Here is a 57,671-nt window from a genome sequence, read left to right as displayed (position 1 = left end):
ACGGATCTTATCCACAGATCTGTCCCCGCCATTGTCCACATTTGTTTCAATATTTTAGGGGAACAGGCTTGCTCTGAATCGCTTCTGCGCCGATGATAAGGGCATGGCCCAATTAGTTCGTTTTGATGCAGTCGAAGAAGAAAACCAGCGCCTGCCGCGCAATGTTGAGGCAGAGGCCACCTTTCTGGGCGCATTGTTGATCGATAACCGCGTGGCCGAGGACGTGCAGATAAAATTGCGCCCCGAACATTTCTATGAACCGCTGCACGGCCGTATTTATGAGCAAGCGTTGAAATTGCTCGACCGCAATATGGTTGTCACACCCGTCACGCTAAAGCCTTATTTCGAGGCGGATGAAGCGATGAAGGCGCTGGGCGGGCCATCTTATCTGGCCAAGCTGACCGGCGACGGGGCAGGGTTGATCGGTGCGCGCGATTTTGCCAACCAGATTTATGATCTGGCACTGCTGCGCGAATTGGTCAGTGTGGGACGGACCCTGGTTGATAGCGCGCTGGATACCAGCGAGGCGGTTGATCCAAAGACGCAGATCGAGGAAGCGGAATCGGCTCTTTACCGGGTGTCCGAAGGAGAAGCGCAGGAAGGCGGCGTCAAATCTTTCGTTTCCGCCGCAACCGAAGCGCTCCAGAATGTCGAACGTGCCTTTAACAGCGGCGGTAAAGTGTCAGGGATCACAACCGGCCTGACAGATCTCAACGCCAAAATGGGCGGTCTGCACAAGTCGGATTTGCTGATATTGGCGGGACGCCCCGGCATGGGTAAAACCTCGCTCGCGACCAATATTGCGTTCAACGCTGCGAACCGTTTTCGCCGTGATATGCTGGACGGGCTTGAGCCGGAGGATTCGCTTGGAGCGAAAACCGCGTTTTTCAGTCTGGAAATGTCCGCCGATCAGTTGGCGACCAGGATTTTGTCCGAGCAGGCGGAAATAAGCTCAGAAAAACTCCGCATGGGCGCCATCAGCCGGGATGAAATGCACCGTCTGGCGATGGCATCGCGTGAGCTACAGGACTTGCCGCTCTTTATAGACGACACGCCTGCGCTGACTATCGCGGCCCTGCGAACCCGTGCAAGGCGTTTACAGCGGCGCAGCGGTATCAACCTGATCGTGGTCGATTATCTTCAGCTTCTGCAAGGCTCCGGCCGCGCCAATGATAACCGGGTGAACGAGATTTCGGAGATTAGCCGGGGCCTGAAAACCCTTGCCAAAGAGCTGAATTGCCCCGTGATCGCGCTCTCGCAGCTTAGCCGTCAGGTGGAAAGCCGCGAAGACAAGCGCCCGCAGCTTTCGGATTTGCGTGAATCCGGTTCGATCGAGCAGGACGCGGATATCGTGATGTTCATCTATCGCGACGAATATTATCACCTTGCCGTCAAACCGGACGATCCGGATGAACATTCAACCGAGGAACAGAAGGCCAAATATCTGGCCTGGGAAACCGAGCATCAAAGCAAGGTTGGCAAAGCAACGGTTATCGTCGCGAAAAACCGTCAGGGTTCCACAGGCAATATCCAGCTCAGCTTCCTTAGCGAATTCACCAAATTTGGTGATCTCGCCTATGGTGATGGCCCAGAGGAATATTAAGCGCGCTGCACTGCCTGCACGATCTTATGTTTCATCAGAAGACGATCGGCAAGCGGACAGAAAATGTGAAGTCGGGGGATTCGTCGGTCAACCCGTTTGCTGCCGAAAATACCAGCGACGTTGTATCAGTCAGGCCAATAGATGCCCCCAGTGACAATCGTGCGTCATGCGTTCCTGAACCGGGTATTTTTACGCCGTTGGACCTTGTTGCAAAACGTTGCTTGTCGAGGAACGAGAAGTTCATTGATACCCGTTCGTTGATTGACATGTTCAGACCTGTAAAAAATTCAAATCCGTGACCTGGTTCAATAAGTCCAAATTCGGCAAAGCGGCGTTTGAAGGTATAGCTGTAACTGCCGCCCGCAAATAGGACAACCGGGTCAACTGGCCAGACAAATGTTACGCCTGGCGACACAGTGTAAAAGCCGGACCCGGTTGGCGCGGCTGTTAAGATACGTTCTGGGCTATTTTCTTCCGGCGCAATACGTTCAATCTCGAACGCGCTTTTGCCTGTGGGGAATTCTGCCTGAACCCGGAATATGGTTGCCGGGCGCCAGCCCTGAGCAGCGAAAGGCTGCCAAGACAGTGTCAAGCCCACATCACCTAAGCCGTTACCGGTAATCCGTCTTTCGGTTGCGTCGCCAGTGCCGATCCCGGTTGTCTCGGTATCGTTGCGATAAACATAGGGAACGCGCACATCGACCTGCATCCTGCGAGCTAGGCCGTAACGGGCAGTTAATGCCCCGGTGATTATATCCCGGTTCACATCATCAACCCGGATGGACCCGATAACAATAGCGTTGAAAATTGAAAAACCGCTAATATTGACCCGGTCACTGGAAATAGAGGTATAATCAATGCTTGGTTCTATTTGTAATTTACCAGGAGGCAATAAAACACCGCCTTGATCTAGCAAAAGCTGATCGACGGCCTTGTCCGATTGCGGACGGTCTTCGCTGTCCGTTTGTCCTGGCGTTTGAGAATTATTCTCTGACGGCACCGGCTGGGCAGGGGCGCTTTGAGTGGTTTGCTCCTGTTGCAGTTGCGGCTGCGGAGACAATTGCACAGTTTGAAACCGGCCAGACTGCGGGAGGGTCCGGTCGATTGCATCCCATTTCCCCTGCCCAGCAAGTGCGACCCGCAGCCTATTCGTTTCGAGCTTCTGATTTTGCAATCCGCGTGCCTGCTCTGCGATGATCTGCGCTTGTTGGTCTATTATGCGCTGCTGGTTATCCAGTTGCGCGGCCTGCGCATCAAGCCGCGCTTCCAATTCGTCCAATCTATATTCCAATTGGACATTTTGAGCCCCTTTGGTCCTTGATTTACTTTTGGAAGAAGGCTCGTCGCTATCTTCCAGTATCTGCGTGTCGGCCTTTGCACTTTTTGCTATTGCCGGTTGAATCGGTAGTACCGAACATGCCAATGCTCCGATTGCCACGACAATATATACTCTGTTAATCTGATCGTTCACATCGGCTGATGCATCCATATCCCGTTTATTGGTAACTTTCGCCATCGTTCACACTCCCGCTATGATGATGATTGAAAATTCTGTGAGCTTGCTACATATCATTAAAATCCCAGCGCAGATCCATCTGCGATACCGCTGGTATCTGCCACGCCGCCGTCCATAATAAAGACGTTAAGCGTCAGGTTATTGTTTATGATGTTATTATTGCCCACAATCGATGCAAACTGAACGAATCCGCCGGTATTCGGCAGACTTGCCAGGCCAACATCCAAGCTGACCAGATCAGGCGATTGCGAATTGACATTCACACCGTCGGGCAGGTCGCCATTAAAGCCGGAAATATCACCATAGCCGCTGAGGCTGAACAATATGCTGCCATAGCCCCCTCGCGTATCTCCGAGTTCCGTATCCGACATAGCGCGCAGATCATCTGTCGCTCCGGCGAAACTTTGCGCCGCAAGTGTATCGATGTTCGCATCGGCATCGCTAGCCGCGACCAATAGCAGGCCGCATAAACTGATTTTAGCCAGTGTTTGATATTTTTGAATGGTCATGGTCCGTCTCCGCTCGATAATGAAAATTGCCGTATTTGCTGTTGCTTAAAATTCGCCAGGTAATTTAATTTCCCTTGCCCCAAGAGCTACGCTGATGGATCGAAGGTCCGATGGCCGGGCGAGTATCGTCGGATCCTCCATAAAAACCGGCCGGGGGGCCAGCCCCTGTTTGACGACTGCCAGAATGATCCCGTTCCATTGGCCGGCAAATGCCTCCATCGTCGGTCGTGTATTACCAAAAGCGGGGTCGGCGATTAATACACGCCCATTCAGCACCCGCTTGATAACGACAAAGTGATTATAGCCCCGCACATTGACCAGCGCGATTACCGGCACCTTCAGATTGGTGAGCTTATCAACCGATTTCATTTCGAAACCACCGGCGACAAACCCTTGGGATTCAAGATAGCGTTTCAGTTCAAGAAGCGAAAAGCCTTGCGCGGCTATTTTCTGCTGTGCTTCTTCGGGAACACCACTGAAAATGGCGTTGATAATTTCGTTCTCTTCCCTGGGCATGCCGTAAGCATGCGTGAGCAAGGTGGCGACAGCTGCTGCGCCGCAACTTAGATCCTGTGACTGGCGGGTCATGTTGCGAAAACGCAGATCCGCCAATGATTTTACCTTAACCCTGATCTGTCCGGAATCAGCCAGCGGTATAGGGAGCGATTGAGCATATGCCGCCGACCCTGCACATAGACAGAAGGCCGCGAATGAAGACCCTATCATCACAGAATGTCTTGATAATAGCCGCTTCATCATCCGCCCCCTGGAATATGAGTCATCGTAACGGTCATAGTATTTGCGACCTGATTTTGATGGCCGGAGACCTGTGAAACCTGAGCGACACCGGTAAAGCCGTCAAATGATCCGGCGAGAAGGGTGCTACCGTGATTTCCATCACCGCCATCATTGCCCGAAGAGGATGTTGTGGGATGAACTGTGCCAAGGCCGGCATCGGAAATTGCGTGCGTGTCGGCATAATTTCCGAACGCAATGGCAATTAGATTGGATTGAAGATTATTGCCGCCGCTTGCTTGATTGAGCTGCACCAGACCGCTCATATTATTGAAACTGTCGGTGAGTGATACCGCGCCAGCGTTGGCCGGAAATTGCCCGTTTTGCCCTAGACTATCGTTGTCGTTGTCCGAACCATTCAAACCTGATCCAGTCACATCGGCAAGAGCAACGCCGTTTGAAGCGGCCGCAATGGCTATGATATTTTCTTGCGTCCCGCCATTTCCAGAAACCTGGTTTATAGCGTATATTCCGCTGGAATCATTGCCAATATTGGCAATTGTGCTGGTGGCAAGGCCGCCATCGAATACGCCCGGGTTGCTTTGACCGATTACGGCCGACCCCGTTGCGGATGCTGCTGCAAGTCCGCCTGTTCCTTTGGTGAGCGCAATTGATGCGATATTCGCCTGCGCGGAACCCGTGGCCGACGACTGATTTATTGCAACGATGCCGGTAGCGTCATTTGCTACATCGGCCAACAGGGTACTCGTATTTGCATTTGTGCTGGGGCTGTTGTTTGAGGCGCGCTGTGACGATGTTGCATCTGAAAGAGCGGCGCCATCATTCGTAACTACAGAGGCAGCAAAAATATTATCCTGCTGCGTTAAATCGGCAGCGGATTGGTTGAGCTGAAATATGCCGGTATTTTCGTTACCTGATCCAGAAGTCTGCGCATCGGGCTGCGCATTCTCAAGGCCCTCATCGGAGTCGTTGCTTTGCGCATTTGCAGGGGGCGTTTGCAATATCAGCGCAAATGCGAAGAATCCGATGAAGGAAGTATGTGTGTGTTTTATCATTTTTTTTATCGCCATTTGGGAAAGCGGCTACATCGGTAACCGCTTTCCCATTAAGCTACACCTTATTGGCCAAGGCCAACTGCGCTGCTGAGAGCAGCAACCGAAATAACCGTTGCCTGGTTGTTAAAGGCACCGGATGCTTGATTGACATTGGTCACACCGGTGTTGCCATTCATGGAATTAGCCACGATAGACGTTTTCAGTGTGTTGACATCAAGCAGCGTATTACCGCTATTTTCTTGACCAAGTCCTGCATCTGACAAGGCGACTAGTGCGTTGTCACCAACAGCTACTGACAGGATATTATGTTGGTTATTTGCATTGCCAACATTCTGATTACCCTGAACTATACCGGTATTCCCGTTATAGGAATTGGCAATTCTTGCTGTCAGATCAAAGTCAAAATCACCGTCCAAAGTGACATTGCCCTGCTCGTCAACTAGACCCTCAAGGTTATCAAAGCCTTCCTGATGAGTAGCACTGCTGTCGCTTATTCTCTGGTCGGCATAAGCTTCGGACATTACGACCTGGCTATCTTCCTCCCCAGAGAAAACCACTGCGGCAGAGACTACGTTGCCCTGATTGGTCGTTTGACCGGCATCTTGGTTGAACTGCACGATACCGGTATTTTCGTTGACCGAGTCATTTGTTAGGGCTTGTTTGTCGATGTCTTCGTCTGTGACGTCCTCTTCAATTGGTCCGATCTCAACATTATCGATCGTCGCATTGACCACAGCGTCGGATTGCGCGGAACCATCAAGCTCAGCGTCAAAAGTGACGTCTACATTGACATTCTTGTCCTTCAATGTGTTTACATCAATTACAATGTCTTTGTTGACATCAACGGTTCCGACTACTTGAACATCCGCCATTGCAGGCGTAGCAAGGCCAGCCGACAGGATCAGTGCCAGGGCTGAAATTTTTACTGTATGAGTCATTTCTTTGTCCTCCTTGGACATGATTTAGTTAGAGAATGTTGGCAGGTCAGAACCGACGGCGGCAATCGAAACGATATTTGCCTGGTTTGACATGTTGCCTACGGACTGATTTACACCGACAATACCGGTATTCCCGTTGAGCGAGCCGTTCACATTGGCGACTTTATAAACACCAAAGGGGTCCTCGGCGGAGCTTGATTCCTGAACGACATTATTTGCGTTCACCTGACCAAGGTCTGCTTCGGAAATGGCCACTCCATTGTCATCAAGCGCAAATGCCAGTGATAATATATTGACCTGGTTACCCATGTTGCCGGTGGCCTGATTGCCGTAAACAAGACCGGTATTCGTGTTAAACGAATTACGAATATCGGCACTGCGGAACAGTACATTGACTGTTTCAACAAGATTTCCGCCATCCGAATAGTTACCGCCTTCACCTGCCAGGGCGTCGGGGGTACCATTACGTTGATCCGCGGCAGCAAGTGATTCTGCAAAGCCGCTATTTCCGGGAACACCCGGATCATCGTTGACTGCATCAACCGCAACGCTAATCAGAGTGCCCTGATTATTAAGATTACCACCCGCCTGGTTCAGCGAGACGATACCTTGATTGTCGGTCGCGGAACCACGGATGATGTCTTCTTTTTCCGCGCAGTTAGTGCAAGCTTCGTTATCGAAATTGCTCTGGTTCGCGATAGCTGTGGATTCGGCAAATTTTTCTGCGTCCAAATTGACATCAACGTCCAATTGAACATCTGTGTCCACGTCTATTGTTTCCAAGACATCAATGGTCTTGGTGAGATCAATTTCACCTGTGACCGTTACATCAGCCATGGCTGGTGCGGAAATGCCCAGCGCGATTGTCGCCGCTCCGGCGAGTAATTTGTGAGTCATGATTTTTCTCCATCTCTCTGTTTTGCCCCTGAATAAAGGCTGTATGTAAGATGAACGAAATACGGGTTTTTACAATATTAGGATTCTATTAGGACATTAAAAAAATATTAAAATAAGTATAGATTCGTAAAAAATATGAAAATTATAATTTTATTAGTGCATTAAGGCGGTCTCTTTAATTGATTTAATATCACAAATCTCAATCTCACCTTTGATTAAGTTAATCAGCCCATCCGCTTTCATTTTTTTTAGAATCTGGTTGAAATAAACCGGTGTAACGCCAATCGCAGCCGCTAGATCAACCTGCCGTATTTTGATGCGATTGTCGGATGGAGTCGTTTTTGGAAAGTCCATCAGATCCTGATTTTTTGCTGAATGGACGGAAAGCAGAATATAAGCGACCCGGGCAGGGCCCTGGCGACACATGATATTACCAAGCCCCCGATATGCACGCGCAACACTATTGCTCATAATTTCTGCGACAGCAGAATATAGCTGCGGCTCTGCCATAAGAATGCGACGAAAGCTCTCGGAAGATAATATGTGCATATTAACTTCGGACATGCACTGCGCTGAATGATTAGCCTTCCAGGTAATACCACCTGCATCTAAAATGATGGAATTACTGAATAAAAAGTCGAATATTTGACGGTGGTCATTCTTGCAATGATTAAGAATGGCAACGCAGCCCTCATCAATATAATATATATTGCCGACGTGATCCCCTTGATGGAACAGATATTCACCGCGGCACCGGGTGGATGCTACTCCTTCATTGTGGATATAGGCTTTTAATTTTTGGGACAGAGCGGTTGACGGGTGAAAGATACTTTCCTCGTCAAAAGACAATTGCCGGTGCGATGCTACAGAATGTTTCATGTTCGCCTCCAAGTTCAGCCAACTGTTTCTCACAGGCTGTCTGACTCATCGCGACCCAAGATATTCAATAGTACATCTGAAGAGCCGTTACCCGGCTTCTTATGTAGACACGTGCTTCCGATGTAGTGCGTTAGATGTAGACTCTTGCATAAAGAAGTAAGTTATTAACTATAGTTTGTCAATACAGGGCCGTGTTGGCCATATATTGCAGGAAGTTCGCTCGATTTTTAAGCAAGGCTTCGGTAGGCGACTCATGCCTAATGGGGCGCTTCATAGCTTAGAGAACAATATCGGAATATCGGTTCCTATAACGGCCTTGCTTCAAGGGCCGCGCAGGGGATCAGAAAATTGGATCGTTCGTGCTGTTATCACCGCCTGCATTCGGAAGCGGTGTCACTTCTTCGTGAATACCGCATTCGGTCTTGTCCCATCCACGCCAGCGGCCCGCGCGCGGATCTTCGCCGGGCTTGACCTTGGATGTGCAGGGCGCGCAGCCAACAGACAAATAGCCTTCGGCCTCCAGCGGGTGCCGGGGCAGGTCATGCTCTTCGAAATAGGCTTCAAGATCTTCCTTGATCCAGTCGCCAAGCGGATTGATTTTCAACCGGCCATCTTCGACTTCAAAGCGGGGCAGGTTCTGGCGGGTGACAGACTGAAAAGACTTGCGTCCGGAAATCCAGCTATTCAAGCTGGATTTGGCGCGTGCCAAAGGCTCTACCTTGCGGATTTCACAGCAACCATCGGGATCAAATGACCAGCGCAGGCCATTCTCGTCCTTTTTTGCGAGAACGGCCGGATCGGGTTGCACAACATCGGTATTTTGCAGACCCAGCGTGCGGATCAGCGTTTCGCGATAGGCTAGCGTTTCGGGGAACATTTTCAGCGTGTCGACAAATGTTACCGGAATTGACGGATCAGCCCCGGCAACCAGATGCAGCAGGACAGCGCTTTCCGTTCCGAAAGAGGACACGACAGCGACTTCGCCCAGATTATCTTCGTCGAACAGGGCTTTCAGCATTGCAGATGCATGGACACCCTCAAACCGCGCATTCAACGCATCGGCATCGGCCTGCGTGAAAGCGGGGCGGGCATCAATGACATCTATTTGGCGAGCGGGTTCACTCATGACGTAATTTCCAGATTGGAACCGCGTCATCAGCCGCCGATTGATAGACATATTCGTAGCGGCTCAGCGATTCCTCGACGACTTTCGGGTCAAGCGGGCTATTGGGCGCAAAGCTGTCAAAGCCGCAGCGGCGCATGTGCCAAATCTGGTCAACCAGAACATCACCGACAGCGCGGATTTCGCCCGTATAACCGGCCTCACGCAAAATCCGTGCGGAGCTGTATCCACGACCATCGCGAAAGCGGGGGAAGTCAATCACCACCAGCTGTAACCGGTCCAGATATGGCAGCAGGTCACGGGCATCATCCCCAGCCTCGATCAGAACGGCGCTGGAATTGTTCTGTTCGGAAAAGGAAGAGATGGTAACAACGGGTTCCATCGGTGCATCATCATCCCGGTATCGCAAAATATCAGTCATAAAGAGCCTCCTTGAACGGAGCCATTCCGACACGGCGATAGGTGTCGAGAAAGCGTTCCCCGTCTTCGCGTAATTCACGGTATTTGGTAATTGTCGTTTCCACGGCATCGACGATACCGTTTTCATCGAAACCGGGACCGGTTATTTTGGCCAGGCTGGCATCTTCCGCTCCCGAACCGCCAAGCAGCAACTGGTAGTTTTCTGTGCCTTTGCGATCGACGCCCAATATCCCGATATGACCGACATGGTGATGACCGCAAGCGTTGATACAGCCGGAGATTTTCAGCTTCAACTCGCCCAGATCGCGCTGGCCTTCCGGATCGGAAAACCGCTCTGCAATTTTTTGTGCGACCGGAATGGAGCGCGCGTTGGCAAGGCTGCAATAATCCAGTCCGGGGCAAGCAATAATATCGCTGATGAGGTCAATATTGGCCGGAGCAAGACCAGCCGCATCTAGCTTTTGCCAAAGCGCATAGAGATCAGATTTCTTGACATGCGGAAACACGATATTCTGTGCATGGGTCACACGCAATTCATCGAAACTATATTGCTCAGCCAGATCAGCAAGCAGGTCAATCTGATCAGCCGACGCATCACCCGGAATACCCTGGGCCGGCTTCAGGCTGATATTCACAATGGCATAGCCTGGCTGTTTATGCTGTTTGATATTCTGTTCCACCCAGATTTTGAAATCGGGATCGCTGAGATCAATCTCATCCGTAGCGTTCTCGTCAAAAGCGGGAGGTGCAAAATAAGCGGCGATCCGTTCCAGTTCCTTGTGCGGAATGTCCGAAGCATTGGGCAGAATTTCCTGCCATTCGGCTTCCACTCGCTCTGCAAATTTTTCGGCGCCCCATTCATGGACGAGGATTTTAACGCGCTGTTTGTGGATATTGTCGCGCCGCGCCCAGCGGTTCCAAACACGCAGAACCGCTTCGGTATAGCTGAACATATGGTCAACGGGCAGGAAATCGCGGATCAGCGGAGAGATAAACGGCGTCCGGCCCATGCCGCCGCCGACATAGACTTCAAAGCCCAGCTCGCCCTTTTCATTGCGGATGAGTTTGAAACCAAGGTCGTGCGACCGCATCGCGGCACGGTCTTCATCGCTGGCGATAACCGCAATCTTGAATTTGCGGGGCATATAGCTGAATTCCGGATGGAAGCTGGTCGCCTGCCGGATCAGTTCCGCATAGGGACGCGGATCAATAATTTCATCTGCGGCCGCACCGGCATATTGATCTGCGGAAACGTTACGGATGCTTTCGCCGCTTGTCTGGATCGCGTGCATTTCGACAGTCGCCAGTTCAGCTAGAATATCTGCCGCCTGTTCCAGCTTGATCCAGTTATACTGGATGTTCTGGCGCGTAGTGAAATGGCCATATCCGCGGTCATATTTCCGTGCGATAGATGCGAGCATCCGTGTTTGCCGTGAATTGAGCGTGCCATAAGGGATGGCGACGCGCAGCATATAGGCGTGCAATTGCAGGTAGAGCCCGTTTTTCAGCCGTAGAGGTTTAAACTGGTCCTCGGTCAATTCGCCCGCAATCCGGCGATTTGCCTGATCGCGAAACTCTTCGACCCGCGCGTTGACCATTGCCTGGTCATATTTGTCATATTGATACATTGTTTTATTACCCAGTTATATTACCCAGTTCCCGGCATCAGGATCGGCTGGCTTTAATGTTAAGTCCGGTCTGACCGTGGGGCCCAGTGCGCGAACGCGGTCCTTGATATGGGCAGGGCGGGGGCCGTCTTCGGTCGCTTCGGCGCTAATCGCATAAGGCGAATTGACGCGGCTCGCGGCTTCTTCTTTATGCAAGATGGCTTCATAATTATCACCGACATCGACGGCATCTTCGACATGGCGGGACCAATCGCTTCCGGTCCACCAGATAACATCGCCTGTTTTAAGATCATTTCCGGTCAGTATATTCAAAATTCTACTCCTGCCATTTGGGCATATTCAACAAATCTGTCTTCCGCATCGCCATAGGATGCGACTTCGCCGACCACCAGGAGGGCAGGGCTTTTGACTTTTTCACGCCGCACCAGATCGCCAAGATCGGTGAGAAGCGTCCGCAGCGCACGGAAATTGCCGCGTGTGCCGTTTTCCAGCACCGCCACCGGAATATCCGGCGATGCGCCGTCCGCGATCAGTTTTTCGGTAATGGATTCAGCATTGGCGACGCCCATATAGATTACCAGAGTTCGCCCCTTGCCAACCAATCCGGACCAGTTCTGGTCGGATAGACCCTTGCATTGTCCTGCCACGAACGAAACCGCACTCGATGCATCGCGGTGGGTGAGGGGGATTCTTGCCTGTGCGGCACATCCAAGGGCTGCACTGATACCGGGGACGACCTCAACCCGGATGCCTGCTTTGATACAGTCGCTGGCCTCTTCTCCGCCACGCCCGAAAATGAAGGGGTCGCCGCCCTTAAGACGAACAACCTTGTGGCCTTTTTGTGCCTCGGCAATCAGCAGCGCATTTATCGCATCTTGCGGCATACTGTGGCGTGACCGCTGTTTGGCGACCGATATCCGCTTTGTCGCTGCGGGAGCCATGGCCAATATATCTTCGCTGACCAGACCATCATGAACGATGACATCCGCTTCGGATAACAGGCGGGCAGCGCGCAGCGTCAACAGCTCGGGGTCACCGGGGCCGGCGCCGACAAGATAGACTGTGCCGTTACCGGTCAGCGGGCGCTGTGATGGCTGTTTATATTGTGTCATGGGAACTGATATGCCGCGATATGCAGTTCTTTTCAAAACAGAAGTTTTTTTAGCAGGCTAAGTTATACTATTGCAGACAATCACATAAAACCGATCCGGCCTTGCTGCTGCCTTGGTATCAATTGCCGTTTTCTTCGTCTTTCAGGCCGATGCCGATCGTTGCCTTGGCCTGATTTGCTTCCATGGATACGACAGGATAGGCGCAGTAATCCGCCGCATAATAAGCGCTTGGCCGATGGTTTCCGGACAATCCGATGCCGCCAAACGGGGCTTCGGAAGATGCGCCCACCGTCATTTTATTCCAGTTGACGATGCCCGCGCGGCTATGGGACCAGAATAGGTCAAATTGCGCTGCGCTTCCGCCAATTAATGCGGCAGACAATCCATATCGCGTATTATTGGCCTCCGCGATTGCCTCTTCAAAATCATTGACGCGCATGACCTGCAATATCGGGCCAAACAGCTCAATATCCGGGCGTTCCGCCATACTGGTTACGTCAATGATTCCGGGTGTCAGGAACGGACGGTCGTCAATAGGCCGCGCCATATGCTTTATCGGGCGGCCACCATGGCTCATCAGCGCCAGGAAGCTTTCGGTCAGTCCATCAGCAGTGTGGTTGTCGATAACCGGCCCCATGAACGGGGCGGGATTACTGAACGGGCCGTCAATAATCAGGCGGTCCGCGATGCGTTTCACTTCCTTGACCACGCGGTCATATAGCCCGTCCTTGACGATCATCCGGCTCGCCGCCGAGCAGCGCTGCCCCGCGGTCAGGAACGCGGATTGCACAACAAGCACGGCGGCGCTGTGAATATCATCGGTGTCCCAGACAATGATCGGATTATTACCACCCATTTCCAGCGCCAGTATCTTGTCCGGGCGGCTGGCAAATTGCCGGTTAAGGGCGACGCCGGTTTGCGCTGATCCAGTGAACAAAAGACCGTTAATATCTTCGCTGGAGGCCAGTTTTTTCCCGGCATCCGGCCCGCCTTGCAATATATTGACAACGCCCTTTGGCAGGCCCGCTTTTTCAAACATCTCAAACATAAACTGGCCGACGGCAGGGGTTTTTTCCGATGGTTTGAAAACAATTGTATTACCGGCGATCAAGGCTGGAACAATATGGCCGTTGGGTAGATGCGCAGGGAAATTATACGGACCAAGCACAGCAAGAACCCCATGGGGTTTGTGCCGAAGCGCCGCACGCATATTGTCAGGGCTGGACAGCTTGCGCTGCGGTGTCCGCTCAGCAAAGGCAGTGACCGAAATATCCACCTTGTTAATGACGGAATCCACCTCGGTGCGCGATTCCCAAAGGGGTTTGCCGGTTTCGCGGGAAATCAGCTCTGCCAGTTCTTCAGAATGGGCGCGAACACGATTGGCATATTTGCGCACAGCCTCGATCCGCTGGGTAACCGGAAGCGCGGCCCATTTGGGCCATGCTGTCCTTGCATTCGCTACAGCAGCATCGGCATCGCCGGCTTCACCAGTCCACAAAATCTCGCCGGTGGCAGGTTCGGTTGATGTGAGTTCAGTCAAGGTCATTCCGATACTTTTGCTCGCTTAAGAATCCAGTTGCCATATACAGATAATGTGAGTTGTTACAAAGACCTCAGTGCTTTACCCATCTCCCGGATAACCTCGATTTTTTGCATTAAGGGCTGCCAATCATCATTCTGTGCAATGGCGTCCCAGATCGCCTCGACTTCCTCGATGTGCATTGAGCACGGATTGTCCGATTGCCAATAGTCATGGCTTGTAGGCCGGGCACGTTTCCGATTGGCCATTTCCTGACGGAAAAGCGCAAACTCTTCGGATGAATATTCCTTGGCTTCGGGAACGCTATCCTGGCCCCAATCGAGGAAAAACCGGTCAATGGTTACTGTTTTCAGACCCAATGCCTTTTCCGCCGCGACCACAAGAGGTTTGTCTTTATCAAAGCCTTCGCTTTCAACACCCAGTCGCCAGCAAACATGCTCGGTAAAGGCTTCGCCATATAGACGGGGGAATTTATCCAGTGTTGCAACCAGTGGAGCGCTCTCGCAGATCAGCGTGAGGGCGCTTGCCAGTTGGGCGAGATTCCAATGCAGTGCTTCGGGTTGTCGGGCAAAGCAATAAAGCCCTTCATGATCGAAATAGGCGGCGGTGAAGCCCGGTTCCCAATAGGGAGTGAAGCGCCATGGGCCATAATCGAAACTCTCGCCGGTAATATTGATATTGTCGGTGTTGAGAACGCCGTGGACAAATCCAGCCGTCATATAGCTGGCGGCGAGACGGGCGGCTTTCGCGGTAACATATTGGAACAATTCCGCGGCCGGATTGTCCGTTTTCGCTCCGCCATAAAAATGGGTGAGGCAATAATCGACCAGAGCATGCATTAATTCGTTATTCTGCTCTGCCGCTATCCTCTGGAATGTCCCGAAACGGATATGGCTGTGGCTCAGCCGGGTCATTACCGCCGAGCGTGTGGGGGAGGGCTCGTCACCGCGGTAAAGCTCTTCACCGGTTTCCACCAATGAAAAGGTTTTCGACGTTTCGACGCCCAGCGCTTCCAGCATTTCGGTGGCCAATATCTCCCGAACGCCGCCCTTCAGGGTCAGTTTGCCATCTCCTCTTCGGCTCCACGGCGTAGTGCCAGACCCTTTGGTGGCAAGGTCCATTAGCCGATCTTCATGATCGCGCATCTGGGCAAACAGAAAGCCGCGCCCGTCGCCAATATCGGGATTGTAATTGCGGAATTGATGGCCGTGATAGCGCAGCGCCAAGGGCGGATCCAGATTATCGGGGAGGGGATGAAAACGGCCAAAATGATTGACCCATTCTTCGTCGCTCAGTTCCGAAAGGCCAACTGTCTGGGCCCAGCGGTCATTGCGATAACGTATCACATGGCGGGGGAATTCTGCGGCTTTCACCGGGTCGCCGATTTTCTCCCCCAATTGCGTTATTTTTACATCAGGACGATATGTCGCTTTTGTGGGTTCAGCTTGCGGTTTATACGGCATTAATCAATAGTGGGGATGAATAGGCCGCTCGGCAAGACGGAAGCATAGGGAATTAAAAGATTTATGATCCAATCAGATTATGAAGACCGCTATTGGACTTCCGAAGACGGCCTGGAATTGCATTGCCGGGATTATCCGGGCGATGACGCAAAGACACCGGTTATTTGCATACCCGGCCTGACCCGCAATGTCCGCGACTTCGCTCATCTGGGTGATTGGCTGAGCGGCGCGCGGCGTATCATCATGGTGAACCTGCGCGGGCGGGGCGAAAGCGAATATGCGAGAGACAGTTCCAGCTATAACGTAAAAACCTATGTCGCCGATATTATCAGCATGATGGACGAGCTTAACGTGCCGAAAGCGATATTTTTCGGAACGTCGCTGGGCGGGATTATTACGATGTTGATCGCGTCTATGCATCCCGAGCGGGTTGCCGGTGCCATGATTAATGATATCGGCCCTGATGTCGATCAGCGGGGCCTGGACAGGATTGCCGAATATCTGGGGCAGGGGCGCAGCTTCGACACATGGGCGCACGCCGCCCGTGATCTGGCCGAAATCAACAAAGAGATATTTCCGGACTATAAGCTGAAAGACTGGATCGCTTATGCCAAAAAGCTGTACAGGATGAACAGTTCCGGCCGGATCAAACTGGATTATGATATGAAGATATCGGAGCCGTTTGATGATAAGGGCGGCGACAATGTTGCACTTTGGCGGGCCTTGGGCTCGTTACAGGATGTGCCGACCTTGATCTTGCGTGGCGATTTGTCCGATTTGTTCAGCGAGGCGACGGCACACAAAATGCTGGGCAAACTGAACAAGGCAGAGCTCGTTACCGTTCCGCAAGTTGGCCATGCGCCTAGTTTGGAAGAGCCTAGTTCGCTTGACGCGATTGCCGCATTCCTCCAACGGGTCGATTGATCTTTTTCCGACTTTTAGCGATAGCCGACAAATCAGATGAAACCTTCCAGAATCTTGCATTTGCACAGCACGTTCAATCTTGGCGGCAAAGAAGCGCGTGCAGTTCAGTTGATGAACTATTTCGGCGAGCAAATGGAACATACAATATTGTCTGCAGAGCCGGACCAATTGTCTGCACGCGAGGCGATTGATAGCAAGATAAAAGTGCGCTTTCCCGAAAATGCGCCTTCGCTTTCCGGAAAACCGTCACCAGGACGCTATCGTGAGCTGGTCACTTACTTCAGCGATTTTGACCTGATCCTGTCCTATAATTGGGGGGCGATGGACGGGGTAATGGCACGGACCCTGTTTTCCCGTGTCGCGGGATTGCCGCCGTTGATCCACCATGAAGACGGTTTTAATGAAGACGAAAGCACGAAGCTGAACTGGAAACGTAACTGGTTCCGCAAATTCGCGCTGGGGGGAAGTCAGGCGCTGGTGGTTCCGTCTCTGCAATTGGAAAATATTGCCAAGTCGGTGTGGAACCAGCCGGATAGCAAAGTGCATCGCATCCCTAATGGTATTGACGTGAAACGGTTTGACAAAAAACCACAACGCGGGACGCTGCCGGGTTTGAAAAAGGCCAATGGAGAGGTTGTGGTCGGAACCATGGCTGGTTTGCGTTCGATCAAAAACCTGCCGCGATTGGTGAGAGTCTGTGCCGCATCTGGTGATAATGTCCGGTTAGTCATTGTGGGTGAGGGGCCTGAAAAAGAGGCAATTCTGGCCGAAGCGCAGCGGTGCGGTATAACTGACCAGTTGCTAATGCCCGGATTTCTGTCTGATCCTGCCCGTTATGCCGGTTTGTTTGATATATTTGCGCTTTCTTCCGATAGCGAACAATTCCCGATTTCCCTGATTGAGGCCATGGCTGCCGGGCTGCCAGTAGCAGCAACGGATGTCGGCGATGTCAAATCTATGGTATGTCGGGCGAACGAAGCGTTCATAAGGCCTGCTGATGACGAAATTGCTTTTGCCGAAGCGCTCGCCACGCTGGTTCAGGACGAGCAGTTACGTCAGGATATTGGCGCACAGAACCGGATGAAAGCACGGGCAGAATATAATGAAAGCAAGATGTTAGCACGTTATGCTTTATTATATGGCTATGCGCTTGGCCGTACGTTGGAGCAACCAAAACTTGCTTAGGTTTTTACGGACAAAAATAGTTTCGGTATGTACTGATTTTTTCGCACAATTTTGCCGCGCGGTGTCTATAAGGCCCGCACGATGCTTATAGGAGAATATAGTGTTCAAAGGGGTTAAGCCTATTCAGTATAACGGTCGTGAAGTTTGGCCGTTGATTGAGGGTGGTAAAGGGGTCGCTGCGACCAATCATGCGAGTTCCGGTGCGTGGGCTGCCGCTGGCGGTATCGGCACTGTTTCTGCGGTCAATGCGGACAGCTACGACAAGGATGGGAATGTTATTCCGCAAATCTATCATGGAAAAACTCGCGGTGAGCGCCATGAAGAGCTTGTCCAATATGCTATTGATGGTGCGGTTACGCAGGTTAAACGTGCGTTCGAGATTTCCGATGGCAAAGGCGCGATCAATATCAACGTCTTGTGGGAAATGGGCGGCGCGCAGCGTGTCTTGGAAGGCGTGCTTGAACAGACCAAAGGCATGGTGGCCGGTGTAACCTGCGGCGCGGGCATGCCCTATAAGCTGTCGGAAATTGCCCAGCATTACGGCGTCAGTTATCTGCCGATCATTAGCTCCGCGCGCGCCTTTCGTGCGTTGTGGAAGCGGTCCTATAACAAAGTGCCCGACCTTATGGCGGCAGTGGTTTATGAAGATCCGTGGCTGGCTGGCGGGCATAATGGCCTCAGCAATGCCGAAGACCCCCGCAAACCCGAGGATCCCTATCCACGTGTAAAAGCCTTACGTGACACCATGCGTGGGGAAGGCATAGCAGACAGCGTGCCAATCATTATGGCAGGCGGTGTCTGGGCTCTGAAAGACTGGCAAGACTGGATCGATAATGACGAACTCGGCCAGATTGCCTTTCAATTCGGCACGCGGCCATTGTTGACCCAGGAAAGCCCGATCCCGGATACTTGGAAGAACGAACTGATTAAAATCAAGGAAGGCGATGTGCTGCTGCACAAATTCTCGCCCACCGGTTTTTATTCCTCTGCGGTTCGCAATGAATTTCTACGCAGTCTGGAAGCACGTTCGGAGCGCCAGATTCCTTATTCGACCGAGAAGGCGGGTGAGCATACCCATCAACTGGATGTCGGGGTGAAGGGCAAGAATTTCTGGGTAACACGCAACGACCTGCTCCGCGCGCGCGGATGGGATGGGCTAGGTTTTACCATGGCGCTCAAGACCCCGGACAACACGCTGATTTTCACGACGCCAGAAGAAGCCAAGATGATCCGCAAGGATCAGGCGGATTGCATGGGTTGCCTGTCGCATTGCGGTTTTTCATCGTGGAAGGACCATGATAATTTCAGCACCGGACGCCTTGCCGACCCGCGCAGCTTTTGTATCCAGAAATCCTTGCAGGAAGTTGTGCATGGTTCGCCGGTGGAGGAACATTTGATGTTTGCCGGTCATGGTGCTTATAATTTTGGTAAGGATCCGTTCTATTCCAACGGCTTTGTGCCGACAGTGAAACAGCTGGTGGATCGCATCCTGACCGGGGAATGACTATGCTTTCGCGCCGTTAACCTTTTGATATCCTCTTTCATTTACATTCGTTTACAGTTAGGTGTTTGTAAATCAGTGGGTATCGGAGGGGGCTATGGCGTTGAAATCATCACGTTATCGCAAGGTAGGACCTGCATCATTGAGCCAGCGTGCGGAGCCGCGACACAAGGTTGCGATTTCATGTGCCTCGCTTGAACGCAAGGGCAATATGTCAATCGCCGCAACCTTGCTTGATATCTCGATATACGGATGCCGGTTTGAAGTGGATGCTGTCCTTAAAGAGGGTGAAAAAGTGGTCGTGACCGTTAACGAGCACGAGCCGGTTAATGCGACCCTGATATGGCAGAAAACAAAGCAGGCAGGATGCCGCTTTGTCGATGCGCTGGACACGGAAGTTTTACGCTCCCTGACAATATCCGCCTAATTCCCTAATCAAGATCCCAGGCCCGTTCGCCGTGGTTGGCAATGTCCAGCCCGTCGCGTTCATCATCTTCGCTGACCCGCATCGGCACAAAGACGCTGATCCCGAAGCCAAGGATTGCAGTGGCAACTGCTGACCAGATAGCGACTACCGCGACCCCGATAAACTGGGCCACAAACTGGCTGCCAAAGGTCATATTGTCTGCATAGCCGACGCCGCCCATGCCCTCGCTGATGAACAGGGCGAGCATAAGCGTGCCGAGTATTCCGCCAACGCCGTGGACTGCAAAAACGTCTAAGCTGTCGTCGATTTCGAAACCTTTTTTGACAAGGCCAACAGCAAAGAAGCAGACCAGACCCGCCGCCGCGCCGATTATCAATGCTCCGCCCGGGCCAACAAAACCGGCCGATGGTGTAATGGTCGCCAGCCCCGCTATCGCGCCCGTTGCGACGCCTACCGCAGTGGATTTTCCGACTTTGATCCGCTCGACCAATATCCATGTCAGCGCAGCCATGGAAGCGGCGACATGGGTGTTGATAATTGCTGCCGAAGCATTGTCGGTTGCGGTCAATGCTGACCCGCCATTAAATCCGAACCAGCCGACCCAGAGCAAACCCGCACCGGCCACCGTGAGAGCGGGGCTATGCGGCAGCATGTGCGAAGCGGGCCAGCCAATGCGCTTGCCCATCATGATCGCGACCACCAGCGCCGATACGCCGGCAGTGGTATGGACGACAATCCCGCCGGCAAAGTCGAGCACACCGAGCTGCGCCAACCAGCCGCCGCCCCAGATCCAGTGTGTAACCGGTGCATAGACCACCAGAAGCCAGAGCGCGCAAAAGGTTATGACCCAGCCAAACCGCGCGCGCTCCACCCATGCACCGATCATCAGCGCCGGGGTGATGACCGCGAATGTCATCTGGAACATGACAAAGGCCGATTCCGGAATGGCTGTGCCTTCCCGAACATTACCGAGATTGCCGAGCATCCAGTTCAGCCCGTTGCCCAAAATCCCGCCTGTCACCTGCCCAAAGGCAAGGGTGTAGCCAACTATGACCCAAAGGACAGAGACGACACCGGCAATTGCCATGCACTGGATCAGGACCGACAGAAAGTTTTTGGAGCGAACAAGTCCGCCGTAAAACAGGGCAAGGCCGGGTAAGGTCATCATGAGAACAAGCGCAGTTGCCGTCATAACCCAGGCAGTGTCACCGCTGTTGGCAACATCCAGTGCGGGGTCGATATATGGCTGTGCCGACGCCGGACCAGCCGCCAGTATCGCAGTCAAGCCACCGGCAAGCCATTTGCCCATATCTTTCATCAGTCCCCCCTGAAACGATAGTCTTTGTTAAATCCTAGGCCCAGCCTTCCAATACCTGATCCGGTGGGCGGTGGCCGTCAGCCCATACACGTATATTGGCGATGACGCGTTCCCCCGATGCTTCGCGTCCCTCGAAAGTGGCGCTTCCCATGTGAGGGAGCAGCACAACATTTTTCAGCGTCAGTAACCGCTTATCGACCGCTGGTTCACGGGCGTAAACATCCAGCCCCGCGCCGCCGATCCTGCCATTCTGTAAAGCCTCGATCAGCGCATTTTCGTCAATCAGGTCGCCTCGCGCCGTGTTGATGAAATAGGCCGTGGGTTTCATCATCGCGATCCGCTCTGCGTTGATAAGCTCATGCGTCTCCGGTGTGCGCGGGCAATGGATGGTGATGATGTCACATGTCCGGATCAGCTCATCCAGCTCAGCGACATAGCTGACGTTCAGGGACTCTTCGACGGTGGACGGCAATTGCCGCCGGTTGTGATAGACGATGGACAATCCGAAACCCGATGCCCGGCGCGCAACGGCCTGGCCAATGCGGCCCATGCCGATAATGCCCAGCGTTTTTCCGCCGATGCAATGGCCGAGCATGCCGGAGGGTTTCCAGCCTTCCCATTTGCCGGAGCGCATCAATTTCTCTCCCTCGGCCAAGCGGCGCGGAACGGAAAGGATGAGCGCCATGGTCATATCGGCCGTGTCTTCGGTAAACACGCCCGGCGTGTTGGTGACCAGTATTTTGCGCGCGCGGGCCGCCGCCAGATCAATATGGTCCACACCTGCACCAAAGCTGGCGAGCATTTTCAGCCGTTCCGGTGTACCGGCAATCATTTCCGCGTCAATCTGGTCGGTCACCGTGGGCACCAGCACATCGCAATCGGCCATGGCGGCGATAAGGTCATCGCGGGTAAAGGCCCGGTCGGTCAGGTTGGGCACGACATCGAACAGTTCGCCCATCCTGTCATGGACGGAATCGGGCAGTTCGCGCGTAACAATGACCCGTGGTTTGGCGGGGCGAGTATTTTCGGTTTCAGATGTTGCAGCCATAGGTCGTTTGCTATGCCTGATTTTTACATCAGGTCAAGCAGGTGGAGCTTGAAGAATACGCGACTTTCAGTTTATGGCTATTGATTGGGCCGTTGAAAATACAGCTAAGCACTAAAGGGCAGTGCGTCGTCGGAGGAATATTAGATTTTTGCAAAATGCGTAAATTTTCATTGAGAATATTGTCAATACTGGGAGCCGCTATCTGGATTCTGGCAGCAGCTTCGCCGGCTATGGCCCAGAAAGAACCACCTTATTGGGCATCCATCGATGAGGCAAAGGCGCGGATGCGGACTGGCCCCAGTACCGGATACCCGACCGTATGGATATATCAGCGCAAGCACTTACCGATCAAAGTTGTCGCTCGCTATAAATCGTGGCGCAAGATTGAAGATCCGGACGGGACGCAAGGCTGGATGCACGCACGGTTATTGACGGCAACCCAGACAGCGATTGTGCTTGGTAAAAAAGGACAGATCCGGACGCTTCGAAGCAAGCCGGACGGTAATGCCAAGATTATCTGGCGGGTAGAAGGCGGCGTGGTTGGCAAGATTACCGACTGTGAAGGACAATGGTGCCTGTTCGATGCCAACGGGCGGCGCGGTTACATTGCGCGCGATATGATTTGGGGTGATGAACCGCTGAAATAATGTGGGGGCGGGTGAGGTCTTCCGGCTAGGCATCATTGCTAACTTCACTAACTTCACACCTAGGAAGCTTTATTTCCTGCCAATTTCCGGTAAGTTTGACATTTTCGGCCAATAGCGGTGGCCGAATGACAAGCAAGGGTGATATTCAAATTAAGAAAGAGCCGGATGACGGGCTATCACAGACCGCAACGTGTAGGACAGAATTTTTCGTGGAGGCTATCGTCTGCGGTAACGTCTGGCTGTCATCCTCGGCTGAAATAGAAAGGCCGTCATTCCTACGAAAACGGGAATGGCGGCCTTTTGGATTTGAAAGTTTAAAACGGTTATTAAGCCAGTTCAATCGCAACGGCTGTCGCTTCACCGCCGCCGATGCACAAAGAGGCAACGCCGCGTTTCAGGCCCTGTTTTTTCAGCGCCGCAATCAATGTAACGATGATCCGCGTGCCGCTGGCACCAATGGGATGACCCAGAGCCGTTGCGCCGCCGTTGACGTTAATCTTGTCATGTGAAATGCCAATATCCTGCATGGCGAACATCGCGACGCAGGCAAAGGCTTCGTTGACTTCCCAAAGATCGACATCATCGACGCTCCAATTCGCTTTTTTCAGAACTTTCTGGATTGCCGATACGGGAGCGGTTGTGAATTTTGCCGGCGCGTGGGCATGGGCGGCATGGGCAATAATATAGGCTTCGGGTTTCAGGCCCTTGGCTTTGGCTACGCTGGCGCGGCTAAGCACCAGAGCCGCTGCACCGTCCGAAATGGAAGAAGCATTGGCGGCAGTGATGGTGCCGTCTTTTGCGAAAGCGGGGCGAAGTTGCGGGATTTTTTCCGGATTACCTTTCAAGGGCTGCTCGTCCTTGTCCACGACAATTTTGCCCTTGCGGGTTTCGATCTCTACCGGAACGACTTCATCATCAAAGGCATCGCCTTCGACGGCCGCTTTGGCACGGGCGAGCGATTCAATCGCAAAGGCGTCCTGCGCTTCGCGGGTCATTTGATATTCGGTGACGGTTTCCTCTGCAAAGCTGCCCATTGCGCGGCCCGGCTCATAAGCGTCTTCCAATCCGTCCAGGAACATATGGTCCATTGCCTGTGTGTGTCCCAGCCGCGCTCCGCTCCGCATTTTCGGGAGCAGATAGGGGGCGTTGGTCATGCTTTCCATTCCGCCGGTGACGATCATGTCCACCGATCCGGCTGCCAGCGCTTCCGCGCCCATGATCGTGGTTTGCATACCCGATCCACACATTTTGTTGACCGTGGTCGCTTCCACTGACTGCGGCAAGCCGCCCAGCAGAGCCGCCTGACGGGCAGGGGCCTGACCCTGACCCGCGGACAGGACGTTGCCCATATAGATACGCTCTACATCGGCGCCATCAATTCCGGCACGCTCCACAGCCGCGCGAACAGCAACAGCACCCAGTTTCGGCGCGCTTACTTCACTCAGAGCACCTTGCATGCCGCCCATCGGGGTGCGGGCATAGGACAGAATGACGACAGGATCGGATTGGGACATGGGTTAAAACCTTTCAAGATTGTCTGGACTGCATGGGCAGTATGGAAGATTGGATTTCGACATAGGCGCAGTTTCCAGCATTTTCAATCGCGGGAATGACAGGTCTTTTAGAAACGTAGCTGTTTCGGTTCGACCGATTTGAAGCTAACAGGAAACGGGCTCTCCAATCACCATGGCAATTCAGGTTACAGTATGAATCCTCTTCTCTATCCTATTGCCGGTGCGCTACTGGGCCTGATAATCGGCAGCTTCCTTGCCACGATTGTCATTCGCTGGCCGCTGGGACAATCTGTTATTTCCGGGCGTTCGCGCTGCGATAATTGTCATCGGCAATTGCGGGCAGCCGATTTGATCCCGGTCGTCAGCTATGTCTTGCGGGCGGGGAAATGCGCACAGTGCGGTGCAAAGATAGTATCCGACCATCTGGTAATTGAACTGGGCGCAGGGCTGATCGGCGGACTGGCACTCTATGCATCCCCTGATGTTGCAGGTGTGGCAGGCGCTATATTCGGCTGGTTCTTGCTTACCCTCGCGGCGCTGGATGCGAAATGCCACTGGCTGCCCGACAGGCTGACTCTGTCATTGGCGGTCATCGGGCTGGCGGCCGCTTTCTTTGTTGAGGAGCCTGATCTGCTTAACCGGATGATCGGCGGAGCGGGCGGTTTTCTAGCGCTTTTCCTGATCGGCTGGGGCTATCGCTTGCTGCGCGGGCGGGAAGGGCTTGGCGGCGGTGATCCGAAGCTGCTAGGGGCCATCGGCTGCTGGCTGGGATGGTCCGCGCTGCCACTGGTGCTTCTGGGCGCGGCGCTGGTCGGATTGCTGGCGGCACTGATGCTGCGCCTCCGCGGGGAGGGGGTTACGGCTGACACGGCCTTGCCGATGGGCAGCTTCATGGCAATTGCCGCTTTCCCGCTCTGGATCGTCCAGACAATGACGGGCGGGATGCTCCTGTAAGCAGAAACGCACATAAACGCACAGAAAGCAGCATCCCGCATCACGCAGAGGGTTGCCAGCAAAAATATACTCCGCTAACAGGACCGCGATTTCACAAATTGCCTGTCTGCGGCAAAGGAAATCAGCCCCTGTGGTGGAATTGGTAGACGCGCTCGACTCAAAATCGAGTTCCGCAAGGAGTGCCCGTTCGAGTCGGGCCAGGGGCACCATTTCGGTTCAAAGCTGGGCACTGCTCCCTTTGATCGGGGTAAGCTTTGCGATACCGTGGGCCAGAGCATTTGTATCACCTTCTCCGTTGATTAATTACGTTTCCACGATCTGCGTAAACCGGCTGCAGGCTGGTCGAGAATGTCTTCAGGATTGGAACCTGTGGAGAATACGTAATTACAACACTCCGTTCCTGTTGTTTAATCGCCGGACCCCTCGGGCGATGAACAGTGTCATGCTGCGTCGACTCGCAAATTTCATTTTGGAGTCCAAGTCATGAAGAAAACATTATCCACAGTTGCTGCCGCACTGGCTCTTTCTCTGACGATCCACGGCTGCACCCAGAAAACAGAAACCGATGATGGGGCAGAACCCGCCACATCCGAAAATGACGCGATGGGCGAAGCGCAGCAAACTATGGAGGAGGCGAAACACGCTGCCAGCATAGCGGCGGTGGAAGCGCATAATGCGGCAAAAATGGCCTTGATGGCCGCGAAGCTGGCTGTCTGTTCCGAAGCACAGAAGGACAAGGAGGCTGCATCGCAAATGGCGCTCTCGGCAGAAGCCGCAGCCAAGAAGGCGCAGGTCAAGGTCTCCGAAGCCAATGCCAGAATCGATCTGGCGGTAAATGAAAATGCCCGCAAAGCCGAGGATCTTGCGAAAGAGGCCGTGGCCGCGACTGAAAAAGCCGTGCTCGAAACCGACGCGTCGTTAAAGGCGGGACTGAAATCCGATGTCACTGCTGCGAAAAATGCCGCGCAAACGGCACAAGAGGCTATGATAAAGGCCGTCGCTGCGAGCGCGGATGCTAGCAAAGCTGCTCAAGTTGCGGCAAAGGAAACGTGGGAAAAAGAGATGAATGAAGGCAGGAAAGACGAGTAAAATGTCAGGCATATTCCTTCAGAGGATGGATGGGAATTCCGTGGTCTAAATCGAGTTGCCAAATCGCATGGTTGGGATTTCAATCCAATCTTCATGCGTGACAGGCTCTGATGCGAAGTTGCAGGGAAGGTGTGAATCCTCCTCATTCCTTTCCGTAAATCTCCTGATATTCTATTCTGCCACTGCTCGATATGATTCGAGGATCAGCAATCGGAAGGTCGACTCTATCATGACCCCGCAACACCAACCTGACCCGCCGGACAGTCCGCCAAGAGAACCGGATTGTCCTGTCACGCATCCAGATGACAGGCCGGACGCAACACCAATCGAACAACCGCCGGACGAGCCAAGCCGCGAGCCAGACGAATTACCCTTGGAATCCGGAGCGGGTCGCTGATGACGGAACTTGCGAAATGACAGGCCGTTAGTCGAAATTCAGAACAGCATGGAAACAATCTCGTCAATTATGCGTGCTAGCCATTAACGAGATGACTTCGCTGTCGCTGGTCTGGTCAAAATCACGATAGAAAGAACCGACTGCACCGAAAGGGGTGGGGGTGGACAGGCAGACAATCTCGTCGCACTGGTCTTTCAATTCTTCCAGTGTGGATAGCGGAGCAACCGGAACCGCAAGGATGATCCTGCGTGGTTGATTTTTACGCACGCCCTTGAGTGCAGCCTTGACCGTTCCGCCGGTCGCTATGCCATCATCCACAATGATCACCGTCCGGTCCTTCATTTCGATTGGCTGCCGATCGCCAAGATAAGCCACGCGTCTACGGGCGATTTCCTTCAACTGCCGCTGCACCTCGGCATCGATATATTCGGGGCTGGGTCGCAGCTGGCGGACGATCTCTTCCGTGAGCACGATTTGCGGGTTGGTGCCATCGACGACCGCCCCGATGCCATATTCGGGCCAGTCGGGCGCCCCGATTTTCTTGACAAACAACAGGTCCATCTCTGCCCCAAGGGCTTTTGCAACCTCATGCGCTACCGGTACCCCTCCACGCGGCAGAGCCATTATCAGGGGATCTTCAAAATCTTTCTCACTCAGCTTTCTGGCGAGCTTCCGACCGGCATCCTGCCTGTTATCAAAGGGAATAGTCCCGTCATCCACATGTTCTCTCCTTATCGCCTTAGTCGCAGTGCGCACTGAACCACGCACTGGCGTGCACAATCACTTCTTCCAGCGTTCCGGGCTCCTCGAACAAATGTCTGGCGCCATTGATGATGGTCAACCGCTTCGGACATTGCAGCATGTCATAAGCCTCTTTGTTCAGATCGATCACCGGCCCGTCGAGACTGCCGACAATCAGCAAGGTTGGCGCATGCACCTTATCCAGCCAAGTTCCGGCCATGTCCGGCCTTCCTCCGCGGGAGACAACTGCGGCGACTTGCGGTTCATCACGCGCGGCCGCCACCAGCGCCGCACCGGCGCCGGTACTGGCACCGAAATAGCCAATCGGAATCTCGGAAAAAGCCGGCTGCTCGCGGACCCAGCTTGCTGCCATGGAGAGGCGTTTTGCGAGCAATTCGATGTTAAACACATTCGCACGGTCCTGCTCCTCCTCTGGAGTAAGCAGGTCGAGAAGCAGCGTGGCAAAACCGTCCTCGCGGAGCGCCGCCGCGACGTGATTATTGCGTGGACTCAGCCGGCCACTGCCGCTGCCATGAGCGAAAATGATCATCGCGGTTGCGTTTTTTGGTACCGTCAGGATTGCCTTTAGCCCGATTAGCTGGATCTCGACCTCTCTTGCCTGAACGCCTTCAGAAATATCATAGGTCATCCTTGTTTCCTTACAGGCCGAAGGGGTAGGTTTCCGGTGCTCCGCGTGGCTTTTCATGTCCCAGCGGGGTGACCGCCTTGGTAGTTTCGAACCAGACATAAGCATCAAACTGATCGGCCAGTATCGCTTCGAAATAATGGCTGAGCAGTTCGGTTTCGGGACGATAAACCACGCCAATGGCCCGCTCCAGCAGTGGCTCTCGCAGAATATGGGCAAGATCCTGCCGGTCACGACCTCGCCAGTCCGTAAGCGAGCGGGCGTAGCCGGTTTGACGGAATGCATATTCATAGCTGTCGGGACGGGCAGGGCGAACAGTCTTGATTTGCATGTCCGCGCCCCAGTCACTCGCCGCTGCCACCGTCCCATTGTCGGTGCCAAAGCCGATGCTGACCCCTTCATCGCCATATGCGATGCGGCACAACTGACCGATATTGAATTCACCATTCCACCCCATCGCCGTCGCGGATGCGTCCCCGATATGCGAATTGTGAGCCCAAATCACCGCTTTGGTTCCCTCTCCGCGATGCGAGATCAGCGACTGCAGCGTGTCAAACATGTGGCGGTCCCGCAGATTCCACGAGGCCGCACCGCCTTCATAAATGGAGCGGTAGTAGCGCTCTGCCGCCGCAACGATCTTGGCATTTTGCGCCGCATCAAACCATTTTTCACCGTCTTGGTTCAAATAGTCGAGCCGGTTTTCGAACAGGCGGCGAAGCTGACCCAGCACCGCTTCCTCGCAAGCGCCAAGCCCGCCATGAACCACCGCCTTGCCATATTCGGCCGGATGATCCTGCCATGGTGTCAGGCAACCATAGCGCCAGCGTGCCTTGGCGGCTTCGTCAGGATCGACGGCATCCAGATATTCCAGCACCGAGGCAATGGATTCGGTCAGGCTGTAAACATCCAGCCCGTGGAAGCTGACCTGACGCTCCTCTGATTTATCTTCATTGTAATCCCTCAGCCAGTCCGCGAATGCGAGCACATCGTGATTGCGCCACATCCATGTCGGAAACCGGACAAAACTGTCTCCGCGCCTCGGCCGCGGATCGTGATGACGAACATAGCCATCAATGCGCGCAGCGTCTGGCCAGTCGGCCTCCACCGCGACGATGGTAAAGCCATGTTCCTCGATGAGCCGCCGCGTGATTGCCGCCCGTGCACTGTAAAATTCAGATGTGCCATGCGTGGCTTCGCCTAGTAGCACTACTTGCGCGTCACCATAGCGATCAAAGAACTTCCCAAAGTCAGCCTGGCTTTCCGGCCTGGGGATCAATTCGGCATGATCCCGCAATGCTGCAACCAACTCTTTCGAGGGGGAGCGCGACTTCCTGACCCAGGCAATCGGCTTATTCATCGGCCTTAAATACTACAGATTACGAATATCTTCAAGCAAGGTGGCCTAGCCGCAGTGGCACTGACGGCGGCTGCGAGAGTGCGACACACTGGCTCCAGCGGCTGGTTTGATCTGTACCCCGTAACTATACGGATTATGCCCGTGCTCGCGCAGTCTTAGTCCGGTTCCAATTCCAACGACCATGGAGCCGGCTACAATGTTTAGAATCGCTGCCGAGGATTTGTGCGTGATTATCACTGGAGGCGCGCGGGGAATAGGTGCGGCTACGGCTCGATCTTTGGTGGCTTCCGGCGCAAGGGTCATGGTGACTGACGTGCTCGATGACGAGGGCGAGGCGCTGGTAAAGGAACTCGGCCCGCGCGCACGATACCTGCGGCTCGACGCGACGAGTCTGAAAGACTGGAATGCAGCCATAGCCCAGGCGCAAGAAGCCTTCGGGAAAGTCAACGCGCTATTCAATAACGCTGGCATCCTTGCATTTGGCGGGGTGGCTGAATGCGAGCCAGACGAATTCCGCCGAGTGATAGATACGAACCTCACAGGGATATTCCTGGGTATCCATGCTGTTGCTCCGGCTCTCAAAAGCGCGGGAGGCGGCGTAATAGTCAACACATCGTCAACCGCCGGATTGCAAGGCTATGCCGGGCTTGCCGCTTATGTCGCCAGCAAATGGGGCGTCCGGGGCCTGACAAAGGCTGCTGCTCTCGATCTTGCTCCGGATGCAATCAGAGTGGTTTCTCTACACCCAGGGCCAATCCGAACGCCGATGACCGAAGATATGCCGCAAGAGGTGGTGGCGGGCCAGCCCATCTCGCGCTTTGGTGAGGCTGAAGAGGTCGCCCGAATGGTTTCATTTCTGCTTTGCGAAGCAAGTTATTCCACCGGAAGCGAGTTTACAATTGATGGCGGCGCGACGACGGGCCAGGTTTTGCCGCTCCACGGGGAAGATTGATCACTGCGGCCTGAACGACGCTTTTACAGCCTTCGATGATGCCATTCATGTTCGAGCATTAGCCTTTACCAACATCATCTTTCTGATCGCGAATCTTTCGAGACAGTCTCCTGCGTTCACTAGCAGAACGTGTCGCGAATTTGGTTTCCAGCAGAAAGAAAAGCAGGGCAGAGAAGACCAGCGTCATCGCCAGAATCCAAGCTACAGCGACGTAAGTCCCGATTGGGGGGCGAACGAAGGCACTTACAAACATGAGCGCCACCACAGTGCATATAAGCAATGCTGCAACCGTGCTTAGAGTGACCGCGCGGTGCGCATATGTTTGCCGACGCTTCAAGACAGGAAGCTCTTCCAAGCCGGGATCCCGCTTCCCCATTTTCGCGCATTCATCCAACCGGTCCACTCTTTCGGTAAGCCAAATCAACCGCCCGTTCATAACGTTGAGGAAAGCTCCGATAGCTGCGAGAAGAAAAACCGGGGCCAGCGAGATTTGCACAATCTTTTGAACATTTGCCGTATCGGAGGTTCTTGCTATTAAATCGGACGCCAGAGTTCCATTATTTATCAGCAGTTCGATCATGCAGCCTCCAGCGATTGAATTGTATGGAAACTATACCCCAACACCAAGCTCTGCAACTGCTCTGATTTTCCCCGTAAAAGAGGGGTTCGAAGTCCGCTTTTTGCGTCCGTAGCCGAATAGCCGTCATTTCGAAAACCCCGCCAGTGGCACATCCAAAGCGTTTTCATTCAATGAATATCGCCACTTTGGATGTGCCGGTCGTGGGGTTTTCCGGCTTAGTTGTAATCCTGGATATGGATCACAAAGCACTTGGGGACTTCGCCTTATCCGGTCGAAATCCCCAAGAGAGTTCTAGAAACCCATCCGCAGGGATAAGCGCAAGCCCAGTGCGACTTTGTCCTGCAACTGTTCCTCCGCGTTTATTTCACCCGCAACGGACAGGTTGCCGGAGCCGCCGATCAGCCGCAATCCGCCGATCCATCCATCGGTTCTGGTATCGGGGCTCAGCGTGAATGACTCGCCGTCCTCGAACCTGGCAACGGTATTGCCTAGTTTGCCGCCGATTCCCTGACGATAACCACCTTCTACCTCGGCGCGCAGCCAGTTGCCGGTGGGGTCATTGTCCCCGAAATTCAGCGCCGCTGCCATCGTTGTATTGAGGGCGAGTTCATCACTGTCCCGCCCTTCCACGATCAGGTTGAACGCATCCCCGCCTTCGGTTTCGGTATAGCCTTCCTCTTTCAGGTTATAATAATCGACCGATACCGCCGGACGGAGCGAAAAGCGGCCCACATTCATTTCATAAGCAAGGCCACCGGCAAGGCTATAAAGATCGCCATTCCAGTCCGCGACCGCATAACGCTCTACCCGGTTGCCGTCATTGTCCGATTCAAAGCGTCGCTGGGAATCAAAGTTAATCTTGGCATATGAACCTCTTGCAAAGACCCGCAATCCGCCCCAGCGCGCGCGCCAGTATCCGGCAAATTCATATTGGTCACTATCCACTTCGTTGGCGGCATCGGCATCGCTGTCATTACTGTTGAGATAGGCGAAGGATATTCCGAAATTGCCGAAAGAACCCGTTTCAACTTCTACGCCGGCTGATGTCCCAAGGCCGGTAATATCATAGCTATCTGTCTGACCGCGGCCTTTGGACAAATCCCATACAGTCTGTTGCAGCCAGAAGCCCCAACCCCCCTGATCGCTATAGGGGCCGACCGGATCGGTGAGGAACCTTGCCGTAGAACGTGACCCCTGGGTGACAGTGGCGAAAACACCGCCAGCATGATCGGGCAACATCTGTTGAATAGTCTCGTCAAATGCTTGGGCCGTAGTCGCGCTCAGGAAGCTGGATGCAACAGCGGCATCATTATCCAGAACGGCAAACACCGCTTCATAAGCGCTGGTCTGTGAAGTGGTGAGGTCCATTTCCTCGGCGGTTTTGCGTTCAATATCAACCCAGACTGCGCCTTCGTCATCGTCGCTCGAAATGCTGCTTTTGAACATATAGGACTGGATAACGCTGTCAGATTCCAGATTTTCCCCGCCCGTCAGGTTCGCGGCGTCGATTATCTGATACCGGCCCTCGGACTCGGTGACACTGACCAGCTTGATTTCCAGCTTTGACCCGGCATCAAAATTGGCACTGTCCGCGACCCGGAACTGGGTGAAATTGCCGGACTGTCCGTCGATGACAATGCCAAGCGTGCCTTCGCCGGTAACATTCAGCGAAGCAATGTCCACCGGCGCGATATTCGTGGCCAATAGCGTGCCGCCATTCACATTTATCGTGGCACCGGCAGAGCCAGCCAGTGTCCCGCGAAACACGCTGTCGCCGGATAGTGTCAGGCGATCTGCGCCGCCGCCAAAGTCCAACCGGCCTGCAACCGTGCCGCCAGCAATATCGAACACGTCATCACCAGAGCCGAAACGCACGTCACCGTGAATGGCGGGTGCGGCTTTATCTTCCTGAGCGATCTGGCGGACGGTCGCGCCAGCATTATTTTCGGACAGGTCGATGGCGATGGCAGTTCCTGCATCGCCGCTTTCGCTGATCGCGCTGATCGTGCCGCTATTTTCAACAGAGGCCAGCGTACCGGACCGGTCAATAATCGCGCCAGCCGAGCCGTCTTCCGCAGCTTCCGCGCTGATCGTGCGGCTATTGGTGATGGAGGTCAGCACAGCTCCCTCTTCCACCAGTATCGCATATACGGCGGAGCTTTCGTTATCACCACCCGTTGCCTTTATCGTGCCGTTGTTAGTGATTTGCGGCACGGTGGCTTTGTCACCGATACGGATGGCGGTGGCATTGTCATCAAAAGACTGGGCGCTCACCGTGCCATTGACCAAAATGCCTCCGACAATTTCCGTCTCTCCGCCAAGGCCGCCGATCAACAAGCCGTTACCGGCGACGCCTTCATAAACACCCTTGCCCTGGATCGTTCCGTTAATAACAACTCCGTTGCCGTCTGCGGCATCCCCGGCAACTGCGCCAATGGTTACGGTATCGCTCGTTGAACCGATTTGAACACCAGGCGCTTCACCATAAGAGGTGACCGACGCGCTGCCTTCCTTATCATCGTCGATGCCGTCATTATCTTCGTCATCATCATCCTCGTCATTATCGGCGGGGCGAATGTCGAATAATATCCCGCCTGCAACATCATCCGATATTGCCAGTGCCGGGCCACCTTGTAGCAGATCATCCTCATCAAGATCGGAGACATCGCTAGGCCGGGCCGTGTGGCGATAGCCGGTAGATGATATTGTTCCGTGAACCAGCAAAGTCCCGCCAACCGGGCCGGTAATGGTTGCACCAACCGCGCCGTCCCCTTGCGCCGTTATCGTCCCTCTGAGTGTCACATCGCCCGATACAGCGCCGGTGCGTACACCAACGCTGTTATCGCCGACGACCGAGATCCTCCCGCTTTGCTCAAGTGATCCGGTTAGCGGTCCTTCCAGCGATATTCCGGCGCTGTCATTGCCTTCGATCTTTATGTTACCGCTGTTGATTACGGACCCTGTAAAAGCGCCTTCTGTTCGGATGCCATAGCGATTTTCACCGGTAGCGAACTGGCCATCAAGGTCGCCATCCTCATCGTCGTCCTCGGGTGTGTAATCCTCATCGATAATGATAGAACCTTTGTTGGTAATGGTCCCGGCGCGGCCGGCCTCGGCAAAAATTCCCTGAGCGTTATCAGCGTCGGTTATCTGGATCTCGCCTTCATTGGTGACATCATGATCGCTGTTAATCGTTACCGCTGTGCCGCTCTCCAGCTTTATCGAGCCATCTTTGGTAATTCGTATCTTATCATTGCCGGTGGCAATGGCGGTTGTCCGTTCATCATCAATAACCTTTTCGGCATGAACCGGGACCGCTGCGATCATGGCAATGGGGGTGAGGCAGGTGCAAGTGAGTAAAATACGCATTCAGGCTTCCTTGTCTAAAGATATTGGTTCGATATCCGACAAGACGTCACTGACGCGGCCAACCCGCATAAGCCGGGATAAAAATCGCCGCGATAGGCGATTAACCCACTGTAATTATTATGGATTATTGGAGCAAGAACTAGGGGCGTTCTTGGGTTTGGTTTTTAGAATTTTGCGTCAAAACCAATGCGTATGGTGCGTGGACGCAGCGGAGTGAGCTGCTCTCCATAGGGCAGGGTGAACGGTGAGCCGAGGGCAAAACGGTTGCCAACCCGGTTGAAAATATTGGATGCCTCCAGCCAGACCGAACGTTGCCCCAGATCAAGGCTCGCTGACAGGCCGGTATTGGTATAATCGCCTTGCTGCGCGCCTAATACCGGGCCGATGCCGAGCCGCGATTTTCCGGTGTAACGCGCCCATGCCGCCAAAGACAGGTGCGTGTCATCGGACAGAGCTTTCGCATAGCTGACGCCCAGTCGTCCCGAAAAATCTGCTACATTGGGAAGGTCATCACTTTCAACGATGACTGCCCCTGCGGGCAGATCATCAGCCAATTGCTGGCCTGCTTCACGCACAAAAATCAATGCTGCTGGCTTGGTCAGACGACTGTTGGCCCAGATGGCGCTTGCTTCCACCGACAGGCCGGGCAGGGGGCGCCAGTTCATCGACGCATCGAGCGTCCATATCCGACCGCTACCGATATTTTGTGTGACCGGAAGGCTGTCATTATCGATCAGATCGGCCTGAATATCGTTCCATTTGGTATGCGACACGGTAATGCCAGCACTAAAACCGGTTTCGCCGCCGCTACCGTAAACCAGTCCGCCTTCAATCGCGGCTACGTCATCATTGCGGAACCGTTCGACCATTTCATTGCGAACTGCAATACCGCCTGCGCGAAACCCTTCCTGATAGCGGGCATGTGCTTTGAGGCGATCTGAAAACCGGTATTGAATCCCGAGCGAGGGAAGAAAAGCAGTCTGGTCACGCTCTGCCTCTTTTTTTGCCACTGATACCAGTAATTCCGCCGTATCCAGCGTTTTACCCGATAGCCACACATGACTTAAGCGGCCCCCCGCATTGACTGTCAGACGGTTTGAAAGCGGCCAGCTAATCTCGCCAAAGCCTGTGGCCTCACTCGCTTCATTCTCGATTCCCGCAATCGCGGCCGTAAAAAGACTGGCCTCATGCACGCGCCTGATTTGATAGCGGTTATTGATCAGGCTCGTGCCCAGAATCCAGCTTGCGCCATTGTCTAGCGATTTTGACAATCGTGTTTCCGATGTGATCAGCCTGATTTCACCGCGCTGGCGAAAAAGAGCGGGCTGTTCGGGAAAGAACAGACCATCGGACGGTATTGTCGCGTCAAATGTTTCGGACAGCTTCTGGTCGACAATATTGACCGCGGCCATCAATTCCATATCGTTCCAGTGTTTACGCAGCACCAGTTGTCCCAATGCAAACCGGTTGCGATATGGCTGGGCAAAGGGCGTCGCGCGATCAAGCTTGTCACCAAGTTCGTCGGCATATTGGCTGTCACGCCCGTCAATTTCCTGCGCCGCCGCCATCAGGTCAATCGACCAGCCTTCGCCGGGTTCAGCGCGCAGCATGAAACGGCCACCAATCGTATCCACGCGATTGACATCGTTCAAATCGCGCCGCCGATCATCAATATAACCGCCTTGCCGGCCACCATAAAGCGACGCGCGAATACCGACTGATCCTGCGATCAATGGCACGTTTAAGGTCATATTCCCGTCAAACGAAGGATTGCCGTCTTGCGTCGCCCCAAGTGCGATAGAGGTTTTTCCGCCAAGCTCGTCCAGTTGCGGTGCATTGGGCACCATCCGGATCACGCCGCCCAGCGTACCGGCACCAAAGCGGGTTCCTTGCGGCCCCTGATGAATTTCAATGGCGCTCAAATCAATCAGCCGCAAATCCGGGTCCGGTGCATTATAATTCAACCGCGCTTCACCCAGATACTGGCCTGAAACCGCCTGATTAGGCCCGTTGAAACTGGAATCTGCGATCCCGCGGATAAAAATGCGATTGCGACCCGGACCAAGCTGGGTTGAGCTGATTGTCGGTAGCGTGTCGATCAGCGCGCCAGTGCCTCTCATTTGCGCTGATGGTCCGATTTCGTCCAGCGTCAGGGTTTTCAGGCTGCCCAAGGCTTCACTATTGAGGTCATTATTTATCAGATGTCCGGTCACCACGATGTCCGGATAGGCAAGGGGCGGGGCAATCGGCCGGGCTTTGGCATAGCGAGGATTCGCCGATGCTGTTTTTCCTTTTTGGCCCATCGGTATAATACGCCAGTGGCCCGTGTGGACGCGCTCAATCTTTGCCTGACTTCCGGCAAGCAGACGCAGCAGAGCCTGACGGGATGTCATCCGCCCCTTGATACGTGGCACACGCCTCGCACCCATTCGGGGGTCGGCCAAACCAATGCTGATGCCCGCCTGTTCACCCAGCACAAAAATCGCAGAATCAAGGCGACCTGCGGCAACATCAATTTCAACCTGACTGTCGGCATGAGCCGGGGCGGCAATCGCGGAGCCCAGCACAGCGGCCACTATGCAACTATGGTACCGCATTATCTCCAATCAAAATCCAGCCTTCGGCTTGTTTCTGGGCCTGCACGCCGAGCAGCGCGGCGATAGGCTCAATATTTTGGGGATCACGGTCCTTCAGTTGAATGATACCGCTGAACGGGCGTGCTGCAATTGCTTCGGATACGGTGATGTTGACACCCAGATTACGGCTCAGCACTTGTGCGATCTGTTTCAAAGGCTCTCCGGTGAAGCCGAGTTGACCTGTGCGCCATGCGCCAACCTGCGCGATCGAAATGTCCGATACGGTCACCCGATTTCTCGCCCCGTCCCGATAAAGCCGCTTGCCAGCGGGTAGACTGATATTTTCACGCTCCGGATTATAAATAACCACGCCATCGGATACCGCCACGTCAAGAATGTCCTCGCTCTTCACGACGTTGAATTCCGTTCCGGCATCAACCAGACGGATATTACCGGAATCAACAATGAATGGATCGTCATCATCATGCACAACCGTAAACAGCGCCTCGCCGCGATCAAGGTGGGCATAACGGATTTTCTTGCGATCCAGTTCGATCTTTGTATCGCCGTTCATCTGTATCCGGCTGCCATCGCTCAGCGTTAATGTTTTCCGCTGCCCCGGTCCGGTCATTACATCATAGGGTTGGGGCATCTGGGTCCAGATTCCGGCGCCCACCGCAGCTACCAGAGCTGCAGCTATAGCGCCGGACATTACCCGCCGACGGGTGATAGTAACCGGCGCTGCATGATCATCATTGGCGGGTTGGCGAAGGTGGGATATGCTATCCTGACCGGGCTGGCCGGACTTGTCGGACGGCTCGTCAAGCGCCTCGACCAAATCTGCATATTGATCTTCGGCCAGCAACGCTTCTTCATAAGCGATATTGTGCAAGGCATCGGCCTCAAGCCACTGGGTAAAGCCGTCCCAGTCCGCAAAATCGGGCTCGCGCACGCGTATCGCCCAGGCAATAGCCTGCTCCCGGATCATGTCATTTATTTCAGCCATAATATCTGTCCTGGGGCATAGACGTCACGGCGTGCCCGGACCCGTATGCTAATCTCCATTTTCGCGCTCCCTCCACGCTGCAATCGCGCGATATGCCTTTTGCAGATCTTTTTCGACGGCGCTCAGGCTGATACCCATTTCTTCGGCAATCTGCCGCTGGCTGATGCCATCTATACGAAAGCGCCTGAAAATCTGGAATACCCGAGGCCCCTCCTTTCCAATCTGCGTCTCTATCTCGGCCAGTTGCTGGCGTGCGATCAAAGTCCGGTCAGGAAGCGGCGCATCAGACGCCCCGCCGGTTCCATGAGTGGTTTCGCTCCATTCATTGTCGCGTTTGCGGGCCCGCTGGGTCATGCGAAAGCGATCATGCATCAGATTGTTGGCAGCCCGATAGAGATAGGGCAACGGAGTGTTGATAGCGCTGTCATCCATGTCCACCACCCGTAACCAAAGATCCTGTAATATATCCTCGGCATTCTCGCTTGCACCGCGTGAGCGCAAAAAACGCAAAAGTGCATCGCGGTGGTTGAGGAAGACGACTTGAAGCTCTTGCTGTGCCATTAGCTGACGAATCTCTGCAATTGGGGAGCGGGGGCACTTGTGAACGGATGAATATCATTCTGCAAGCCCCGATTGGTGCACGGACATTTCCATACGCACCATATGTTGTGGTTGGGATATCGTGGTTGGGCCGGGCAAGCCTGGGCCAGAATCCGTTACTTTCCGGGCCTTCAAAAATAATTTCAGAAAATATTGCGGGTTTGGACAAGTGGCAACGTCACAATGATCGGACCCATCCCCTGAGCTTACGGGTCCCGATTCCCAAAACTAACCCCGAAGATTTGGGAGTCCGGGGGGAAGGTAAGGAGCATCCTTCCCCCCGGCTTTCGGCCAGAACAAGTTTTACAGGGAACCGAAAATGTTACGCATCGGATTATTAATGCTGTCATTCATTCTTTCCGGTTGCGCCTCTTCAGGCACCCTTTCTTCAAGCACCAATGGCTCAATCGCGGACAGAAACGCGGCAGCCTTTGCCCTCAATGCGCAAGTGCGCGAAACGACCGAATGTATTCAGTTGCATCAAGTGCGCTCCACCAGGGTTATTGATCGCATAGGAATTGCGTATGAAATGCCCGATCGAAAAGTCTGGCTTAATCGTCCCAAATGGGGCGCGTCCATGCTGAACGGGTATCTCGTCATGGTGACGCACGATGGCCGTAACAAGCTTTGTTCAGGCGATATAGTGCGATTTATGGACAGTTCACTGACGGGCTTTCTGGGGGCAGTCGGGCTGGGTAGTTTTGTGAGCTATTCCAGCGATGAATAATAGAAAAGTCTGGATGAAAGTCTCACGGCTGTCATGCTTTCGCCGCCTTCAAATACCGAAAGGAGCGCCGGATCGAGTCGGGCAGGGGCACCATTACTGACGCTAGCGGATATATCTGTTGCAATGCAGTCACGCTTTGCGGGTTTTCGTCATGATTATGACATGAAAAAGGGTTCTAACTATCAGCTATGGTGGACTAATGATCCAGTCTTTACCAAAGAAGGACCCGTTGAAACCAATCCCAATCCATACGATCCCGTAAATCTCGGGACCCCCCAGGAGAGATCATGAGAATTGCAAAATTTTTGACCGCTACCGCAATCGGTGGTTTAGTTTCCGTTGTGCCTGCATATGCCCAGGACGTCCAGGAAGAGGCAGTGATTGATGACAATGTCATCATCGTGACTGCATCTAAGCGTGAAACAACCTTGCAGGAAATCCCCATCTCGGTTTCTGTGACCAGTGCCGAAACCATCGAGCAAGCTGAAATCCGCGATCTTCTGGACCTTCAGTCCCTGGTTCCCTCGCTGCGCGTATCGCAATTGCAAAGTTCGGCCAATACCAATTTCGTTATTCGCGGCTTTGGTAATGGTGCCAATAATGCAGGTATAGAACCTTCGGTGGGTGTGTTTATCGACGGCGTATATCGCTCTCGCTCGGCGGCGCAGATTGGTGATCTTCCCAATGTCCAGCGGATCGAGGTTCTTCGCGGACCGCAATCAACTCTATTCGGTAAAAACGCATCTGCCGGTGTTATCAGCGTGATTACGCAAAAGCCGCAATTTGAATTTGGCGGTTCTGCTTCGCTGACATACGGCAATTACGACACAATCATTGCGAAAGCAGATGTCACCGGACCTATTACCGACAGCGTGGCGTTCAGCCTTGCCGGGAATTATAACCGCCGTGACGGCTATGCGCAGGATCTGGCATTGGGCACGGACGTTAATGACCGCAATCGTTGGGGCACACGGGCCCAGTTGCTGTTTGAACCATCGAACGATCTTTCGGTTCGCCTGATTGCGGATTATGACAAGATTGACGAAAATTGCTGTATCGCGGCCAATGTCGTGAACGGCCCCACCGGGGCGATTGCCGACGCATTGGCTGGTGGCATCGCGCTTGATCCGGAAAATCCGTTCTCATACGATGTTTACAACAATTTCCTGTCGACCAATAATATTGAAAATTACGGCGTATCGGGTCAGATTGACTATAATTTCGGCGCGATGAGCCTGACATCCATTACCGCTTACCGGCGGGTTAATGCCGTGACCGATCAGGATTCTGATTTTACCGGTGCTGATATTGTGGGCCGGAATTTTGCGGATTCACGCATCAAGACCTTCACTCAGGAACTGCGTCTGGCCTCTGATTTCGATGGCCCGATCAACTTCCTGCTTGGCGGATATTATTTCGACGAGAATATTGACCAGATTAACCAGTTCTATTTTGGCAGCCAATTCCGCCCTTATGGCAATGCGCTGGTGCAGGCGGCTTCTGACGGAGCTTTGAGCGTCCCTGCTCTGGAACAGACTTTGGGTGCGCTGGACGGTGATCCGACCCAATATATTGGAAGTTTTTTCCGCACTGGTGACGGCTTTGACGAAGCCTATGATTTCAGCAACGAAGCCTATTCGATTTTCGGAACGGTCGATTTTGAAATTACTGACAGGCTGACGCTGACCGGGGGCTTTAACTACACCAAGGACAAAAAGCGCTTTTTGACAAACGTCATCAGTTCCGATACCTTTTCGGGTATCGACCTTGATGCGCCGCAATATGCGCCATTTCGTGAACAATTGCTGATTGGCGGCGGTGTCGACCCTGCTACGGCGGCGTTTCTTGCCGCTAATCCCACGATCACCTTGCCCGATGGTACGAGTGCAAACCCGTTAAGTGGTTTCAAAGCGTTCCAGTTCTTCCCGCCGTTCCTGAATGTACCGAACGCGGTCGAAGATGGCCGGACCAAAGACGATGACCTCGCTTGGTCGGTTCGCGCTGCTTATACGGTTAACGACAATGTGAACGTCTATGCGACCTATGCAACCGGGTTCAAGGCAAGCTCGATCAACTTGTCACGGGACAGCCGGCCATTGGCGGCAGATTTGCCGGCGATCATCGCTGGCGGATTGAACACGCCTAATCTGTCTACCGGCTCCCGTTTCGCCGGACCGGAAAATTCCGAAGTCTATGAAGTCGGTTTGAAAGCCCAGTTTGACTATGCAGCCTTCAACATTTCGGCGTTCAAGCAAACTATCGAAGGGTTCCAGAGCAACGTGTTCACCGGAACCGGTTTTGCATTGGCTAATGCCGGCAAGCAATCCACCTTCGGGATAGAGTTTGACGGCTCGGTAACTCCGGTTGACCCCCTGACCTTGTTCCTGGCGGTCACATATCTGGATCCGAAATATGACTCGTTCGTCAATTCGGCCTTTGGTGATATTTCCGGCGCGACTCCGGCAGGTATCCCCGGCATTTCGGCGTCCATGGGTGCAACCTACACGCATGAATTTGACAGCGGATCGCGGCTGATTGCACGCGGCGACTATCTGTATGAAAGCCCGGTAAACATGGTGGACGGTCTGGCCGGTTTCCCTGACGGCTTTGCGGAAAGCCTGAAACGGGAAGTCAATCAAATCAACGCCGCAGTAACCTTTCAGCATATCAGCGGTTTTGAATTGTCGGTCTATGGCCGCAACCTTACTAATGCCAAATATCTGACAACAGTTTTTCCGTCAGTGGCGCAAAGCGGCAGCATCAGCGGTTATCCCAATCAGCCGCGGACTTATGGTGTGACAGCACGCTATAAATTCTAAAAAAGCCTGAAAGGCCCCAGCCTTCATGAATTCAACAAAAGCCCTGCCGGGAAACTGGCAGGGCTTTTTTATGCATAATTTCGGTCCCGTCCTGGATGTTCAAGTGCAATAATGTAATGCACCAATGCATTTTTTTAATTTCAGTCTGGACTTAATCACACGATTAGTTGAATATCAATGCATCTGGGGAGATGGGCATAAAGTCACACTCTCCGGGCAACATAGGGGATGGAGAGATTTATGCGTAAATCGTTACTATTAGCCGCCACCGCAATATCTGCAGTCGGCACACCAGCATTAGCGCAAGATAACAGGGTTGACGATAATATCATTATCGTGACGGCGCAGCGCCAGGCGCAAAGCCTGCAAGAAGTTCCAATCGCAGTTTCCGCGTTCGATTCAGCCGCACTGGAAGCGCAGCAGATTGAAAATAGCTCCGATCTTCAACTGACGTTGCCGAACATCACCTTTACCAAAACCAACTTTACCAGTTCCAGTTTCACAATCCGCGGTATCGGCGATCTTTGCGTGGGCACGTCCTGCGATCAGGCAACGGCGATCCATTTGAACGATCAGCCATTATTCCAGACTCGACTTTTTGAAACAGAGTTTTTTGACCTGGAACGCGTCGAAGTATTGCGCGGCCCGCAAGGGACTTTGTTTGGACGTAATGCAACCGCCGGCGTGGTCAATGTCGTAACCGCCAAGCCCAGAATTGGCGAGTTCCAGGCTTCCGGTGATGCCGAATATGGCAATTACGACGCGATCAAAGTCAAAGGCATGGTCAACATTCCGATTGGCGAAAATCTCGCCCTTCGCGGTGCCGGTGTCTATGTAAAGCGGGACGGTTATACGACCAACCTCAACGGCGGGCCTGATCTTGACGATCGTGAATTATATTCGGTTCGCGGATCGCTGCGGTTCGAGCCTACTCCCGACACCACAATTGACCTTTATGCTTCCTATTTCCGCGAAGACGACAATCGTATGCGGATCCAGAAACAATATTGTCAACGCGACCCGACAGGCATTTTGGGCTGTTTGAACAACACCCGCAATGCTGAGTCTTTTAACGCGAACTCGACCTTTACGGCGGCTTTGTCATCGCAAGAATTTCTTGCGATCCGCGGCATACCTGCCGCTTTTGCGCTGGGCAGCCTTTATGGCCCGGACCAATATGCCGGTATCGATGTTCCATCAGATCCACGGACGGTAAACACGGCCTTCACACCCGAATATTTCGCCAGCGAGCTGACTTTCCAGGGCAAGATCGAACATAATTTCGGCCCAATCAGCGCGCAGCTTTCGGGCACCTATCAAAAGGTGAAGCTGGAATCACGGCAGGACTATAATAACAATATCGGTAGCCGGGCCAATTATGCGACCGGACTGAACACGCTTGCTGCGGCTGCGGCTGGGTTAGTTCCCGGTCTGCCAGCGGCATATTTCTCGCCCATTGCCAATGCGATCATTCCTGATGGACCGGACGGGGTATTATGTACCTCTGACACGGACACCATCGGCCTTGGTTCTTTTGGTGGCAACAGCAACTGCGCGATGTCACCGCTTCAATATGACCGCTCCAACCAGTATAATGATAGTTGGTCGGCAGAGGCGATTTTCTCAAGCGATTTTGATGGTCCGTTCAACTTCCTGGTTGGCGGCATCTATGCCGACTATCACATGACCGAGAACAGCTATTATGTGAATGCGTTTGCGATTGATTATGTGGCCGGTTTGCTCGGCACCTTCTCTGCATTAGCGAACACAGATGAAATGGGCGATCCCGCGCCGCTGCCGCCATCGTTCCTTGCGACGCCGTATTTCCGTAACAATACCGCTGATTTGAAAGTTAAATCTTACGGTCTGTTTGGCGAAGTCTATTTTGACATTAGCGATAAACTGAAACTGACAGGTGGCCTGCGTTACAATAACGACAAGAAAAATGTTCTTGCACGTTCGACGCTGGCAGATTTCCTGGTGCCCTTTAGCCAAACCACCGATGCATTTGAATCACCCTATGTCGGATCTTTTGATGCTGACCCAGGTATCCCGGGCAACCAGCTTTATCAAAGTCGCAAAGTTAAATTCAATGAAATTACCGGGCGCGCGGTAATCGACTATACAATCACCGACGATAATCTGGTCTATGCGTCATATTCTCGCGGCTATAAGTCAGGGGGCTTAAACCCGCCGCTTCAGCCTATTTTCGAGGTTCCGGAATCTTTCGCACCTGAAAAAGTAGATGCTTTCGAAATCGGATCGAAAAATACGATTGGTGGCGGCGCTCTGCAACTGAACCTGACGGCTTTTTACTACAAGTACAAGGATTTGCAGCTCAGCAAGATTGTCGCGCGAACTGCGGTTAACGAGAATATTGATGCCGATATCTATGGTGCGGAAATCGAGGCCATCGTTCGCCCCGATCCGGACTGGACGATCAATATGGGCTTCAGCTATCTGAAGACAAAGGTCAAAGGCGATACGTTTAACAGCGACCCACGTGACTTTGGCGGTGGCCGTTCCGATGCCGTGATTATCAAGGATATAACCAACTCGTCCAATTGTGCAGTGGCGTCCTCATCCGGGAGTGCTGCAGGCGTTAATGCCTTTGTTAATACCGTGAATAGCGTGATCAATGCTGGCCTGGTCCCCGGCGTGCAGGCGGGAGCGAATTTACAGCCGACGACTGCTTTTCCGGCAAATGGCAATATTGCTTCCACTGGTGCGTTCGGTATTTGCGAGGTACTGGAAGCGGCGGCCGCAGGCGCGTTCGTGGGCGGTGGACTTGATCCATTGGCATTCGGCGGGATTGACTATTTTGCGGCCGGCGTACCGAAAAATATTCGGGGAAATACGCTGCCGCAAGCGCCTCGGCTGAAATTCTCCGCCGGTGTTCAATATGCCATGAACTTTGACAATGGCATGAGCCTGGTACCGCGGGTTGACCTTGCTTATACGAGCGAAAGCTATGGCAGTATCTTCAACGGCAATGTTAACCGGATTAAAGGCTATGCACAGGCAAACGCCCAGATCCAGTTAAATGGGACGGATGATCGTTGGTATGTCCGTGGATTTATCCAGAATCTTTTCGATAGCAACTCGGAAACCGGATTATATGTAACGGACCAATCTTCTGGCCTGTATACCAATGTCTTCACGCTTGAGCCCCGCCGCTATGGCATCGGGGCTGGCTTCAAGTTCTGATCTGAACCGATCACGATAAGGACAAAGCCCTGCCGGGAAACTGGCAGGGCTTTTTTTGTCAGAAAAGAGCGTGAAGGCATCGTCGATAAACGGCCGTTCTGCCCCACTTGCAAATCACTGGATCAGTAATGCACTGTAACCGTGACGGTATCCCGATAGTTGTCGGCGGGATAGTTTGCGCTGGGCAGGGTGGCATAGACCGAGATTATACTATTGGTTCCTGTGCCAGTCCCGGTCACGCCGTTCCCGGTGCTGGAGCTTGTCGCGGTATTGCCCCAGGCCGGCCCGGTGCTGCTGGTCTTTCGCAACTGATAGGGAACCTTGGCGGTATTGCCTGCACTGCCCGACATCACACCCGCGCCGTTTATGTCGCCGTTGGAAGGAGCGAGGCCAATATTATAAGGCGTTCCGCTGGGGCAATTTACAGCGATCTGGCTGCTGGCGGACCGGTTCGTCGCTGTGCTTTGGATCACGCCGAAGTTGATGTTCGATCCAGCGCCAGCCGTGATCGTACAGGCGTTTATGACCGTGGCCGTGACGGGCATATTAAAGTCCCTACCGGCAAAGTTCGTGTAGGTGCGCTGGCAGGTAGGGTTTCCCGCGACCAGGATGCCCACCGTCGCGTTGTAGAACCAGGTCTGATAGGTACCGGGAGGTGCCGTCTGCCCGCTGGGGATATAGCCGTAGAATGATAATGTGCCGGTTCGCGTTCCTCCGGCTGCTATTGAAATGGCCGTGCTAATCGGCGCGCTCGAGTCCCAGATCTGTGCACGGTTTATTGATGTGTACAGGTTATAATAGAGCAGGTTATTGCCATATGCCATCGCCGGCTGGGCTTCGGTACCGGGCCATGCGACAGGCCCCCGCACAGTGCAAAGTGTCAGGTTGACCGCTGTGCTTCCGTAATTCCGGCAGCTATAGTTGACCGAACCCGTCCCCGATTGTGACGTCCCGAAGTTTATCGATCCATTGGCATCGCAGTCGACGTTGGCTTGCGCAGGTGAAGGCCAGAATGCGAGCGCGAGGATGAATATAAAGGCAAGTGCCAGAAGGGCGGGTTTTCTGGTGTCGGTCATCTCTCGGCTCCCTCTGGAAGGCATGTGAGCGGGCCAATCCGCGGTAGTGCATCGGCCGATTGTGGGTATTCGAAGCGCACCGAACAGGAACCGCCGGGCGTCTCGACGTCAACGGTGTTGCTGTCCTCGAGCACTTCGAGATAGACCGCGCCGTCGAAACCGACCACCGCGGGTTCTGATTGTCCCCCGCGCGGTAAAGCCCTGCTCCCCAGTGGAAGCGGCTTGCCGATTTCATCTACCAGAATCAGCGTTGCGGCGCGAATCTTTTCCAGATCGAAGCGGACTATTGTCCCTGATCGATCGGCTGGTGTCACGGTCGCTTCGACGCTCCCTGTGCGGATGTCCGCAGGCAGGTCCAGTACGTCTATTGCGATCTTGTTATTCTCATAGGCGTTGAGGCCTGTCACCAACAGCTTGCCGTTGGCTCCGGTCTGTCCAACAACATTGTTGCGAAGCTTCACTGGTACGCCCGCGATACCCTCTGTGCTGACCACGGCGAAGCTGTCCTGTATCTCGCGCGCTGCAAAGAGCGAGCCTCCGGACAGCACAAGCGAGCCGGAGGCTCCGGCATAGCCGCTGACCTGGCCCTGGTCCACGCGTCCGCCCGCCACGATGCGTCCGTGGTCGCCCAGATACTGGACTTCTCCTGCACCGTTTTGGCGATTGCCGGCGTGCTGCACTTGCGCGCGCCAGCCAAAGCCGCCTTCGTCCGGGATCGACCTTGAGGCATCGATACTGGCGAAGGTCGAGTCGCGATCACGCTGCACCGAAGCGTTCACCATCGAGCGGTCGCCGAGCCTGACGCTGATCGAGGCGAAGATGCTGCGATTTCGTGTATCCTCAAGATCGGCGCTGGCTTGCAGGTTGAGGCCGACATTTGGGCCCAGCGACTTGGACCAATAGGCGCTGACATAGCGCGAGCGCGGCTGTGCCTCGAATTCCAGGTCAACGTAGCTCGCCCCGAATGTACCGAAACGCTGAAGACTGTGGCTAACCTGTGCCGACATCGCCCGGCGCGGCAATGGAGAATCCTCCAGCGCAGCCAGATCGCGAAAGCCATTACTTGCCTTGGCCAGATTGAATGACACGTTCGTTTGACGGTCGGACCAGCTATAGCCAAGCGTGTACTTTGTCCCGGAGTTATCACCCGTGCGGCTGTGCGAAAGCGAGCCGGAGAACACACCGAACTGTCCCGCGCGCCAGTTGGCGCCCACGCCGCCGAGTGCCAACTTCGTGCTGGCTTCGCTGTGCGCTTCCAGCGTCAGCCGGTCCGTCATCCCGCGGCGGATCGTACCGCTCACAAAGGGATTGGGCGCATAATCGAATGAGCGGATGCCATAACCCCGCCGCAGAAACCCCGTCTCGACGGTCCAGTCGGTCAGGCCTCCTCGAAGCAGGACAGGCGTGTGATACAAGTCGAACGTCACGGTGCTTACCTGACCCAGCGCATCGGTAATTACGACTTGTCCTGAACCGGATCCGGCGCCCCCGGCGGGACTGGAAATCTGGAACGGCCCGGGGGGAACTTCCCCCGTCGCCTGCTTGAGCCCGTCGATATAAAGCTCGACAGTCGAGGGCAATGCCGTCTCGCCGAAAAATTGTGTCAGGGGCGTGGTGACGAGATATGGCTGCAACCCGAAATCGGTGCCGATCTGCAATCCGCCAAAGCGCGTAGAGCGCGACCAGCCGGTAGCCGCCGTCAGGCTATCTCCTGCTTTTGCGACCAGCAACTGCCTCGGGAAGGATACCGTAGCGCTGGAATCAAGGCGAACGGTTTTCACCGACCAGTCGTTGTTAGTGGAGGACGCCTGTGTCAGAAATGTGGTGCTGGCGACGCCCAGCGGGCTGAAAGCGCGCAGCTCTGAAAAGGCGCTGGCCGTGCGCGTTTCACCGGCCACACCGCCGAAAATATTGTAGTTGTAAATCAGGCCAGTCCCGCTGACCGCCTCCGCTTCGGTGGGAAGCGAGGGTTCCAGCAAGCTCACATCCCGGCTCAACAGCGATACCGGGACCATGATACGCAACCTTTGGTTCGGGCCATCATACACGTGTTCGAGGCCGGGAACGTCGGCCAGACGAATTTCGTCGGGAGCGTCCGGATCTAGCCTTAGCCCAAGCTGGTCAAGTGTGCTCCGGCTCGCCCAGAGATCCTGACCGCGCATTGTGAATTCGGCAATTCCGAGCGGAAGCGCGTTCACACTCGTTTCAAGGTAGAGGACCATTTCGTCCACGACGGAAAGCTCCGGCACTTCTGCCGGGTCGTCATTGTCTGCTCTGCTAGACGGGAATTCTGCTTCTTGCGCTTTTGCGGCGATGGGACATGCCACTATCGCGATCTCAGCGAGAAGAACCGGCCAGTGGTAGCTCCTGCTGAGTCTCTTGACCATTGATCCTTACCTCGAGACTAGCTGCAGACGCATTAGCCGGCCAGGGTTCAGCAGTGCCCCAGGACCGAGTTGCGCCGGGAAGGGCGTATCCGAGAAGGCCGGGAGCCAGAACCGTCTGGCGTCCGTCGCTCCAGCGAATGGACACATCCGCGATCTGGGCGTGTTTGAGCCCGCTGTTGGAAACACCGATACCGATTTTTCCGTTAACCTCGCTGAGGCTCCAAGTCAGGCTTGGCTCCGGCTCGGCGCCAGCAGGCTGGATGAAGATCGGCAATGAATAACGTAGCACGAAGTCGATCCCCTCCTTGTCATCACGGGCAACGGGAAGTTCGTCGATCACGACGCGATATGAGTCCTCGGGTTGCCCCTCGGCCGGTGCCGGCTGCGTCCGGATTACACGGACGAGCTGTTCGCCGCCGGGTTCCAGAACGACCATCGGAGGACTGATTACAAGGCCAGTCGAGGGATCGAGTATGTCCCCGTCCGGACCTTGCCGCCAGTGATAGACGCGCACCTGGGCATGGACGGTGGAATTGCCAACGTTACTCAACGTCAGCCCGTCGGCCGTTTCTTTTGCAGTAAGAGTGACGGTGACGGGGGAAACCTGCAGCCCGCTCGCATATGCTGGTGCAGATGCAAGCAGACCCAGAGCGCCTGCATAAAGGGCCAAGCGCAATCTCTTGAGAATCCCCGTCATTGTCTTAGTAGTTCACGTTGACGGTGACAGTGTCTCTGTAGTCATCAGCGGTGAAGTTGGCGCTAGGTGCGTTCGCATAAACCGTGTGCGACTGCGCTGCGCCTGAACCGGTGCCGGTAACACCGTTGCCGACGCTCGTATCCGTGGCAGTGTTGCCCCATACTGTTCCGCCAGCACCAGCAGTCTGCTGCAATTGGTAGGGAACCTCGTCGGCATTGCCAGCCGTGGTTGATGCCAATAGACCGCTACCGTCAGTGTTGCCGCTTGTGGGCGCAAGACCGATAAAGTACGGTGTGCCCTTTGTGCAAGTCACAGCGATGGAATTGCTGCCTTCTACATTCGTCGCCGTGGAAGCAACGGTTCCAAGATCAATGTTAGAGCCCGCACCTGCGGTTACCGAACAAGTTTTCTCGATCGTCAATAGTACGTCGAATGTATCGGTTGCAGTGGCTGCGCTCGCCGCCGTGCCCGAAAGCATCATAACGGTAGCGAGTGCGGCACCGATTGCGCGAGATGGTGTGTTAAAATATTTCATGGGGGATGCTCCAGTATGTAAACATGTGTTTATAGGTTTCAAATAGGGACTGAAATATTTTTTACAAGTGCAAAGAGTGCATTTTCTGTTGTGGTTTTGACAAGGCCTATTGTGAAGTTCATCCCATTACGTTACCTGTAACGCGCGCGGGGGAGTGGATTGATCAGTGCGGCAAAGCCCATGGGGCTCTGTTACGGACCTTGCGCTGAACAGCGGATGAATCGTATGGCCCTCGCTGGAAGTTATTTATTGCAGATCTCGCACGTCGGGTAATGACGACATTAGCATCTGTAACCCTCCATAATCTAACTGCAATATGCAATATCAGCAGGATAAGGGATCTTGTAATCAATGAGTCCCGACTTTTGTACTGAGTGTAACAACTTGACAACTATTCCGGGCTAAGACACCTTGTTTTCTCCAATGGGGAGAGGGTAGTCTTAGAGGAGAGTGGTTTGCGCCTATCGAGATTCTTTGCGATCTCGTCTGCCATCGTCGGGGCAGCTTCTTCAACGGCGCACGCAGACAACCAGGCAGCCACTTTCGATGTGCAAATCCGAATATTGCCCCGTTGCGCCGCTTCGACGGGTTTCCTAAAATCCGAAAAGGATTCAGGAGCGGAGCAAAATCAGGCCAGAATCACCATCACCTGTTCCGAGGACAGTCCATGGTCCGTGCGTATGATCGAAAGAGCGGGAAAGAGCGCGACAAGCCTGCCGGGTGGCCGAGCCGTTTCGGGTATTGGATCGGGAATGATCATCCCGGACATAGGCCCGCTTGCAGACGACCGGCAATCCTATGCCGACATAATCGCCGTGGATGTGACCTATTAAGGAAGCGGTTTATGAATTGTGGCTGGCCGCTGTGACTCTCGGAAGATCGGAAGCGATAGATGGCCGTCCCTGTTATGAGGTGCCACCCTCCTTTACAGTCGGGATTTTTTCAGGTCATCATCCGCCGGATGATGTCTCATACCGAAAAAATGGTGCCGAATATCCGACTCGAACGGATGACCTACCGCTTACAAGGCGGTTGCTCTACCAGCTGAGCTAATTCGGCGCTGGTTTATGGCTTCAGCCATTAACGAGCGCTCTTTGCTTCAAAAAACGCCAAAGGTCCAGCCCTCTTTTTGTGCAATTTCATCTGTGAGCTTTAGCGGGTGCCACAGCCTTGCTTCCATGCTGGCATTTTTCATCCAGGCGGCGGTAATTAAGGCATCTGTGCTATGGTCATCATAGTGCCGCAATTTCTCTGGCAGGGGCGCACCCAATGCCCGTAACGCGGCGTCCAACCCGCTGCGGTCCCGAATCTTGCTTCTGCCTTTTGGTAATCCGGCGGCAAGTGCGGCAATAGTTGTGTAGATTTCTACAATCATCGGCCCGCTATCCGGGACAGGGTCAAAGGGCCAAACGGGAATCGCTCCGTTTAATTGATGCAGCATCCGCATCCCGGTCAGGCTGGATTTGCCGACCTGCGCCGCTCCGACCAGGTTGAAGCAACTGGCGCTGTTGGCCTGGCCGGTGGCGCGTTGAAGTTGCTCGACAATACGCAGTCGCCCAGTCCCGCCAGTAAATAAATCTCCCACATGGTCGCGGCTATGGCGAAAATGGCGCGCGGCTTCGTCATGGTCCAGAAAGGAAAGGACATTCAGATAAGGATCCGTAGCGCACAGGCTTTCCACCAATTTCCACAACCCAGAGGCGTCGGCGGGGCTATCATCCCATTCCGGAAAATAGGCTCCGCAATCATGGAAAGGCAATGCCATGGACAGGTCAAAACCGATCAGCATATTCTGATTTGTGGCAGCTATCCCAAGCAACCAGTCGCGAATGTCTTCGCGGGACCATTTCGGATCGGGAGAGAGCAGGACAGGTGGCCCATTTTGCCCGATTGTTGCGACAGCTATACCGCCTGGCCGTTCAGTCTTGGCACCAGACCAGTCTATGCAGGTGAAGGTATCGAAGCGGCGCATGGAATGTGTTTAGCGCATGTATCCGATGATTGGAAAGGGGCGGGGAAAGCGCAATAAAAAAGGGCAGGCCGCGCTGGCCCGCCCCTTATTTTCAGATGGCTGCTATACCTATTCCTTGATAACCGGTTTGCGCGGCGCAGTTTTGGCGGTCGGTTTTTTTGGTGGATTGGAGTATAAATCTTCCAAAACCTTGCCAGCCACATTGCGGCCACCCCAACCAAAAGCCAAAGCAGCCGCAGCAGCACCACCGATCACGAGAGCCATGAAGGCCATTTCAACGATCTCTTCGCCAACACCCATGAATTGCAGTCCCATGAAGGTGAACAGCACGATTGCAGCGTAACGAACGATGGAAGCCGCCATATTGCCTTCGCCGGTGCCACTGATAATCCGCGCCAGTAAGTTAGCAATCAGGAAGCCAACGCCGATAACAACCGCGCCAAAGATGACCCGGCCACCAAGTTCCAAAATCCGGTCCAATATGATGGTAAGTTCTAAAAAGCCCAACATGCGCGTTGCAGCGATGGCAAAGAACAACATGATCGCAATCTGCGTTACGCGGGCCAGAACGGATGTAAGAGCTATTCCGCTTGGCAGGATTTCAAGAGCTGCAACCGATTGGTCAACGCCAAGTCCTGGCAAGACTTCCTTGATGATCCGGACAACAAATTTGCTGATCAGATAGCCAATGCCAAGAATGATAGCGGCCCCGATAATGTTCGGAATAGCGGCAAGGATCATGCGGAGCATATCGCTGGCCGGAGCAGAGACGGATTCAAGCTGTAACGCCTCGAGCGACAGGATAGCGACCGGAATGATGATCAGCACATATACAATTGTTCCCAAGGTGCTGCTGATCTGAGTATTGCCGGTAACCGTATCAACGCCGCCGCGATTGGCCCATTTGTCAAAGTCAACGGTTTGCAGGGCAGTGACCAGAATATCACGGACAATGCGGGCCACAACCAGACCGATAAAGAATATTATCGCCGCACCCAACAGGTGAGGAACAAATTCCATGATACTGTTCAACAGAGTTTGAATAGGCGCATCAACGCCGCCCAGTCCCAATATGCGAAGTATAATTAGCAAGCCAAAAAGCCAGATAAGCAAAGAAACGATTTTGCCGAGCGATTCACCAACCGAGATGCCGGATGATGTATCGCGCCTGAGGAAACCTACATTGTCCACCAGTTTGGCGAACGCCCATTTTGCAGCTTTTGCCAAAACCCAGGTAACAACCAGAGCGATCAGTGCAAGACCGACTTTCTCGCCTAATGATATCATGAGCTCAGTATCGAGCGCATAATTGCCTATTCTCATCCTATCCATTTGAGGTCCCCTAATTGTGATCAATTATTGTAGTCCCGATAGGATGTTAACACGTTATGCGTGCAAGATATAGTGGTGGGCGCCGCTGAAACAGGCTGAGGATGTAACTATCTGTCACTTATCACTAGAGCGTCATGTCGATTACAGCCCGTCCGATTACCTTGCGCTGTTCCAGAACGCGCAGGGCTTCGGCGGTATCGCCCAGTGCAAAGCTGTGGGAAATGTGAGGGCGCATTATACCTTGCTGTGCCAGATTGCGGAGTGCTTCTTCGCTGCGCTGCGCCAATTGGGGATCACGCCGTGCGCTTTCTCCGGCGCGTAGGCCGATGAGGCTATAGCCCTTGATAAGGGCGTGATTGGCGGGAAAGGACGGTATCTTGCCACTGGCAAAGCCGACGATGAGATAGCGGCCGCCCCAGTTAATCGACCGGGTAGCGGTTATCGCCAGGTCACCACCGACAGGATCGAACACGACATCTACGCCTTTACCGCCGGTCAGTTCCTTGACCCTGGTTGCAAGCTCCGGATCAGCCGGGTCCAGGCTGTGCGCTGCTCCTGCCTCTGTGATGGCTTGGCGTTTCGCGTCGCTGGAACCCGTGCCTATGACGAGGGCGCCGAGATGTTTGGCGAGCTTTACCGCGGCCATGCCAACTCCGCCGCTGGCACCGAGGATCAGGATGCTTTCCCCGGCTTGAAGTGCGGCTTTGTCGTTCAGAGCGTGCCATGCTGTGATCGCCGCGCCGTGCCAGCAAGCCCCTTCGGCGAAGGAGAAGGCGTCGGGTAATGGCCTGATGCTGGTGGCGGGGAGGACGATCTGCTGGGCATAGCCATTGCCTTTGCTGCCGCCCATTACGCGCTCGCCTACCCTGAGGCCGGTGACTTCCGGGCCGAGTTCCATCACCTCTCCCGCGATCTCCAGGCCTGGAATGAATGGAGGCGCTGGGCGATATTGGTAATTCCCGTAAGTCATTAATAAATCAGGGAAATTTATTCCAGCGGCTTTTACGGCGATCCGGACCTCTCCGGCTTGCAGGGGCTTTGGCTCACTCTCCTGGATGCGGATAGAGTCGGGGCCGGTGAGGGCGGTGCAGACAGCGGCGCGGTATGTTTTGCTCATGAACCTTCTGCGCTCACCACGTCGCGGGTGAAGGCGGCAATGTCGAAACTATTGCCGGGCGTGTCATATCCGCGCCGGACGATCACGAGGTCCAGCGAAGGAATAATCACCAGATATTGCCCGCGGTTTCCAAAGGCGGCAAAGCTGTCCTGCGGAACGCCATCTGTTTTGTTCATCAACCAGAATGTTGCCCCATAGCCAAATTCCCTATCAGGCTGCGGTCCGGACGGGCTGCTTACATATTCGCGCCATTTTGCCGGCAGCAGGCGCTGCGCCTGATCACCGCCATAGGGCCAGATTCCGTCATTCAGATATAACATACCGAGCCGCCCCAGATCGCGGGCGGTGGTCCACACCTGACTGGAAAGGATATAATTTCCCTGCCAGTCGGTCTCCGCATAGGTGCGGGTCATGCCGAGCTTGCGGAAAAAACCATAAGGGTCGAACGCGCTGTCATGCACGGCATGAACAGCCAAAAGCGTATCATTATTGGCATAGCGAAACTGCGTTCCGGGCTTGTGGAGCAAGGGCCAGCTCGTCGTACGCTGGGACACGCTGGCCCCGCCCATATAAACAGGGTCTGTACGGTTGCCCGCTGTATCGCTGGTCAAACCGCTGGCCATGCGCATCAGGTTGTCGAGTGTGATCTGGCGGCGGGGATCGCCTTTATGCGTCCATGCGGAGATATTCGCCGGAGCATTTACATCGGAAAGTCCTTGCTGAACGCTATGTCCGATCAGCGTTCCGGCGATGGATTTTGCAACCGACCAGGTGCGCTGCGCCGTGTGAAGATCATGGCCTTGCTTATAGTGTTCGCCTACGATCCGCCCGTCTTTAATGACCAGAACCCCGCTTGTTTTTCCGCCATATTTGCTTCTGCCAGACGTGCCCAACGCGTCTTGCAGCAGCGGCTTAAACGTCTCACCTGGGGCTGTTTCCGCACCGCGATCACCCATAGGCCACGGCAGATCATCGTGAAACTCGCGCAGATTGAACGGCGCGCCAGACTGGCCCGCTGTAAAACCGATCGGCAAGCCGGTGCAGCCTGTCTCGCTATTCCAGATGGCCGTTCGCGGCGGCATTTCGTCACTATAGGTTACGCGCACCTGCCGCTTGTCTTCGTCAATATCCGCTTTCAGTGTGGGCACTATTTTGGCGATATGGTCATATATGCCGGTTAATTCATCGGCTTTGATATCGGCAAGTGACTTGCCGCCATTCCACAGGCCAGAGCATATGAACTGGGCTTTATATCCCGCCGCCAAAGCGCGGTCATAGTCACCTGGATTCAGGTCGCTTTGCGCTGCCACAGGCGCGGCCATGAATAAAGCTCCCAGTAACAAACCGGGCGTGATCGATTTAGACAGGATCGATTTAGCGGGCCATCTCACGTTTCAACTTCTCCCAATAGTCCAGTCTTTCGCGGATTTTTCGTTCAAAGCCGCGGTTAACCGGTTTATAATATTTCTCGGCTTCCATTTCTTCGGGCCAGTAATCGTCGCCGGAAAAACCTTCATCCGTGTCATGATCATAGCTATAGCCTGAGCCATAGCCGACGTCCTTCATAAGCTTGGTCGGCGCGTTGAGAATATTTTGTGGGGGCATTAATGATCCGGTCTGTTTGGCCGATTTCCACGCGGATTTCTGCGCCCGGTAAGCCGCATTGGATTTGGGGGCGGTAGCGCAATAAAGGCAAGCCTGCGCGATCGCCAGTTCCCCTTCCGGACTGCCGAGAAAATCATAGGCATCCTTGGCTGCCAACGCTTGCACCAATGCTTGCGGATCAGCCAGCCCGATATCCTCGCTGGCAAAGCGGACAATCCGGCGCAGGACATATAGCGGTTCTTCCCCCGCCACCAACATGCGGGCGAGATAATAGAGCGAGGCCTGCGGGTCAGAACCGCGCAGCGATTTATGCAGCGCGGAAATCAGGTTATAATGCCCCTCCCGGTCCTTGTCATAAACAGCCATGCGTCGGTGGAGCAGCTTTGCCAGTGCAGCCGGATCAAGCGGCTGGGGAATATCAAGCGCGAACAGCGTCTCGGCCTGATTCAGCAGGAAGCGGCCATCACCATCGGCGCTGGCGATCAGGGCTTCACGCGCTTCGTCCGTGATGGGAAGCGATTTTCCCGTTAGTGCTTCTGCCTTGGTCAAGAGCTGGCCCAGAGCATCGCTGTTCAGGCGGTTGAGGATCAAAACCTGCGTCCTGCTCAGCAAGGCGGCATTCAGTTCAAAGGACGGATTTTCGGTAGTTGCTCCGACCAAAATCACCGTACCTTTTTCGACATAAGGCAAAAAGCTGTCCTGTTGGGAGCGGTTGAAACGGTGGATTTCATCAACGAACAACAATTTCTGTTTGCCGGTTTTTTGCCGTGTTTCGGCTTCGGCAAAAACTTTTTTAAGGTCCGCAACTCCGGAAAAAACAGCGGATATCGCCTTGAAGTGAAGATCCGTTTCATTGGCGAGCAACCGCGCCAGACTGGTCTTTCCGGTTCCGGGCGGTCCCCAGAAGATGATCGAGGACAGCTTGCCCGCCACGATCATGCGTTTCAGCGCACCGTCTTCCCCGACCAGATGATCCTGACCAACTACGTCATCCAGCTTTTGCGGCCGAAGCTGTTCAGCCAGCGGCGCGTTGGCGGGAATCTCGTCCGGCTCTTGCGGAGCGTCATCAGAGGAGAATAAATCAGCCATCAAATATTATCGCTTCATCCTTATCGAACGGCGGCCTGTTTTATAGGGCTGTGGCCGGATTGCCGTTGCCGGATCAGGCGGATATAGGTTTCCGCGACCGCATGGTTTATCTGGTCCCAGCTAAATTCATCCGCGCGTTTTTCACCCGCCGCTCCGTGCGTCTGGCGAAGCAGCGCATCCTGACAATATAGTTGCAGAACATCGGCAAAATCCCGAATGGCGCCGGGCGTGACAAGCCTTCCGGATTCCCTGTCCCTGACCAGACTTTGGCTTCCGGTTGCTTTGGCCGCGACGACGGGCAGGCCGCAAGCCATGGCTTCCAGCGTCACATTGCCGAAGGTTTCGGTGATAGAAGGGTTGAACAACATATCCATGCTGGCCACCGCGCGGCCCAGATCATGCCCTTGCTGGAACCCGGCAAATATGGCGTCGTCCAACCGGTCCTCAAACCATTGCTGGGCAGGGCCTTCGCCGATGATGAGTACTTTGTGCCTGACCCCGCGGCGTTTCAATTCGTCAATCGTGTCGGCAAAGACATCCAGCCCTTTTTCCATCACCAGCCGGCCGAGAAAACCGATAACCGGCTCGTCATCCGCAATGCCGAATGATTGTCGCCAGGCCAGGTCGCGCTTGGACGGGTTGAAAACATCCTTATCGACGCCGCGCGACCAGATTCCGACATCATAGTTCATCCGCTGTTGCCGCAGCACCTGTGCCATGGATTCAGAGGGCGCAACCAGCGCATCGCAGCGGCGATAAAGGCGGCGCAATATGGCCTCTATCACCGGTTCCAGAAACGCCAGATTATAATAGCGCGGATAGGTTTCAAACCGGGTGT

Annotated in this window: 48 protein-coding genes and 2 tRNA genes; 14 read left to right on the top strand and 36 right to left on the bottom strand. The window is 54.1% G+C overall.

The window, feature by feature from the left end:
* Positions 1-103 precede the first annotated feature (103 nt).
* Positions 104-1,603: a replicative DNA helicase gene (locus tag VIN76_RS08150; protein ID WP_332041342.1), complete on the top strand. Its 1,500-nt coding sequence runs from the start codon at positions 104-106 to the stop codon at positions 1,601-1,603.
* Positions 1,604-1,637: 34 nt separating this feature from the next.
* Here the strand turns inward: VIN76_RS08150 and VIN76_RS08145 are convergent, their stop codons facing one another.
* From VIN76_RS08145 to VIN76_RS08080, 14 genes are all read right to left on the bottom strand, one after another.
* Positions 1,638-3,119 carry a hypothetical protein gene (locus VIN76_RS08145; RefSeq protein WP_332041341.1) on the bottom strand — a complete coding sequence of 494 codons (1,482 nt, stop codon included), beginning with the start codon at positions 3,117-3,119 and terminating at the stop codon, positions 1,638-1,640.
* A gap of 56 nt (positions 3,120-3,175) precedes the next feature.
* Complete coding sequence (locus VIN76_RS08140; protein ID WP_332041340.1) at positions 3,176-3,628, bottom strand: hypothetical protein; 453 nt, start codon at positions 3,626-3,628, stop codon at positions 3,176-3,178.
* A gap of 45 nt (positions 3,629-3,673) precedes the next feature.
* Complete coding sequence (locus VIN76_RS08135) at positions 3,674-4,240, bottom strand: C39 family peptidase (protein WP_332041339.1); 567 nt, start codon at positions 4,238-4,240, stop codon at positions 3,674-3,676.
* Between the two features lie 143 nt (positions 4,241-4,383).
* Complete coding sequence (locus VIN76_RS08130) at positions 4,384-5,439, bottom strand: hypothetical protein (protein ID WP_332041338.1); 1,056 nt, start codon at positions 5,437-5,439, stop codon at positions 4,384-4,386.
* Positions 5,440-5,501: 62 nt separating this feature from the next.
* Positions 5,502-6,377: a hypothetical protein gene (locus VIN76_RS08125; RefSeq protein ID WP_332041337.1), complete on the bottom strand. Its 876-nt coding sequence runs from the start codon at positions 6,375-6,377 to the stop codon at positions 5,502-5,504.
* 24 nt (positions 6,378-6,401) lie between these two features.
* Positions 6,402-7,274, bottom strand: a complete 873-nt coding sequence (locus VIN76_RS08120) for a hypothetical protein (RefSeq protein WP_332041336.1) — start codon at positions 7,272-7,274, stop codon at positions 6,402-6,404.
* A gap of 153 nt (positions 7,275-7,427) precedes the next feature.
* The gene (locus VIN76_RS08115; protein WP_332041335.1) at positions 7,428-8,153 is read right to left on the bottom strand and encodes a Crp/Fnr family transcriptional regulator; all 726 of its coding nucleotides are present in this window, start codon (positions 8,151-8,153) and stop codon (positions 7,428-7,430) included.
* Positions 8,154-8,493: 340 nt separating this feature from the next.
* Positions 8,494-9,279 (bottom strand): phosphoadenylyl-sulfate reductase, encoded by a 786-nt coding sequence (locus tag VIN76_RS08110; protein WP_332041334.1) that lies wholly within the window; start codon positions 9,277-9,279, stop codon positions 8,494-8,496.
* On the bottom strand, positions 9,272-9,697 hold the full coding sequence (locus tag VIN76_RS08105; RefSeq protein ID WP_332041333.1) for a DUF934 domain-containing protein: 426 nt from the start codon (positions 9,695-9,697) through the stop codon (positions 9,272-9,274). Before VIN76_RS08105 ends, VIN76_RS08110 begins: the two co-directional genes overlap by 8 nt.
* On the bottom strand, positions 9,690-11,324 hold the full coding sequence (locus VIN76_RS08100) for a nitrite/sulfite reductase (protein ID WP_332041332.1): 1,635 nt from the start codon (positions 11,322-11,324) through the stop codon (positions 9,690-9,692). The genes VIN76_RS08105 and VIN76_RS08100 overlap by 8 nt, the downstream gene beginning before the upstream one ends.
* Before the next feature lie 15 nt (positions 11,325-11,339).
* Complete coding sequence (locus VIN76_RS08095; RefSeq protein WP_332041331.1) at positions 11,340-11,636, bottom strand: DUF2849 domain-containing protein; 297 nt, start codon at positions 11,634-11,636, stop codon at positions 11,340-11,342.
* The gene (cobA, locus tag VIN76_RS08090; protein WP_332041330.1) at positions 11,633-12,436 is read right to left on the bottom strand and encodes a uroporphyrinogen-III C-methyltransferase; all 804 of its coding nucleotides are present in this window, start codon (positions 12,434-12,436) and stop codon (positions 11,633-11,635) included. The genes VIN76_RS08095 and cobA overlap by 4 nt, the downstream gene beginning before the upstream one ends.
* 118 nt (positions 12,437-12,554) lie before the next feature.
* Positions 12,555-13,982 carry a succinylglutamate-semialdehyde dehydrogenase gene (astD, locus tag VIN76_RS08085; RefSeq protein WP_332041329.1) on the bottom strand — a complete coding sequence of 476 codons (1,428 nt, stop codon included), beginning with the start codon at positions 13,980-13,982 and terminating at the stop codon, positions 12,555-12,557.
* A gap of 56 nt (positions 13,983-14,038) precedes the next feature.
* Positions 14,039-15,439 (bottom strand): protein adenylyltransferase SelO family protein, encoded by a 1,401-nt coding sequence (locus VIN76_RS08080; protein ID WP_332041328.1) that lies wholly within the window; start codon positions 15,437-15,439, stop codon positions 14,039-14,041.
* A gap of 63 nt (positions 15,440-15,502) precedes the next feature.
* On the opposite strand from VIN76_RS08080, the gene VIN76_RS08075 reads away from it, so the two are divergent.
* The 4 genes from VIN76_RS08075 (at position 15,503) to VIN76_RS08060 (ending at position 19,476) form a co-directional block, all read left to right on the top strand.
* A complete protein-coding gene (locus tag VIN76_RS08075) occupies positions 15,503-16,363 on the top strand; it encodes an alpha/beta hydrolase (protein ID WP_332041327.1) in 861 nt (286 codons plus the stop codon).
* A gap of 36 nt (positions 16,364-16,399) precedes the next feature.
* A complete protein-coding gene (locus VIN76_RS08070; protein ID WP_332041326.1) occupies positions 16,400-17,548 on the top strand; it encodes a glycosyltransferase family 4 protein in 1,149 nt (382 codons plus the stop codon).
* 100 nt (positions 17,549-17,648) lie between these two features.
* The gene (locus VIN76_RS08065) at positions 17,649-19,052 is read left to right on the top strand and encodes an NAD(P)H-dependent flavin oxidoreductase (RefSeq protein ID WP_332041325.1); all 1,404 of its coding nucleotides are present in this window, start codon (positions 17,649-17,651) and stop codon (positions 19,050-19,052) included.
* A gap of 94 nt (positions 19,053-19,146) precedes the next feature.
* Positions 19,147-19,476: a PilZ domain-containing protein gene (locus VIN76_RS08060; RefSeq protein ID WP_332041324.1), complete on the top strand. Its 330-nt coding sequence runs from the start codon at positions 19,147-19,149 to the stop codon at positions 19,474-19,476.
* A 4-nt stretch (positions 19,477-19,480) separates the two neighbouring features.
* Here VIN76_RS08060 and VIN76_RS08055 read toward each other — a convergent pair whose 3' ends face one another.
* Positions 19,481-20,785, bottom strand: a complete 1,305-nt coding sequence (locus VIN76_RS08055) for an ammonium transporter (RefSeq protein WP_332041476.1) — start codon at positions 20,783-20,785, stop codon at positions 19,481-19,483.
* Positions 20,786-20,828: 43 nt separating this feature from the next.
* On the bottom strand, positions 20,829-21,842 hold the full coding sequence (locus VIN76_RS08050) for a D-glycerate dehydrogenase (RefSeq protein WP_332041323.1): 1,014 nt from the start codon (positions 21,840-21,842) through the stop codon (positions 20,829-20,831).
* 155 nt (positions 21,843-21,997) lie between these two features.
* Here VIN76_RS08050 and VIN76_RS08045 point away from each other — a divergent pair, with 155 nt between their 5' ends.
* Entirely contained in the window at positions 21,998-22,489 is a 492-nt protein-coding gene (locus VIN76_RS08045; RefSeq protein ID WP_332041322.1) for an SH3 domain-containing protein, read from the top strand.
* A gap of 326 nt (positions 22,490-22,815) precedes the next feature.
* Here VIN76_RS08045 and VIN76_RS08040 read toward each other — a convergent pair whose 3' ends face one another.
* A complete protein-coding gene (locus tag VIN76_RS08040) occupies positions 22,816-24,003 on the bottom strand; it encodes an acetyl-CoA C-acyltransferase (RefSeq protein WP_332041321.1) in 1,188 nt (395 codons plus the stop codon).
* 192 nt (positions 24,004-24,195) lie between these two features.
* Here VIN76_RS08040 and VIN76_RS08035 point away from each other — a divergent pair, with 192 nt between their 5' ends.
* The 3 genes from VIN76_RS08035 to VIN76_RS08025 all read left to right on the top strand — a co-directional run bounded on the left by VIN76_RS08035 (position 24,196) and on the right by VIN76_RS08025 (position 26,046).
* Complete coding sequence (locus VIN76_RS08035) at positions 24,196-24,957, top strand: prepilin peptidase (RefSeq protein ID WP_332041320.1); 762 nt, start codon at positions 24,196-24,198, stop codon at positions 24,955-24,957.
* A 124-nt stretch (positions 24,958-25,081) separates the two neighbouring features.
* Positions 25,082-25,166: transfer RNA gene (locus VIN76_RS08030), tRNA-Leu, on the top strand.
* Positions 25,167-25,440: 274 nt separating this feature from the next.
* Positions 25,441-26,046, top strand: a complete 606-nt coding sequence (locus VIN76_RS08025; RefSeq protein WP_332041319.1) for a hypothetical protein — start codon at positions 25,441-25,443, stop codon at positions 26,044-26,046.
* A gap of 460 nt (positions 26,047-26,506) precedes the next feature.
* On the opposite strand, the gene VIN76_RS08020 is transcribed toward VIN76_RS08025, so the two are convergent.
* Genes VIN76_RS08020 through VIN76_RS08010 form a run of 3 tightly spaced genes read right to left on the bottom strand, consistent with a single transcriptional unit; the run spans position 26,507 to position 29,187 of the window.
* Positions 26,507-27,163 carry a phosphoribosyltransferase gene (locus VIN76_RS08020; protein WP_332041318.1) on the bottom strand — a complete coding sequence of 219 codons (657 nt, stop codon included), beginning with the start codon at positions 27,161-27,163 and terminating at the stop codon, positions 26,507-26,509.
* A 19-nt stretch (positions 27,164-27,182) separates the two neighbouring features.
* Positions 27,183-27,833 (bottom strand): dienelactone hydrolase family protein, encoded by a 651-nt coding sequence (locus tag VIN76_RS08015; RefSeq protein WP_332041317.1) that lies wholly within the window; start codon positions 27,831-27,833, stop codon positions 27,183-27,185.
* 10 nt (positions 27,834-27,843) lie between these two features.
* Complete coding sequence (locus tag VIN76_RS08010) at positions 27,844-29,187, bottom strand: erythromycin esterase family protein (protein WP_332041316.1); 1,344 nt, start codon at positions 29,185-29,187, stop codon at positions 27,844-27,846.
* A 196-nt stretch (positions 29,188-29,383) separates the two neighbouring features.
* On the opposite strand from VIN76_RS08010, the gene VIN76_RS08005 reads away from it, so the two are divergent.
* Positions 29,384-30,139 (top strand): SDR family NAD(P)-dependent oxidoreductase, encoded by a 756-nt coding sequence (locus VIN76_RS08005; RefSeq protein WP_332041315.1) that lies wholly within the window; start codon positions 29,384-29,386, stop codon positions 30,137-30,139.
* A gap of 58 nt (positions 30,140-30,197) precedes the next feature.
* On the opposite strand, the gene VIN76_RS08000 is transcribed toward VIN76_RS08005, so the two are convergent.
* The 5 genes from VIN76_RS08000 to VIN76_RS07980 form a co-directional block, all read right to left on the bottom strand.
* Positions 30,198-30,719, bottom strand: a complete 522-nt coding sequence (locus tag VIN76_RS08000) for a DUF2721 domain-containing protein (protein WP_332041314.1) — start codon at positions 30,717-30,719, stop codon at positions 30,198-30,200.
* Between the two features lie 291 nt (positions 30,720-31,010).
* On the bottom strand, positions 31,011-34,088 hold the full coding sequence (locus VIN76_RS07995) for an autotransporter outer membrane beta-barrel domain-containing protein (protein ID WP_332041313.1): 3,078 nt from the start codon (positions 34,086-34,088) through the stop codon (positions 31,011-31,013).
* Between the two features lie 164 nt (positions 34,089-34,252).
* A complete protein-coding gene (locus VIN76_RS07990; RefSeq protein ID WP_332041312.1) occupies positions 34,253-36,685 on the bottom strand; it encodes a TonB-dependent receptor in 2,433 nt (810 codons plus the stop codon).
* Entirely contained in the window at positions 36,672-37,670 is a 999-nt protein-coding gene (locus VIN76_RS07985; RefSeq protein WP_332041311.1) for a FecR family protein, read from the bottom strand. The genes VIN76_RS07990 and VIN76_RS07985 overlap by 14 nt, the downstream gene beginning before the upstream one ends.
* Positions 37,671-37,718: 48 nt before the next feature.
* Positions 37,719-38,231, bottom strand: coding sequence for an RNA polymerase sigma factor (locus tag VIN76_RS07980; protein ID WP_332041310.1), 513 nt, complete (start codon positions 38,229-38,231; stop codon positions 37,719-37,721).
* Positions 38,232-38,589: 358 nt separating this feature from the next.
* Here VIN76_RS07980 and VIN76_RS07975 point away from each other — a divergent pair, with 358 nt between their 5' ends.
* The 3 genes from VIN76_RS07975 to VIN76_RS07965 all read left to right on the top strand — a co-directional run bounded on the left by VIN76_RS07975 (position 38,590) and on the right by VIN76_RS07965 (position 45,023).
* On the top strand, positions 38,590-38,997 hold the full coding sequence (locus tag VIN76_RS07975) for a hypothetical protein (protein WP_332041309.1): 408 nt from the start codon (positions 38,590-38,592) through the stop codon (positions 38,995-38,997).
* Between the two features lie 287 nt (positions 38,998-39,284).
* Positions 39,285-41,816: a TonB-dependent receptor gene (locus tag VIN76_RS07970; protein WP_332041308.1), complete on the top strand. Its 2,532-nt coding sequence runs from the start codon at positions 39,285-39,287 to the stop codon at positions 41,814-41,816.
* Positions 41,817-42,056: 240 nt separating this feature from the next.
* Entirely contained in the window at positions 42,057-45,023 is a 2,967-nt protein-coding gene (locus tag VIN76_RS07965; RefSeq protein WP_332041307.1) for a TonB-dependent receptor, read from the top strand.
* 122 nt (positions 45,024-45,145) lie between these two features.
* Here VIN76_RS07965 and VIN76_RS07960 read toward each other — a convergent pair whose 3' ends face one another.
* From VIN76_RS07960 to VIN76_RS07945, 4 genes are read right to left on the bottom strand one after another with little or no spacing between them, the layout of a single operon-like run.
* Complete coding sequence (locus VIN76_RS07960; protein WP_332041306.1) at positions 45,146-46,099, bottom strand: Csu type fimbrial protein; 954 nt, start codon at positions 46,097-46,099, stop codon at positions 45,146-45,148.
* Positions 46,096-48,486, bottom strand: coding sequence for a fimbria/pilus outer membrane usher protein (locus VIN76_RS07955; RefSeq protein WP_332041305.1), 2,391 nt, complete (start codon positions 48,484-48,486; stop codon positions 46,096-46,098). Before VIN76_RS07955 ends, VIN76_RS07960 begins: the two co-directional genes overlap by 4 nt.
* Positions 48,437-49,156, bottom strand: a complete 720-nt coding sequence (locus VIN76_RS07950; protein ID WP_332041304.1) for a molecular chaperone — start codon at positions 49,154-49,156, stop codon at positions 48,437-48,439. The genes VIN76_RS07955 and VIN76_RS07950 overlap by 50 nt, the downstream gene beginning before the upstream one ends.
* A 31-nt stretch (positions 49,157-49,187) precedes the next feature.
* Positions 49,188-49,718, bottom strand: coding sequence for a Csu type fimbrial protein (locus tag VIN76_RS07945; RefSeq protein ID WP_332041303.1), 531 nt, complete (start codon positions 49,716-49,718; stop codon positions 49,188-49,190).
* A 455-nt stretch (positions 49,719-50,173) separates the two neighbouring features.
* Between VIN76_RS07945 and VIN76_RS07940 the strand changes: the two genes are divergently transcribed.
* Positions 50,174-50,551 carry a hypothetical protein gene (locus tag VIN76_RS07940; protein ID WP_332041302.1) on the top strand — a complete coding sequence of 126 codons (378 nt, stop codon included), beginning with the start codon at positions 50,174-50,176 and terminating at the stop codon, positions 50,549-50,551.
* 150 nt (positions 50,552-50,701) lie between these two features.
* Here VIN76_RS07940 and VIN76_RS07935 read toward each other — a convergent pair.
* From VIN76_RS07935 to VIN76_RS07905, 7 genes are all read right to left on the bottom strand, one after another.
* Positions 50,702-50,777 (bottom strand) — tRNA-Thr (locus tag VIN76_RS07935).
* Between the two features lie 40 nt (positions 50,778-50,817).
* Positions 50,818-51,690 (bottom strand): hypothetical protein, encoded by an 873-nt coding sequence (locus VIN76_RS07930; RefSeq protein ID WP_332041301.1) that lies wholly within the window; start codon positions 51,688-51,690, stop codon positions 50,818-50,820.
* Positions 51,691-51,798: 108 nt separating this feature from the next.
* Positions 51,799-53,022, bottom strand: coding sequence for a mechanosensitive ion channel (locus VIN76_RS07925; protein ID WP_332041300.1), 1,224 nt, complete (start codon positions 53,020-53,022; stop codon positions 51,799-51,801).
* A gap of 124 nt (positions 53,023-53,146) precedes the next feature.
* Positions 53,147-54,139 carry an NADPH:quinone oxidoreductase family protein gene (locus VIN76_RS07920; protein ID WP_332041299.1) on the bottom strand — a complete coding sequence of 331 codons (993 nt, stop codon included), beginning with the start codon at positions 54,137-54,139 and terminating at the stop codon, positions 53,147-53,149.
* Positions 54,136-55,461 (bottom strand): serine hydrolase, encoded by a 1,326-nt coding sequence (locus tag VIN76_RS07915; RefSeq protein ID WP_332041298.1) that lies wholly within the window; start codon positions 55,459-55,461, stop codon positions 54,136-54,138. The genes VIN76_RS07920 and VIN76_RS07915 overlap by 4 nt, the downstream gene beginning before the upstream one ends.
* A gap of 52 nt (positions 55,462-55,513) precedes the next feature.
* A complete protein-coding gene (locus tag VIN76_RS07910; protein WP_332041297.1) occupies positions 55,514-56,833 on the bottom strand; it encodes a replication-associated recombination protein A in 1,320 nt (439 codons plus the stop codon).
* Between the two features lie 20 nt (positions 56,834-56,853).
* A partial coding sequence (locus VIN76_RS07905; RefSeq protein ID WP_332041296.1) for a glycosyltransferase family 1 protein occupies positions 56,854-57,671 on the bottom strand: 818 nt, incomplete at its 5' end.

The sequence above is a fragment of the Parasphingorhabdus sp. genome (assembly GCF_036568145.1).
In the GTDB taxonomy this organism is placed as follows: Bacteria; Pseudomonadota; Alphaproteobacteria; order Sphingomonadales; family Sphingomonadaceae; genus Parasphingorhabdus.
Note: the sequence above shows the minus strand (reverse complement) of the source record. Positions and strands in the feature narration are given on the sequence as shown.

What these genes read in the sequence shown, in the direction of transcription:
- VIN76_RS08045 (WP_332041322.1), top strand. Translation starts at nt 21,998, where the DNA reads ATGCGTAAATTTTCATTGAGAATATTGTCAATACTGGGAGCCGCTATC.
- VIN76_RS07925 (WP_332041300.1), bottom strand. Translation starts at nt 53,022, where the DNA reads ATGGATAGGATGAGAATAGGCAATTATGCGCTCGATACTGAGCTCATG.
- VIN76_RS07990 (WP_332041312.1), bottom strand. Translation starts at nt 36,685, where the DNA reads ATGCGGTACCATAGTTGCATAGTGGCCGCTGTGCTGGGCTCCGCGATT.
- VIN76_RS08010 (WP_332041316.1), bottom strand. Translation starts at nt 29,187, where the DNA reads ATGAATAAGCCGATTGCCTGGGTCAGGAAGTCGCGCTCCCCCTCGAAA.
- VIN76_RS08015 (WP_332041317.1), bottom strand. Translation starts at nt 27,833, where the DNA reads ATGACCTATGATATTTCTGAAGGCGTTCAGGCAAGAGAGGTCGAGATC.
- VIN76_RS08075 (WP_332041327.1), top strand. Translation starts at nt 15,503, where the DNA reads ATGATCCAATCAGATTATGAAGACCGCTATTGGACTTCCGAAGACGGC.
- VIN76_RS08035 (WP_332041320.1), top strand. Translation starts at nt 24,196, where the DNA reads ATGAATCCTCTTCTCTATCCTATTGCCGGTGCGCTACTGGGCCTGATA.
- VIN76_RS07920 (WP_332041299.1), bottom strand. Translation starts at nt 54,139, where the DNA reads ATGAGCAAAACATACCGCGCCGCTGTCTGCACCGCCCTCACCGGCCCC.
- VIN76_RS08005 (WP_332041315.1), top strand. Translation starts at nt 29,384, where the DNA reads ATGTTTAGAATCGCTGCCGAGGATTTGTGCGTGATTATCACTGGAGGC.
- VIN76_RS08115 (WP_332041335.1), bottom strand. Translation starts at nt 8,153, where the DNA reads ATGAAACATTCTGTAGCATCGCACCGGCAATTGTCTTTTGACGAGGAA.
- VIN76_RS07955 (WP_332041305.1), bottom strand. Translation starts at nt 48,486, where the DNA reads ATGGTCAAGAGACTCAGCAGGAGCTACCACTGGCCGGTTCTTCTCGCT.
- VIN76_RS08145 (WP_332041341.1), bottom strand. Translation starts at nt 3,119, where the DNA reads ATGGCGAAAGTTACCAATAAACGGGATATGGATGCATCAGCCGATGTG.
- VIN76_RS08100 (WP_332041332.1), bottom strand. Translation starts at nt 11,324, where the DNA reads ATGTATCAATATGACAAATATGACCAGGCAATGGTCAACGCGCGGGTC.
- VIN76_RS08070 (WP_332041326.1), top strand. Translation starts at nt 16,400, where the DNA reads ATGAAACCTTCCAGAATCTTGCATTTGCACAGCACGTTCAATCTTGGC.
- VIN76_RS07945 (WP_332041303.1), bottom strand. Translation starts at nt 49,718, where the DNA reads ATGAAATATTTTAACACACCATCTCGCGCAATCGGTGCCGCACTCGCT.
- VIN76_RS07960 (WP_332041306.1), bottom strand. Translation starts at nt 46,099, where the DNA reads ATGACCGACACCAGAAAACCCGCCCTTCTGGCACTTGCCTTTATATTC.
- VIN76_RS07975 (WP_332041309.1), top strand. Translation starts at nt 38,590, where the DNA reads ATGTTACGCATCGGATTATTAATGCTGTCATTCATTCTTTCCGGTTGC.
- VIN76_RS07985 (WP_332041311.1), bottom strand. Translation starts at nt 37,670, where the DNA reads ATGGCTGAAATAAATGACATGATCCGGGAGCAGGCTATTGCCTGGGCG.
- VIN76_RS08120 (WP_332041336.1), bottom strand. Translation starts at nt 7,274, where the DNA reads ATGACTCACAAATTACTCGCCGGAGCGGCGACAATCGCGCTGGGCATT.
- VIN76_RS08140 (WP_332041340.1), bottom strand. Translation starts at nt 3,628, where the DNA reads ATGACCATTCAAAAATATCAAACACTGGCTAAAATCAGTTTATGCGGC.
- VIN76_RS08000 (WP_332041314.1), bottom strand. Translation starts at nt 30,719, where the DNA reads ATGATCGAACTGCTGATAAATAATGGAACTCTGGCGTCCGATTTAATA.
- VIN76_RS07930 (WP_332041301.1), bottom strand. Translation starts at nt 51,690, where the DNA reads ATGCGCCGCTTCGATACCTTCACCTGCATAGACTGGTCTGGTGCCAAG.
- VIN76_RS08055 (WP_332041476.1), bottom strand. Translation starts at nt 20,785, where the DNA reads ATGGGCAAATGGCTTGCCGGTGGCTTGACTGCGATACTGGCGGCTGGT.
- VIN76_RS08060 (WP_332041324.1), top strand. Translation starts at nt 19,147, where the DNA reads ATGGCGTTGAAATCATCACGTTATCGCAAGGTAGGACCTGCATCATTG.
- cobA (WP_332041330.1), bottom strand. Translation starts at nt 12,436, where the DNA reads ATGACACAATATAAACAGCCATCACAGCGCCCGCTGACCGGTAACGGC.
- VIN76_RS07915 (WP_332041298.1), bottom strand. Translation starts at nt 55,461, where the DNA reads ATGGCCGCGCCTGTGGCAGCGCAAAGCGACCTGAATCCAGGTGACTAT.
- VIN76_RS07965 (WP_332041307.1), top strand. Translation starts at nt 42,057, where the DNA reads ATGCGTAAATCGTTACTATTAGCCGCCACCGCAATATCTGCAGTCGGC.
- VIN76_RS08105 (WP_332041333.1), bottom strand. Translation starts at nt 9,697, where the DNA reads ATGACTGATATTTTGCGATACCGGGATGATGATGCACCGATGGAACCC.
- VIN76_RS08050 (WP_332041323.1), bottom strand. Translation starts at nt 21,842, where the DNA reads ATGGCTGCAACATCTGAAACCGAAAATACTCGCCCCGCCAAACCACGG.
- VIN76_RS07910 (WP_332041297.1), bottom strand. Translation starts at nt 56,833, where the DNA reads ATGGCTGATTTATTCTCCTCTGATGACGCTCCGCAAGAGCCGGACGAG.
- VIN76_RS07970 (WP_332041308.1), top strand. Translation starts at nt 39,285, where the DNA reads ATGAGAATTGCAAAATTTTTGACCGCTACCGCAATCGGTGGTTTAGTT.
- VIN76_RS07980 (WP_332041310.1), bottom strand. Translation starts at nt 38,231, where the DNA reads ATGGCACAGCAAGAGCTTCAAGTCGTCTTCCTCAACCACCGCGATGCA.
- VIN76_RS08130 (WP_332041338.1), bottom strand. Translation starts at nt 5,439, where the DNA reads ATGATAAAACACACACATACTTCCTTCATCGGATTCTTCGCATTTGCG.
- VIN76_RS08110 (WP_332041334.1), bottom strand. Translation starts at nt 9,279, where the DNA reads ATGAGTGAACCCGCTCGCCAAATAGATGTCATTGATGCCCGCCCCGCT.
- VIN76_RS08040 (WP_332041321.1), bottom strand. Translation starts at nt 24,003, where the DNA reads ATGTCCCAATCCGATCCTGTCGTCATTCTGTCCTATGCCCGCACCCCG.
- VIN76_RS07995 (WP_332041313.1), bottom strand. Translation starts at nt 34,088, where the DNA reads ATGCGTATTTTACTCACTTGCACCTGCCTCACCCCCATTGCCATGATC.
- VIN76_RS08125 (WP_332041337.1), bottom strand. Translation starts at nt 6,377, where the DNA reads ATGACTCATACAGTAAAAATTTCAGCCCTGGCACTGATCCTGTCGGCT.
- VIN76_RS08080 (WP_332041328.1), bottom strand. Translation starts at nt 15,439, where the DNA reads ATGCCGTATAAACCGCAAGCTGAACCCACAAAAGCGACATATCGTCCT.
- VIN76_RS08025 (WP_332041319.1), top strand. Translation starts at nt 25,441, where the DNA reads ATGAAGAAAACATTATCCACAGTTGCTGCCGCACTGGCTCTTTCTCTG.
- astD (WP_332041329.1), bottom strand. Translation starts at nt 13,982, where the DNA reads ATGACCTTGACTGAACTCACATCAACCGAACCTGCCACCGGCGAGATT.
- VIN76_RS08150 (WP_332041342.1), top strand. Translation starts at nt 104, where the DNA reads ATGGCCCAATTAGTTCGTTTTGATGCAGTCGAAGAAGAAAACCAGCGC.